Annotated in this window: 59 protein-coding genes and 1 tRNA gene (1 of these 60 cut by a window edge); 24 read left to right on the plus strand and 36 right to left on the minus strand. The window is 64.9% G+C overall.

Annotated elements, in window-relative coordinates; all coding sequences use genetic code 11:
- Positions 1-383: 383 nt before the first annotated feature.
- Both EN846_RS24680 and EN846_RS24685 read left to right on the plus strand, forming a co-directional pair.
- Positions 384-1,316, plus strand: a complete 933-nt coding sequence (locus tag EN846_RS24680) for a DUF1003 domain-containing protein (protein WP_127394247.1) — start codon at positions 384-386, stop codon at positions 1,314-1,316.
- A gap of 203 nt (positions 1,317-1,519) precedes the next feature.
- Positions 1,520-1,596 (plus strand) — tRNA-Arg (locus EN846_RS24685).
- A gap of 12 nt (positions 1,597-1,608) precedes the next feature.
- On the opposite strand, the gene EN846_RS35945 is transcribed toward EN846_RS24685, so the two are convergent.
- From EN846_RS35945 to EN846_RS24720, 7 genes are all read right to left on the minus strand, one after another.
- Positions 1,609-1,962 carry a hypothetical protein gene (locus EN846_RS35945; protein WP_245478277.1) on the minus strand — a complete coding sequence of 118 codons (354 nt, stop codon included), beginning with the start codon at positions 1,960-1,962 and terminating at the stop codon, positions 1,609-1,611.
- A 301-nt stretch (positions 1,963-2,263) separates the two neighbouring features.
- Positions 2,264-3,031: a coniferyl-alcohol dehydrogenase gene (locus tag EN846_RS24695; RefSeq protein ID WP_127393244.1), complete on the minus strand. Its 768-nt coding sequence runs from the start codon at positions 3,029-3,031 to the stop codon at positions 2,264-2,266.
- A gap of 22 nt (positions 3,032-3,053) precedes the next feature.
- Positions 3,054-4,529 (minus strand): benzaldehyde dehydrogenase, encoded by a 1,476-nt coding sequence (locus EN846_RS24700; RefSeq protein ID WP_210214008.1) that lies wholly within the window; start codon positions 4,527-4,529, stop codon positions 3,054-3,056.
- A 538-nt stretch (positions 4,530-5,067) separates the two neighbouring features.
- Positions 5,068-5,868 (minus strand): class I SAM-dependent methyltransferase, encoded by an 801-nt coding sequence (locus EN846_RS24705; RefSeq protein ID WP_127282642.1) that lies wholly within the window; start codon positions 5,866-5,868, stop codon positions 5,068-5,070.
- 93 nt (positions 5,869-5,961) lie between these two features.
- Positions 5,962-6,498 carry a GNAT family N-acetyltransferase gene (locus EN846_RS24710; protein WP_127282643.1) on the minus strand — a complete coding sequence of 179 codons (537 nt, stop codon included), beginning with the start codon at positions 6,496-6,498 and terminating at the stop codon, positions 5,962-5,964.
- Entirely contained in the window at positions 6,498-6,803 is a 306-nt protein-coding gene (locus EN846_RS24715; protein WP_127282644.1) for a DUF1778 domain-containing protein, read from the minus strand. The genes EN846_RS24710 and EN846_RS24715 overlap by 1 nt, the downstream gene beginning before the upstream one ends.
- A 71-nt stretch (positions 6,804-6,874) precedes the next feature.
- Positions 6,875-7,990: a LacI family DNA-binding transcriptional regulator gene (locus EN846_RS24720; RefSeq protein WP_189379716.1), complete on the minus strand. Its 1,116-nt coding sequence runs from the start codon at positions 7,988-7,990 to the stop codon at positions 6,875-6,877.
- A gap of 618 nt (positions 7,991-8,608) precedes the next feature.
- Here EN846_RS24720 and EN846_RS24725 point away from each other — a divergent pair.
- From EN846_RS24725 to EN846_RS24735, 3 genes are all read left to right on the plus strand, one after another.
- Positions 8,609-9,571 (plus strand): sugar-binding protein, encoded by a 963-nt coding sequence (locus EN846_RS24725; protein WP_127286973.1) that lies wholly within the window; start codon positions 8,609-8,611, stop codon positions 9,569-9,571.
- Between the two features lie 114 nt (positions 9,572-9,685).
- The gene (locus tag EN846_RS24730; protein ID WP_127286974.1) at positions 9,686-11,257 is read left to right on the plus strand and encodes a sugar ABC transporter ATP-binding protein; all 1,572 of its coding nucleotides are present in this window, start codon (positions 9,686-9,688) and stop codon (positions 11,255-11,257) included.
- Positions 11,254-12,249, plus strand: coding sequence for an ABC transporter permease (locus tag EN846_RS24735; protein WP_127286975.1), 996 nt, complete (start codon positions 11,254-11,256; stop codon positions 12,247-12,249). The genes EN846_RS24730 and EN846_RS24735 overlap by 4 nt, the downstream gene beginning before the upstream one ends.
- 317 nt (positions 12,250-12,566) lie before the next feature.
- Here EN846_RS24735 and phnN read toward each other — a convergent pair whose 3' ends face one another.
- From phnN to EN846_RS24780, 9 genes are all read right to left on the minus strand, one after another.
- Positions 12,567-13,196, minus strand: a complete 630-nt coding sequence (phnN, locus tag EN846_RS24740; protein ID WP_189379514.1) for a phosphonate metabolism protein/1,5-bisphosphokinase (PRPP-forming) PhnN — start codon at positions 13,194-13,196, stop codon at positions 12,567-12,569.
- Positions 13,193-14,332 (minus strand): alpha-D-ribose 1-methylphosphonate 5-triphosphate diphosphatase, encoded by a 1,140-nt coding sequence (locus tag EN846_RS24745; protein ID WP_127391611.1) that lies wholly within the window; start codon positions 14,330-14,332, stop codon positions 13,193-13,195. The genes phnN and EN846_RS24745 overlap by 4 nt, the downstream gene beginning before the upstream one ends.
- Positions 14,333-14,381: 49 nt before the next feature.
- Positions 14,382-15,089: a DUF1045 domain-containing protein gene (locus EN846_RS24750; RefSeq protein WP_127391610.1), complete on the minus strand. Its 708-nt coding sequence runs from the start codon at positions 15,087-15,089 to the stop codon at positions 14,382-14,384.
- 150 nt (positions 15,090-15,239) lie between these two features.
- Positions 15,240-16,052 (minus strand): 5-deoxy-glucuronate isomerase, encoded by an 813-nt coding sequence (gene iolB / locus EN846_RS24755; protein WP_127391609.1) that lies wholly within the window; start codon positions 16,050-16,052, stop codon positions 15,240-15,242.
- Between the two features lie 14 nt (positions 16,053-16,066).
- A complete protein-coding gene (locus EN846_RS24760) occupies positions 16,067-16,279 on the minus strand; it encodes a DUF3329 domain-containing protein (protein ID WP_127391608.1) in 213 nt (70 codons plus the stop codon).
- Between the two features lie 66 nt (positions 16,280-16,345).
- Positions 16,346-17,260, minus strand: coding sequence for a myo-inosose-2 dehydratase (gene iolE, locus EN846_RS24765; protein ID WP_127391607.1), 915 nt, complete (start codon positions 17,258-17,260; stop codon positions 16,346-16,348).
- A gap of 42 nt (positions 17,261-17,302) precedes the next feature.
- Entirely contained in the window at positions 17,303-19,147 is a 1,845-nt protein-coding gene (iolD, locus tag EN846_RS24770; RefSeq protein ID WP_127391606.1) for a 3D-(3,5/4)-trihydroxycyclohexane-1,2-dione acylhydrolase (decyclizing), read from the minus strand.
- A gap of 24 nt (positions 19,148-19,171) precedes the next feature.
- Complete coding sequence (gene iolC, locus EN846_RS24775; protein WP_127391605.1) at positions 19,172-21,100, minus strand: 5-dehydro-2-deoxygluconokinase; 1,929 nt, start codon at positions 21,098-21,100, stop codon at positions 19,172-19,174.
- A gap of 156 nt (positions 21,101-21,256) precedes the next feature.
- Entirely contained in the window at positions 21,257-22,102 is an 846-nt protein-coding gene (locus EN846_RS24780; RefSeq protein WP_187331344.1) for a MurR/RpiR family transcriptional regulator, read from the minus strand.
- Between the two features lie 160 nt (positions 22,103-22,262).
- Here EN846_RS24780 and EN846_RS24785 point away from each other — a divergent pair, with 160 nt between their 5' ends.
- Positions 22,263-23,372, plus strand: a complete 1,110-nt coding sequence (locus EN846_RS24785; RefSeq protein ID WP_127391604.1) for a Gfo/Idh/MocA family oxidoreductase — start codon at positions 22,263-22,265, stop codon at positions 23,370-23,372.
- Positions 23,373-23,403: 31 nt separating this feature from the next.
- On the opposite strand, the gene EN846_RS24790 is transcribed toward EN846_RS24785, so the two are convergent.
- Positions 23,404-24,105, minus strand: a complete 702-nt coding sequence (locus tag EN846_RS24790; protein ID WP_127391603.1) for a YafY family protein — start codon at positions 24,103-24,105, stop codon at positions 23,404-23,406.
- Positions 24,106-24,231: 126 nt separating this feature from the next.
- Between EN846_RS24790 and EN846_RS24795 the strand changes: the two genes are divergently transcribed.
- A complete protein-coding gene (locus EN846_RS24795) occupies positions 24,232-24,867 on the plus strand; it encodes a LysE family translocator (protein WP_127310442.1) in 636 nt (211 codons plus the stop codon).
- Positions 24,868-24,953: 86 nt separating this feature from the next.
- Here EN846_RS24795 and EN846_RS24800 read toward each other — a convergent pair whose 3' ends face one another.
- The 10 genes from EN846_RS24800 to EN846_RS24845 form a co-directional block, all read right to left on the minus strand.
- Positions 24,954-26,045, minus strand: a complete 1,092-nt coding sequence (locus tag EN846_RS24800) for a 3-deoxy-7-phosphoheptulonate synthase (RefSeq protein WP_127391602.1) — start codon at positions 26,043-26,045, stop codon at positions 24,954-24,956.
- A gap of 197 nt (positions 26,046-26,242) precedes the next feature.
- Positions 26,243-26,521 (minus strand): hypothetical protein, encoded by a 279-nt coding sequence (locus EN846_RS24805; RefSeq protein ID WP_127391601.1) that lies wholly within the window; start codon positions 26,519-26,521, stop codon positions 26,243-26,245.
- 309 nt (positions 26,522-26,830) lie between these two features.
- Entirely contained in the window at positions 26,831-27,253 is a 423-nt protein-coding gene (locus tag EN846_RS24810; protein ID WP_127391600.1) for a type II toxin-antitoxin system VapC family toxin, read from the minus strand.
- On the minus strand, positions 27,250-27,516 hold the full coding sequence (locus tag EN846_RS24815) for a type II toxin-antitoxin system Phd/YefM family antitoxin (protein WP_127391599.1): 267 nt from the start codon (positions 27,514-27,516) through the stop codon (positions 27,250-27,252). Before EN846_RS24815 ends, EN846_RS24810 begins: the two co-directional genes overlap by 4 nt.
- A 160-nt stretch (positions 27,517-27,676) precedes the next feature.
- Entirely contained in the window at positions 27,677-28,471 is a 795-nt protein-coding gene (locus EN846_RS24820; RefSeq protein ID WP_127391598.1) for an SDR family oxidoreductase, read from the minus strand.
- A 31-nt stretch (positions 28,472-28,502) separates the two neighbouring features.
- Entirely contained in the window at positions 28,503-29,495 is a 993-nt protein-coding gene (gene iolG, locus EN846_RS24825; protein ID WP_128346012.1) for an inositol 2-dehydrogenase, read from the minus strand.
- An 83-nt stretch (positions 29,496-29,578) separates the two neighbouring features.
- Complete coding sequence (locus EN846_RS24830; protein ID WP_127283246.1) at positions 29,579-30,349, minus strand: ATP-binding cassette domain-containing protein; 771 nt, start codon at positions 30,347-30,349, stop codon at positions 29,579-29,581.
- A 2-nt stretch (positions 30,350-30,351) separates the two neighbouring features.
- Entirely contained in the window at positions 30,352-31,428 is a 1,077-nt protein-coding gene (locus EN846_RS24835; protein ID WP_127283245.1) for an ABC transporter permease, read from the minus strand.
- A gap of 168 nt (positions 31,429-31,596) precedes the next feature.
- A complete protein-coding gene (locus tag EN846_RS24840; RefSeq protein ID WP_127283244.1) occupies positions 31,597-32,538 on the minus strand; it encodes a sugar ABC transporter substrate-binding protein in 942 nt (313 codons plus the stop codon).
- Positions 32,539-32,849: 311 nt separating this feature from the next.
- Entirely contained in the window at positions 32,850-33,881 is a 1,032-nt protein-coding gene (locus EN846_RS24845) for a LacI family DNA-binding transcriptional regulator (RefSeq protein ID WP_127283243.1), read from the minus strand.
- Between the two features lie 173 nt (positions 33,882-34,054).
- Here EN846_RS24845 and EN846_RS24850 point away from each other — a divergent pair, with 173 nt between their 5' ends.
- From EN846_RS24850 to EN846_RS24865, 4 genes are all read left to right on the plus strand, one after another.
- Complete coding sequence (locus EN846_RS24850; RefSeq protein WP_189379516.1) at positions 34,055-35,158, plus strand: fatty acid desaturase family protein; 1,104 nt, start codon at positions 34,055-34,057, stop codon at positions 35,156-35,158.
- 78 nt (positions 35,159-35,236) lie between these two features.
- A complete protein-coding gene (locus tag EN846_RS24855) occupies positions 35,237-35,551 on the plus strand; it encodes a MocE family 2Fe-2S type ferredoxin (protein WP_127283242.1) in 315 nt (104 codons plus the stop codon).
- Positions 35,552-35,556: 5 nt separating this feature from the next.
- Positions 35,557-36,786 (plus strand): FAD-dependent oxidoreductase, encoded by a 1,230-nt coding sequence (locus EN846_RS24860; protein ID WP_127392429.1) that lies wholly within the window; start codon positions 35,557-35,559, stop codon positions 36,784-36,786.
- A gap of 50 nt (positions 36,787-36,836) precedes the next feature.
- A complete protein-coding gene (locus EN846_RS24865) occupies positions 36,837-37,643 on the plus strand; it encodes a 3-methyl-2-oxobutanoate hydroxymethyltransferase (protein ID WP_127283240.1) in 807 nt (268 codons plus the stop codon).
- A gap of 6 nt (positions 37,644-37,649) precedes the next feature.
- Here EN846_RS24865 and EN846_RS24870 read toward each other — a convergent pair whose 3' ends face one another.
- The 5 genes from EN846_RS24870 to hslV all read right to left on the minus strand — a co-directional run bounded on the left by EN846_RS24870 (position 37,650) and on the right by hslV (position 41,973).
- Entirely contained in the window at positions 37,650-38,609 is a 960-nt protein-coding gene (locus EN846_RS24870; protein WP_127392428.1) for a DUF1402 family protein, read from the minus strand.
- Positions 38,610-38,933: 324 nt separating this feature from the next.
- Positions 38,934-40,244, minus strand: a complete 1,311-nt coding sequence (hslU, locus tag EN846_RS24875) for an ATP-dependent protease ATPase subunit HslU (RefSeq protein WP_127283238.1) — start codon at positions 40,242-40,244, stop codon at positions 38,934-38,936.
- A gap of 4 nt (positions 40,245-40,248) precedes the next feature.
- On the minus strand, positions 40,249-40,848 hold the full coding sequence (locus EN846_RS24880) for a DUF2585 domain-containing protein (protein ID WP_127283237.1): 600 nt from the start codon (positions 40,846-40,848) through the stop codon (positions 40,249-40,251).
- Between the two features lie 4 nt (positions 40,849-40,852).
- Positions 40,853-41,371 carry a GNAT family N-acetyltransferase gene (locus tag EN846_RS24885; protein WP_127283236.1) on the minus strand — a complete coding sequence of 173 codons (519 nt, stop codon included), beginning with the start codon at positions 41,369-41,371 and terminating at the stop codon, positions 40,853-40,855.
- Positions 41,372-41,421: 50 nt separating this feature from the next.
- A complete protein-coding gene (hslV, locus tag EN846_RS24890) occupies positions 41,422-41,973 on the minus strand; it encodes an ATP-dependent protease subunit HslV (RefSeq protein WP_127309474.1) in 552 nt (183 codons plus the stop codon).
- Positions 41,974-42,215: 242 nt separating this feature from the next.
- On the opposite strand from hslV, the gene hisB reads away from it, so the two are divergent.
- The 13 genes from hisB to EN846_RS24955 all read left to right on the plus strand — a co-directional run bounded on the left by hisB (position 42,216) and on the right by EN846_RS24955 (position 51,805).
- Positions 42,216-42,815 (plus strand): imidazoleglycerol-phosphate dehydratase HisB, encoded by a 600-nt coding sequence (gene hisB, locus EN846_RS24895; protein WP_127283691.1) that lies wholly within the window; start codon positions 42,216-42,218, stop codon positions 42,813-42,815.
- A gap of 3 nt (positions 42,816-42,818) precedes the next feature.
- Positions 42,819-43,295 carry a DUF2628 domain-containing protein gene (locus EN846_RS24900; RefSeq protein WP_127283692.1) on the plus strand — a complete coding sequence of 159 codons (477 nt, stop codon included), beginning with the start codon at positions 42,819-42,821 and terminating at the stop codon, positions 43,293-43,295.
- Position 43,296: 1 nt separating this feature from the next.
- Positions 43,297-43,947 (plus strand): imidazole glycerol phosphate synthase subunit HisH, encoded by a 651-nt coding sequence (gene hisH, locus EN846_RS24905; protein WP_127283693.1) that lies wholly within the window; start codon positions 43,297-43,299, stop codon positions 43,945-43,947.
- Positions 43,947-44,237, plus strand: coding sequence for a DUF1330 domain-containing protein (locus EN846_RS24910; RefSeq protein WP_128346014.1), 291 nt, complete (start codon positions 43,947-43,949; stop codon positions 44,235-44,237). Before hisH ends, EN846_RS24910 begins: the two co-directional genes overlap by 1 nt.
- 2 nt (positions 44,238-44,239) lie before the next feature.
- Positions 44,240-44,986 carry a 1-(5-phosphoribosyl)-5-[(5-phosphoribosylamino)methylideneamino]imidazole-4-carboxamide isomerase gene (gene hisA, locus EN846_RS24915; protein ID WP_127283695.1) on the plus strand — a complete coding sequence of 249 codons (747 nt, stop codon included), beginning with the start codon at positions 44,240-44,242 and terminating at the stop codon, positions 44,984-44,986.
- Positions 44,983-45,822, plus strand: a complete 840-nt coding sequence (locus tag EN846_RS24920) for an arginase family protein (RefSeq protein WP_127283696.1) — start codon at positions 44,983-44,985, stop codon at positions 45,820-45,822. Before hisA ends, EN846_RS24920 begins: the two co-directional genes overlap by 4 nt.
- A complete protein-coding gene (gene hisF / locus EN846_RS24925) occupies positions 45,819-46,613 on the plus strand; it encodes an imidazole glycerol phosphate synthase subunit HisF (RefSeq protein WP_187331353.1) in 795 nt (264 codons plus the stop codon). Before EN846_RS24920 ends, hisF begins: the two co-directional genes overlap by 4 nt.
- Positions 46,614-46,622: 9 nt before the next feature.
- The gene (locus EN846_RS24930; protein WP_127283698.1) at positions 46,623-46,946 is read left to right on the plus strand and encodes a phosphoribosyl-ATP diphosphatase; all 324 of its coding nucleotides are present in this window, start codon (positions 46,623-46,625) and stop codon (positions 46,944-46,946) included.
- An 83-nt stretch (positions 46,947-47,029) separates the two neighbouring features.
- On the plus strand, positions 47,030-47,989 hold the full coding sequence (coaA, locus tag EN846_RS24935; RefSeq protein ID WP_126057108.1) for a type I pantothenate kinase: 960 nt from the start codon (positions 47,030-47,032) through the stop codon (positions 47,987-47,989).
- A gap of 76 nt (positions 47,990-48,065) precedes the next feature.
- Positions 48,066-49,073, plus strand: coding sequence for a glycosyltransferase family 2 protein (locus EN846_RS24940; protein ID WP_245493258.1), 1,008 nt, complete (start codon positions 48,066-48,068; stop codon positions 49,071-49,073).
- Positions 49,073-49,843, plus strand: a complete 771-nt coding sequence (locus tag EN846_RS24945) for a class I SAM-dependent methyltransferase (protein WP_127391620.1) — start codon at positions 49,073-49,075, stop codon at positions 49,841-49,843. The genes EN846_RS24940 and EN846_RS24945 overlap by 1 nt, the downstream gene beginning before the upstream one ends.
- A gap of 8 nt (positions 49,844-49,851) precedes the next feature.
- The gene (locus tag EN846_RS24950; RefSeq protein ID WP_127283701.1) at positions 49,852-50,253 is read left to right on the plus strand and encodes a GtrA family protein; all 402 of its coding nucleotides are present in this window, start codon (positions 49,852-49,854) and stop codon (positions 50,251-50,253) included.
- Positions 50,246-51,805, plus strand: coding sequence for a hypothetical protein (locus EN846_RS24955; protein WP_127391619.1), 1,560 nt, complete (start codon positions 50,246-50,248; stop codon positions 51,803-51,805). The genes EN846_RS24950 and EN846_RS24955 overlap by 8 nt, the downstream gene beginning before the upstream one ends.
- Before the next feature lie 12 nt (positions 51,806-51,817).
- On the opposite strand, the gene EN846_RS24960 is transcribed toward EN846_RS24955, so the two are convergent.
- The 4 genes from EN846_RS24960 to EN846_RS24975 all read right to left on the minus strand — a co-directional run.
- On the minus strand, positions 51,818-52,942 hold the full coding sequence (locus tag EN846_RS24960) for a phosphatase PAP2 family protein (protein WP_127391618.1): 1,125 nt from the start codon (positions 52,940-52,942) through the stop codon (positions 51,818-51,820).
- Positions 52,943-53,000: 58 nt separating this feature from the next.
- Entirely contained in the window at positions 53,001-53,621 is a 621-nt protein-coding gene (locus tag EN846_RS24965) for an alpha-ketoglutarate-dependent dioxygenase AlkB (protein WP_127391617.1), read from the minus strand.
- Between the two features lie 99 nt (positions 53,622-53,720).
- A complete protein-coding gene (gene arfB, locus EN846_RS24970; protein WP_127391616.1) occupies positions 53,721-54,158 on the minus strand; it encodes an alternative ribosome rescue aminoacyl-tRNA hydrolase ArfB in 438 nt (145 codons plus the stop codon).
- Between the two features lie 84 nt (positions 54,159-54,242).
- Positions 54,243-55,426, minus strand: partial view of a phosphoenolpyruvate carboxykinase gene (locus EN846_RS24975; protein WP_127391615.1) — the 3' portion only. Its footprint extends 418 nt past the window's final position; the window shows 1,184 of its 1,602 coding nt (coding positions 419-1,602); its start codon lies beyond the right edge, outside the window; it ends in the stop codon at positions 54,243-54,245.

Below are 55,426 nucleotides of genomic sequence, written 5' to 3' on the forward strand. Positions count from 1 at the left end.
CACGGCGCCGAAATAGCTTTCAAGGCTCGAAATGGCAGTCTCTCCCTCGTTAAGACTGCCTGCTCACAGAATCCCTTCTCAGCCCAACTTCAAGTCCCAAAAAGCCATATGCGATTCCCCTGCCCACGAGGGGGAGATCAGATTTCACCGCGGCTTTCGCCAATCGCCAACGTCAAAGCGTGGCGCCGAAGCTGCCAATCTCCCCCCTCGCGGGGGAGATGTCCGGCAGGACAGAGGGGGGCGCGAAGGATCACCACCGATCTCAGCTTGCGCCGCCCCCCATCACAACAACTTGTTCGGTCACACCACATTCACACTCGCGATGGATATGCCGCGCCGGCTTGGCGTATCGTACCCAAAAGCCGAGAACAGGAGCACTGACCATGGCCGGCGACCCGAAGGCGCAGAAGACGGAAGACGACGAGACCCACTCGGCCGGCGAATATCTCGAGGCCTCCACCTTGCCGGACGACCTGCACGAGACGGCGGACGACGAGATCCTCGAAGCGCCGGAGGTGCCGGATTCCGAACCGGCCCTGCCCGGGCCCGCCGCGTCGCGGGTCAAGCCGAAGAAAAAGCCGTCGGCGATCAGCGGCCGGAAATTTCGCAAGCGCGACCTGGTGCGCATCGACGATCTCAGGCCGAGCCTTTCCGACCGCATCCGCGCCGACCATCCCGACCTGCCGCGCGGCGCCCGCATCAGCCGCGAGGAGCTCGCCCGCTACCGCATGCGCTACATGGAAGAACTGCTGCAGCAGGAGCACGGCGAATTCTCCGAGCTCGACCGCCAGGTGGTCGAATCGATCGCCAGGCAAGACACGATCTCGGAGAACTCGGAAGAGGAGTTCGAGGAGCACAGGTCGTTCGCCGATCGCGTCTCCGACAACATGGCCGAGTTCGGCGGCAGCTGGTGGTTCCTGATCTCGTTCGCGGCGGTGCTGCTGATCTGGATCGGCATCAATCTTTTCGAGGGCATGGCGGGCGCCTTCGACCCCTACCCGTTCATCCTGCTCAACCTGATGCTGTCCTGCATCGCCGCCATCCAGGCGCCGGTGATCATGATGAGCCAGAAGCGGCAGGAAGCAAAAGACCGGCTGCGCTCCTTCAACGACTACCGGGTGAACCTCAAGGCCGAGCTCGAAGTTCGCCACCTGCACGAAAAGCTCGACTACCTGATCTCGCGCCAATGGCAGCGGCTGGCCGAAATGCAGCAGATGCAGCTGGACGCCATGCACGAGCTGACCGGGGCGAAGAAGGTGAAGCGGGCGACAAGGGGGGTGCGGCGGCGGGTGGCTAGGAGCGAGGCTGCGGGGTGAGGAGTGTGGCGGCAAATTTGCTCGCGACGCAGAGGCAAGTTTAACTGGGGCGCAGCCTTGGCCGTCACATACGCCCTCGGGAAGCCTAACCGCTCCTGTGGCGTCAAATGCCTTGCCATCCCAATTGCCCGTTGAAGCCTTCGCCTGCTTCCGCTAAGAAGCCGTGGCTGGCCGGTTCACCGGCCGGTTCGTTTTGCCGGGAAGCACCCGTAGCTCAGCTGGATAGAGCGCTGCCCTCCGAAGGCAGAGGTCACAGGTTCGAATCCTGTCGGGTGCGCCAACGGCATGCCCCCTATTGCCTGCGACGCCTCCCCGACGAAGCAAGGTAACCCAGCGCAAGCGTCATAACGGCGACCGCGATCCCGGCGCTGATCACACCTGCCGGTGTTATCCTGGCACTGCCTTGCAAGACAACATGCTTACCCAAACGCAGATCGAAAACCGACTTGATTTCCTCAGGATGTGCGGGGACCGCGGGGGAAGGTTTTTCCTGGACTGACATTTGAGCCTCCGGTTCGAATGTGCCGCCGCCCGCAAATCGGCCGGCGACTAGCGCGCCGACATTTGTGCCGCGGCCGAACGTGCATGCAGTGGCAAGCTTGAGAAACGACAGGCACCAAAATAATATGGCGGTGCCCAGTTTCATCTCCTGCGGCGCCCCATTTGGCAACCTACGATTTCCTCGATCACTGCGCCAAGCTCACAGCCGCCTCCCACGCCTGAAGGCAGAATGTCGTAGCGCTGCGGCCGACATAAGATGGGAATATGACGGTCGGTCCCTACCCATCACCCCCCCCGCAGCCACCCCACAATCGCCTCGAACTCAACCGCCCGCGTCGTGTCCACCTCGAACACCAGCCCCCTCCTCAGCGGCTCGGCGCGTTTGATGATCGACCAGATGGCGGCATAGCTGGCGCGGCCCGGCGTGCGGTTGAACGCGCGCCGCCTCAGAGATAGGTGGAGGCCAGGCCACCGTCGATCGGCAGGTTGACGCCATTGATCCAGCGCGCCGCGTCCGAGCACAGGAAGACGACAGCCGGGGCGATCTCGTCTGCAAAGGCAGGGCGCTTCATTCTGCCGCTGTCAGCCTCGACCCGATCCTGACCAAGCATGGTGATGAAGTCGCCGAGGATTGGCGTAAAGACCGGGCCGGGCGCAACGGAATTCATGCGGATGTCACGCGAGAGGAAGAGCTGCTGCGCCCGCATGAACGTCCAGACGATCAGCGCTTCCTTGAAATATTGATAGCAGGTGTCCTGCGAAACCGGGTTCGCAGCCAACCAATCATGACCGGATTGGAAGGTCGCGGTCGTTGCCAGGTCCTTGTGCCGGGCGAGGCGTTCCGGCCATGCGGCGCCCAATATCGAGGCGAAGTTGACGACTGCCGCGCCCGGCGAAAGCCTGCCGACCACTGTCTCGGTCAGGTGACGCAGGCCGAGATAGTTGACGCGGGCGACCGTATCCCTGTCAGAGGTGCCCGGCACGCCTGCCGCGTTGACCAGCCCATCGAATTGCGCGGGCAAGGACAAAACGGCCTCGTCGATCGCTTCCGGCTTCGAGAGATCGGCCTTCACGAAGCCATCGAGGGTAACCGTGGGATCATTGCGGTCGATGCCGATTACCCTGGCGCCATGGAAGCGGGCGAGACGGGCGACCTCGGCTCCGATCCCCGAAGACGCGCCCGTGATGACCAGAAGCTTGCTGGAGAGATTCATGGTTCGATCTTTCGTGGATTGGTCAAAATGGATAGGGCGTTGCTTGTTCCTTGACGGAAATCCACATCCACTGCGTGAATTCCTCCCAGATCGCCGGCCCTGAGACGCGGCTGCCATTGCCCGAGCGCCGCCGGCCGCCGAAAGGTGCGTGTGGCCCGGCGTTGACGGTCTGATCGTTGATGTGCAGATGGCCGACCTCCAGTCTTTCGCCAACGGACCGGGCGCGGTCGACGGAAGCCGAAATGACGCCGGCGGCGAGGCCATATTCGGAGCTGTTGACGAGAGCGATCGCCGCCTCTTCGTCGCGGAACGGGGCAATGCAGGCGACGGGCCCGAAGATCTCTTCCTCGAACGCACGCATGCCTCGCTCAATGCCGAACAGAACCGTTGCCGGATAGAAGCGGCCGCTTGCCTTGCCTCCGGCGAGCAGCTTTGCGCCCTTGGCGACGGCATCGTCGACGATGCCCTGGATTCTGTCGACCTGGGCATCGGAAATGATGGGGCCAAGCGCCACCTGATCGGTCGAGGGATCGCCAGCAACCAGGTGTCCGGCTCTGGCGGCAAGGCGCGAAGCAATCGCATCGGCATGCTTCTCGTCGACAAGGATGAGACCGGTCGACATGCAGATCTGGCCCTGATGCAGGAAGCAGCCCCAGGCGGCATTCGACGCCGCGACGTCCGGATCGGCATCATCGAGAATGATGAGGGCGTTCTTGCCGCCGAGCTCGAGCTGAACCTTCTTCAGATGCTTGCCGGCCAGTTCGCCGACCCGGCTCCCGGCCGCCGCCGACCCCGTGAACGAGACCATCGCGACGTTCGCATCCGTGCAGAGGGCCTCGCCGGCGTCAATTCCGCCGGGGACGACATGGAGGACACCTGCGGGCAGGCCCGCTTCCTCGAACAGGCGTGCAATGATGATGCCACCGGAAATCGGCGTGCGCGGATCCGGTTTGTGGACGACGGCGTTGCCTGTCGCCAAAGCGGCGGCAATCGCGCGGACAGAGAGGACAAGTGGAAAATTGAACGGCGAGATAATTCCGACCACGCCGTGCGGCACCCGCCGCGCATGGTTCTGGCGTCCGGCATCCATGGTGGGAAGGGCGATGCCATTCGGCTCGACAGCGGCAGCCGCGGCGTGGCGGATGAAGGCCGCCCCGTGATCGATCTCGATTTGCGCCTTCGCCCGGATGGAGCCGGATTCGCGCATTATCCAGCCGACCAGCTCTTCGCCATTGGCTTCCAGGATATCGGCCGCCTTGTTCAATATGGCCGCGCGCTCGGAGGGAAGTTTCGCCGCCCAGGCCGGCTGCGCCAGATAGGCGCCAACCGCGGCTTGCCCGATGTCTGCCGCGCCGCCGACGCCCACCGAGGCCACCAACATGGCGGTCGCGGGATTGCGCACCTCGGCGACGCCGGCAGCCGTCTCACGCCAGCCACCCAGAAATGCCTTGCCGGTCCAGCGTGCCTCGTCGATGAAGCTCCTGCTTTGGATGTTCACTCGTTGATCCTCCCTTGCAAACATTCGCAATTGCTCTGCTGCGCGCGCGGGGCATCTGGTCCTGCCGCTGCCGGCGCCCGCAGCACGTGAATCTTGCCGGAGGCTGTTCGCGGCAACGCCTCAAGCGCACAGAATGTCTTTGGTACTTTGCTTGGTGCAGTGGCTAACGAGCGCGGCGGCATCGAGGATGCAGCCAGAGCTACATAACCAAGGCGGGGCCGACTCCATCCCATTACACCGCGACCTCGGCACTGCGGCTCCTCCCTTGCCATCATTCGCTATGTCAAATAGCGTTATTGCTATGTCGCATAGCATAGTATTGCTATCTGTCATAGTTTTTTTTGAGATTCCGGAAAGCCAAGCGGCGCAGAGCGGCGCGCTCCACACATTGGTTGGTTGCGATCCGCGCCGGGCATCATCTTCGCTGTCCCCGACAGCATTGTCGTGCCGAGGCGCCGGGTCCCGGCCGACGAGCGCAAGACCGCGAGGACCAACCACGACGAGGTCGTCAGGCTGATCGGATTAGGCGAAAACGCCTCTAGCGAACAACGCCCCGGCAGGCCCAGGCGACATTGGCGAACGAGCGCGGGCCATCGGGCCGGCCGGCCTGGTAGGCATCGCGGACGGCGGCTTCGGTGCGCGTCCGCTCGGCGGCGTCGAGCGTGGACATGTATTTGCCGAGCGGCCCCTCGCCGGCGCCGATCGGCGCCCAGTAGTCGTCGAAATCCGCATAGTCCATGCGGATCATCAGCTCGGTCTCGGTGACGTCGGCCAGACCCTGCTGGACGAAGGTGCGCTTCATCTCGCCCGGCTGCATCATCGGCTGGAAGCAATAGCGGCTGCGCATCTGGCGGCCGCTTTCGCTGAGCGCGGCAACCGTGTCGATCATCATGCGCATGCCGGGCATGCCGCCGAGATGGTCCCACACAACCGCTGCGATCACGCCGCCGGGCCGCGTCACGCGGCGCATCTCGGCCACCGCCTTGCCGGCCTCCGGCACGAAATGCAGCAAGAGCAGCGCCAGCGCGCGGTCGAACGCGTCGTCCGCGAAGGGCAGCGCGGTGGCGTCGGCTTGGCTGAAGGTGATGCGCGGATCGGTGTTGCGTGCCTTGGCCGCCTCGATGAAAACGGGCGAGAAGTCGATGGCCTGGATTTCGGCGAGGCCGGCGGATTTCGCCAGCTCGAAGGTCAGGCTGCCGGTGCCGCAGCCGACGTCGAGGATTTTTTCGCCGCCGGCCAGTCCGGCGAAGTCGATGAATTTGGGCGCCAGCCTGCGGCTCCAGCGACCCATCAGCTGCTCGTAGCCGGATGCCTGGTGCACGGTGAAGCTCGACGTCATCTCGCTCTCCCTTCGCTGGCCTCAGGCTAGTCCACGACGGGATCGATGCCAAGCGGTGGCAAGTCGACCTCGTCGTTCGAGCGGCCGGACGATTCAGACTTTCGAGAACAATGCCTGCACTGTCTCGACCGGCATCAGCATCACTCGCTCGCCCAGCGGAGACGGAATGAAGCCGTGCCGCTGATAGAAGCCGACGGCGTCATCGTCTATCGCATGCGCCACCACGGCGCGAACCCCGGCGATCTCCGACACGGCCAGGCAGCGACGCAGCGCATCGGCAAGCAGGTCCCCGCCAAGCCCAAGTCCCTGGAATGCCTGATCGACCGCCAGGCGGCCGATCAGCAGCAGCGGGACCTGCTCGGGCATACCCCGCCGCAGCTTCGCGCTTGGCAGCGCGATCCGTTCTTCCATCGCCGTCGAGATCGCATAGTAGCCGATGACGCGATTATTCATGTTCGCGTCACAGACCACATAGGTCCGGGCGGACAGGCCCTCGCCGGCAAGAGCGCGATTGCGCAACCAGTCATCGAGGGTGGGATGCCTGCCGTTACGAAACGCGGACACATCGTGGCCGACGGTCAGCCGTTCCGGAGGGCTGACCCGCAACCCCGGCCCTCCGCCAGCAGGCATCAGCGCTCCCAGGCGGGCTTGCGCGTCATGCGCGCGCGAAGTTCCTCGGTCGGTTTGTCGGGGGCGTCGAGCAGATCGAGCAATTTCTGATGCGCCTCGGCATCGAGAAAGAAGGCGCGCTGGTCGAGAATGGTTTCTTCAGCTTGCCTGCGGGCGCTGTCCAGCATGAACTCCGACAGTTTCTGCCCGCGCAAACCCGCGGCGCGGCTGAGAATGGCCTTCGTCCCCGCCGAAGCGCGGATCTGGATCACATCGTCCTTTCGCGCCGCATCGCGATCGCGGCCGGCATGACTGGACTGCGGCATCGAAATCCTCCTGCGTCAGGATCAGATATTTAGAAATTGTCATGACAATGTCAATACAGGCCCGCAGGATCTCACCCTGCCGCGTCCCGGACCCCGAGCCTGCCCACGCTCTCCCGCTCCACCAGCGGGCATTCCAGCTTGGTGATGGGATAGCGGCCGCGGCCCGGCGTGGGCGGCGCTTCCAGCTGCTCGATCGCCCATTGGCCCATCGCCATATGCGGCAGGATCGATGTCGTCAGCGGCGGAAACAGATGGCGGGCGATCTCCTCGTCGTCATAGCCGACGACGGAAATATCCTCAGGGATATGCAGGCCGGCCTCCTTCAGCGCCTCGTAGCAGCCAATCGCGGTGCGGTCGTTCTGGCAGAAGATGGCGGTCGGGCGCTCCTTCAGGGCGAGCAATTTGACGGTCGCGGCATAGCCGGCGCTGGCCGACCAGTCGCCCTCGACCACCAGCTCCGGATCGAAGGGGATGTCGGCGGTAGCGAGGGCGCGGCGATAGCCTTTCAGCCTATCTTGAGCCGCCTGCATCCAGGGCTCGCCGGTGATGGTGGCGATGCGGCGGTGGCCATGGCCGATGAGATGCCGCGTCGCGCTCTGGCCGCCGGCGATCTCGGAGGGCACGACGGCAGGGAAGGCATAGTCGGCGGTGTAGCAGTTGAGCAGGATGACCGGGATATCGAGGCTGTAGAGGAATTCGGGCGCCGCGATCTCGCGGGTGAAGATGGTCATGTAGATCAGCGCCGAGATGCCGCGCCTGGTCAGCGCTGAAATAGCGCGCGGCTCCATGACGGCATCGCCCATGGTCTGCGCGACAAGCAGCACGTTGCCGGCATTCCAGGAGGCCTGGCGCGCGCCCTCGATGGCGACCACCGCCTCGGGGCTGGTGGCGAGCTGGTCGACGGCGAAGCCGATGACGCCGTCCAGCCCCTCGAATGGCGTCACCGGCGGCCGCAGGGCGGAAAACACCGGCGGCGAGTAGCCCAGCGACCGCGCCGCTTCGATCACCCGGTCGCGGGTCTGCTGCGAGAGCCTGATGCCGGGCGAATTGTTGAGCACGAACGACACCGTCGCCTGCGAGCAGCCGGCGGCCCTGGCGATATCGGTCATGGTGACGCGGCCCTTGGGCCTGGCGGCGCGTCGCCTGGACGCCTCCGGGGGATCGCGCAATTCCGTCGGTTCGCTCATGGTCGTTTTCCCAAACCCGGCCAGTTGTTAAGCAAAGGCCGGCAGCAACGGCAAGATGGCTTTCGTGGAAGCGCATTTATCGAAATGCAGCTTGATTATAACTATTACCAAACGCGACGCATTCCGCGCCGGCCGCGCCGCACGCCGACGAAACGACCGGACAAGGTCAGCAAAGCTGACGATTTCCCGTAGAATTTCCGCGCGATGGCCCGCTTTGCCGCTGGCGCTCTTCTTCCTCCCTTGCGCTCCGCTTTGGCTGCCAGATCTCCCGTCCGGCTGTATCGGCCATCCTCAATAACTAATACTATTTACTAATAGCCGTAAGCGTTCTACTGTCAACTCGTCGTTACCGGATCCGGGCTTCCGGCTGGTGGCGTCAAGGCGTGCGATGCGGTGCGCCATCGGACCGGCAAGCCGCCGGAAGAGGGTCGCCGCACACTCACGAAAATGTCAGACAAATCGGACTATTTACGAACTGCGAATGAGTGTCTAGTGTCTCGGTCGCGGCTGGATTGGCGCCATTTCTAGGTTGCCGGATCTGGGGCCAAACCCTTGAGGAGAGGGGTGCCCGCGCCGCAAGCGACACATTCTGTCTGTGTTTCAAAAGGGAGGTTGAACATGAAATCTGTGATCCGAACTGCGTCCATCGCCGCCGCGGCCCTGGCGCTCGGCCTGTCGGCGAGCGCGATCGCGCGCGCCGACGACAAGCCGACGCTGGCCTTCGTCGTCAACGGCGCATCCGACTTCTGGAAGGCGGCGGAAGCCGGCGTGAAGAAGGCGCAAGGCGAGCTGCCGGACTACAATCTGGAGCTGAAATATCCGGAGCAGTCGTCCGTCGCCATCCAGCAGCGGCTGATGGATGACCTGGTGACGGCCGGCGTCAAGGGCATCATGGTCTCCGCCGTCGACCCCAAGACCTCGACCGACGGGCTGAACAAGATCGCGTCCCAGACGGCGCTGTTCACCACCGATTCGGACGCCCCGCAGACCAAGCGCGTCGCCTATATCGGCTCGTCCAACGTCGATGCCGGCAAGCAGGCGGCCGAGATCGCCAAGAAGGCGATGCCGGACGGCGGCAAGTGCCTCGGCTTCGTCGGCCTGCTCGGCGCCGACAACGCCAAGGAACGCATCCAGGGCATGAAGGACGGGCTCGCCGGCACCAAGATCGAACTGGTGGACGTGCGCGGCGACGACATCGACCAGGCACGCGCCAAGAAGAACGTCGAGGACGCGCTGGTCGCCAGCCCCGACATCACCTGCATGGTCGGCTTCTATTCCTACAACACGCCGCGCATCTATGAGGCGCTGCGCGACGCCGGCAAGCTCGGCCAGATCACCGTCGTCGGCTTCGATGACGATCCGATCACGCTGGGTGGCGTCAAGGAAGGCACCGTTGCCGCCACCGTGGTGCAGCAGCCGTTCGAGTGGGCCTATCAGGGCATGAAGCTGATGGCCGCCTATCTCAAGGGCGACAAGTCGGGCATCCCGGAGGGCGGCCTGATCATCGTGCCGACCAAGATCATCGGCAAGGACGATGTCGACGCCTACGCCGCGAACCTCAAGGCGATGGCCGGCAAGTAGGACGACGCCCGTTTCGCCGGCTCAGGGACCTGCCTTGAGCCGGCGATCATATTGACGGGCCCGCGAAGGCCCGTCAGTCTGAGGCCAAACGCCCACCGGCTGCTGTCAGGCGTGATGAATTATTCCGACGTATCCATTGCTCAATCCGCGATCGCTCCGTTCCTGAGCCTGGACGGCGTGCGCAAGACCTATCCCGGCGTAGTGGCGCTGGACGGCTTTTCCATGGAGGTGCGGCCGGGCGAGGTGATCGGCCTGGTCGGCGAAAACGGCGCCGGCAAATCGACGCTGATGAAGATCCTCGGCGGCGTGACGCGGCCGGATACCGGCACCATCACCGTCGATGGCGTCGCGCATGATGGGCTCACCGTCGAGGCCAGCATCGGTTCCGGCATTGCCTTCGTGCACCAGGAACTCAACCTGTTCGAGAACCTCGACGTCGCCGCCAACATCTTCTTCGGCCGCGAGCCGCTGAAGGCTGGGCCGCTGAAGCTCGTCGACCGCTCGAAGCTGCGCGAGATGGTGGCGCCGCTGCTGAAGCGCGTCGGCGCCAATTTCTCAGCCGACGCGCCGGTCGCCTCGCTGTCGCTCGCCCAGCAGCAGATGGTCGAGATCGCCAAGGCGCTGTCGATCAAGGCGCGGCTTGTGATCCTCGACGAGCCGACCTCCAGCCTGCCGATCGCCGAGACCGAGAAGCTGCTCGACGTCATCAAGGCGCTGAAGGCGGAAGCCATCAGCGTCATCTTCATCTCGCATCGGCTGCACGAGGTCGAACGCGTCGCCGACCGCGTCGTCGTGCTGCGCGACGGCATGCTCGCCGGCACGCTGCCGAAAAACCAGATCAATCACGACCAGATGGTCAAGCTGATGATTGGCCGCATGCTGAAGGAACGCGAGCGGGTCTCGGATTCCGCGCATGCGCCGGGCGGCACGGCGCTCTCGGCCAGGGCCGTGCGCACCAGCGCCTATCCGGAACGCCCGGTCGATCTGGACGTCCGCCACGGCGAAATCCTCGGTTTTGCCGGGTTGGTCGGTTCCGGCCGCACCGAGCTGGCGCGGGTGCTGTTCGGCATCGACGAGCGCTTCGGCGGCAGCGTGACGCTGGATGGCAAGACGCTGAAGCTCGGGTCCGCCGCCGACGCTGTCGCGAGCGGCATCTTCCTGGTGCCGGAGGACCGCAAGCTGACCGGCATCCTGCTCGACCTCTCGATCGCCGAGAACATCTCGCTGCCCAACCTGCCGGCGCATGCGAAGCATCAGCTGGTGTCGACCAGCGCCGAGATCGCCACCGCCGAGAAGCAGAAGAGCAATCTCGGCATCAAGGCGCCGTCGGTCGCGACCCGCACCGGCACGCTGTCGGGCGGCAACCAGCAGAAGGTGGTGCTGGCCAAATGGCTGGCGATGAACCCCAAGGTGATGATCCTCGACGAGCCGACGCGCGGCATCGACATCGGCGCCAAGGCCGAGATCTACGGGCTGATGCGGGCGCTGGCCGATGCCGGCGTCGCGGTGCTGATGATCTCCAGCGATATGGAAGAAGTGATCGGGGTGTCGGACCGCATCGCGGTCATGCATGAGGGGCAGATATCCGGCATCCTCGAGAAGGACGACTTCAGCCAGGAGAACGTGCTTCGGCTGGCGGTGGGCAAGAAGCCGCTGCCGGCCCAGGCGGTGGGAGGAGCGCAATGAGCAAGAAAGATCTCGGCCTGCTGGTGCTGATCCTGGTGGTCGGCGCGGTGGTGACGGCCATCAACCCGCGCTTCCTGTTGCCGATCAATCTTGCCAACACCTCCAACCTGATCGGCCTGTTCGGCATCCTGTCGATCGGCCAGGCCTTCGTCATCATCACCGGCGGCATCGAGCTCTCGGTCGGCTCGGTGGTCGCGCTGCTCGGCACGCTGTTCATCGACTTCATCGCCGTGCGCGAGCTGGACTGGCCGCTGGCCTTCGTGCTGATCATCGCGCTCGGCGCCATCATCGGCCTGGTGCATGGCTGGCTGATCACGCGGCTGAAGCTGCAGCCCTTCGTGGTGACGCTGTGCGGCTTGCTCATCTACCGCGGCGTGGCGCGCTTCTACACCGCCGACGGCACGGCGGGCTTCGCCTTCGGCCAGAATTTCCCGGACCTCGAATTCCTCACCGCCGGACGAAGCTACGGCGTGCCGAACAGCTTCATCGCGCTGATCATCATCGCCATCGTCATGTGGGTGGTGCTGCACCGCTCGGTATTCGGGCGCTATCTCTACGCCATCGGCAAGAACGAGGAAGCGGCGAAATATTCGGGCATTCGCACGGGCCGCATCGTCATGGCGGCCTACGTCATCTGCGGCGTGCTGACGGCGCTGTCGGCGATCTACTTCGCCATGTACACGCGCTCGATCTCGCCGGCGAGCCACGGCCAGTTCTACGAACTCTATGCCATTGCCGCGGCCGTGCTCGGCGGCTTCTCGCTGCGCGGCGGCGAAGGCTCGCTGATCGGCGTCATCCTCGGCACGGTGCTGCTGCAGGAGCTGCAGAACCTGGTCAACCTGCTCGGCATCCCGTCCTCGCTGAACTTCGCCGTGATGGGCGGGGTGATCCTGATCGGCGTGCTCGTCGACCAGCAATGGGGCGTGTTCCGGGCGCGGCGGCAGATGATCGACGCGACGCGCAGGAACGTCGCCGGCGCACCGGCGGAGTAGCTTCCTTCGTTCGAGTTCGGCAGGCAGCGGGCAGTTTCAACTTCGCGTGCTGCCACCCTTTTTCGGACGTTGGCGCTGCCCCTCACCTGCCTGCCGGCATCCTCTCCCCGTATAGTGACGGGGAGAGGGGCGCTCTCTTCGATGATTTCGCCAATTTCGAATGTTGCTAGAAAGGCGCCGAGGCTGCGGTCAGCCCTTTCTCCCCGTCACTATACGGGGAGAAATGCCCGGCAGGGCAATGAGGGGGCGGCGCCGACATCAACAAGTCTCGGCTCAACCTCTCACATGCAAGCCGGGATCACCTGAATCAATTCGCCTCAGATCATGCTGGACAAATCCGAAAACGCCATCGCCTTGCGCAGCACCTCGGCGAAGCGCTCGCCGGCGATGTCCTTGGCGCCGCTGTTGTCGATCGAGGTGACGTCCGGTCCGGAGAGCGCGATGCTGGCGCTGCGCGCCAGGCGCGCCAGGACCTCGCCACGCGATTCGCGGCCGCGGGCTGCCAGCCGCTCGGCGAGGATTTCCGGCGTCGCGGTGATCTCGACCACCGCCAGATTGGCGTAACGCTCGCGCAGCGCCGGAATAACAGACCGCGAGACGTTGGCGACGGCGACATGACCGTTGGCGACCGCCCAGTCGACATCGGCGGGCAGGCCGTAGCGCAAGCCGTGGGCGTCCCAGCACAAGGCGAAGGCGCCGTCGGCCTCGGCCTCGGCGAAGGCGGCATCGGCCAGCGTATCGTGGTCCTCGCTCGCCGCGTCGCTCGGGCGGGTGATGACGCGGCGCACGAATTCGAGCCGCGTCTCGTCGGCGAAGCGGCCCTTTGCATAGCCGATCACCGTGTCCTTGCCGGCGCCGCTCGGACCGACCACGGCGACGAAGACGCCGTTGCGGATCGGGAATCTCTCGGCCGACAATTCGCGTTCGAGCAGGGCCGAGACCATCATGCGACCCGGCGCCCCTGGCGCCAGACGGTGCGCACGACCGGCACATGGTCGTCGACGCGCACGCGCACCAGATCGGCGCGCCGGCCCTCCTCGATCACGCCGCGGTCACTGAGACCGACCGCCTCGGCCGGGTTCCTTGACACCATCGCCACCGCCTGCGGCAGGGAAATGCCCTCGACCATATCGCCAAGGAAGAATGCCGACTGGATCAGGCTGAAGGGAATGTAGTCGGACGACAAGATGTCGAGCAGGCCCTCGCCGGCCAACGTGCGGGCCGAGACGTTGCCGGAATGCGAGGCGCCGCGCATGACGTTGGGCGCACCCATCAGCACACCGAGGCCGGCCGCCTTGGAGGCCCGCGCCGCTTCCTCCGTGGTCGGGAACTCGGCGACGCGCACGCCCTGCTCGATCGCTTCCTCGACATGGCCGGCGGTGGCGTCGTCATGGCTGGCCAGCACAATGCCGCGTTCGTGGCAGGAGGCGGAAATGAAGATGCGGTTCGGACCGGAATTCATCGCCGATTCCGCCATGCGCTTCTCGCAGAATTTCTGGAAGTCGCGATCGGAGAGCTTCAGCTTGCGCTGGTAGTAATAGGCATAGGTTTCGAGATTGACGAACTGGCGCTGTCCCGGAGCATGGTCCATCAGCGACGCCAGCTTCACCCGCTCGTCGGTCTCGAAATTGGCGAAAGCCTTCAGGCAGTCCGGCGCCGAGACCTCGCAGCGCAGATGGATGAAATGGTCGGCCCTGAGCCGCTCCTGCGCGACGCTGTCCTCAATGGCGTCGGCCAGCTTGCGGATGTCGGCTGAAGTGAGGTCGGCGTCCTCGTCCATGCCGACGCGCAAGGCATCGAGCACGGTGGTGATGCCGGCGGTCGCCACCTGCGCGTCATGGGCAAGCACGGCGGCAATCGGGTTCCAGCGCACCTTAGGGCGCGGCGCGTAGTGGCCTTCGAGATGGTCGGTGTGCAGTTCCACCAGGCCGGGGATGATGTAGTCGCCGCCCATGTCCTCGCCGGCGCGGGCAGCGCCCGGGTCGATGGCTGCGATCAAGCCGTCACGCAGCACCAGCGAGCCCTCGACGATCTCGTCGGCAAGCACGATGCGGGCATTGGTGAGAACGGTCTCGGCGGTCATTTCAAATCGTCCTTGGTAATCAGGCAGTTTGGTCTCAAGCAGTTTGGTCTCAGGCAGTTTTCCGGGCCGGGCGGCGTCCTAGCGCGTGGTGGGACAGCACCATGAACGGGGCGCCCGGTTCGGTTTCGACGAACAGCGTCAGCGCATCGACCGGCACCGGCCGCAGCAGCACTTCCGTGAACAGGCTGTCGATTGCTGCGCGCAGACGAGGGCTTTCCTGTGACGCGACACGGCCGGACAGCGTCATATGAAAGCGGAAGGTCTCGAAGACGTAAGGGTAGCCCCATTGGCAGAGGTTGCGGAACTCGTCCGGCTTCAGCGAATCTGGGCTGCGGCGCTCGATCTCGGCCTCGGTCAGCGGCGCGCGGAAGCGGTCGAAGGCGAGCACCACATCGCCGGCGAAGCGGTTGAGCGCCGGCACCGGCGCTTGCGGCACCAGCGCGAAGAAACCGTCGATCTGGCCGACGATCAGGCGCGGGATGGTAACCGGCTGGGCCGCCTCGGCGAAGCTGTCGAGCGCCGCGCGCAGCGTGGCTTCGGTCTCGTTCTCAGCCAACCTGAAGGGCGCCTTCAGCGTCGCGTGAAAGCCGTAGCGGCGGGCCGAGGCGGTGTGGAAGGCTACTTCGGCCGCCGACAGCTCACCCACGGCCTCGACCGGCCGGGTGGCGGCGCCGAACGGGTCGCGTCCCAGCCAATTGGCGGCGATCCGCGCCAGCGGCTCGTCCTGGCTTGGGGTGAAATAGATGGCGTAGCGCATAAGAAGTCCTCGTCAGACCCGTTGCCATAGGTGATTTCCATGACGGATTGACGAAGCTTACGATGGTTTTCGGTGGCAAATCGGCCAGGCAGGTCCTTAGCCGACGATTCTTCCGTGCTGGACCAATGGCTTCAGCGCAATGCAGGAGGCTCAGGCCTTCATCAGCCATTCGTGCTCGGGCGCGTTGTGGAACTTCCAGGTGCGCTTCGGCCCGGCCATGACGTTGAGATAGTAGAGATCGTAGCCGTGGCAGGCGGCGCATGGGTGGTAGCCCTTCGGCACCAGCACCACGTCGCCGTCCTCGATCGCCATCGCCTCGTCCAGCTCGCGCTCGCCATTCCTGCCGGCGTCGGTATAGACGCGCTGGAAGGCAAAGCCTTGCGGCGGGTTGAGACGGTGGTAGTAGGTTTCCTCGAGATAGGACTCCGCGGGGGGATTGTCCCGGTCGTGCTTGTGCGGCGGATAGCTGGAGGTGTGACCGCCCGGCGTGATGACCTCGACCACCAGCAACGAGTCGGCCGGCTTGCCTTCGGGCAGAATGTTGGTGACGTAGCGCGTATTGGTGCCCTTGCCGCGCACCTCCTGGCCGAGATCCCGCGGAGCGATGACGCGGGCCGGCAGGCCGCCACCCAGGCCGGGCGCCGAACAGACGGCGAGTTCCAGCTCGGTATCGGCGGTCACTGACCAGTTGGACCCCTCGGGCACATAGACCGACCAGGGCTTGCCCTCGAACGGCGACATGCGCTCGCCGAGCAGGCCGAGATCCGTGCCGGCGGCGGACGCCTTGCCCTTGCCGGTGACGAAGACCAGGCAGACCTCGCGGTCGGCCGTTTCACCCGAAGCCGTCTCGCCCGCTTTCAGCCGATGAAGATCGAAGCCGACATAGGTCCAGCCGGCGCTTTGCGGCGTGACGTGGGCGACGCGGCCGTGGCCCTTGTCGGCCTTGACGAGCAGTTTGGACATTTTTGTCTCCTCGATCATTCCTTCGGTTCGGCCGGAGGCTTGGCCTCTTCGGCCGGCTTGTAGAGATAGAAGAACTGCCAGACGGCATAGCCGGCGAAGCCGAGCGCGATGACGCCCCAGAAAGGCGTGCCGGAAGCGAACTCCATCACCGACCAGGCCAGGCAGACAGCCACCACGGCGATGCGCCGCCACAGCGGCCGGAAGAAGGGATGCTCATAGTCTTTCATCGCGCGCCAATCCCGGATTTAGCCAAAGTGCATCAGATAGACCGTGCGCCCTGACTAATCCACCGTTCAGGCCGGAAAACCCTGCGTCTCCACCGTGTAGCCGGCGGCGCTCATCACCCGCATCAGCTCCTTGTAACCGACCTGGGCCATCCTGAGCGGAGGGTTGGGCTTCGGATCCTGCTCGGCCTCGACGACGAACCAGCCTTCATAGCCATGGTCGGCGAACCGCTGCACAATGGCGCCGAAATCCAACGACCCGTCGCCAGGCACGGTGAAGGCGCCGAGCGCCACGGCATCGAGGAAGGACTGCCTGGTGCGGTCGAGTCTGTCGATCACGCCCATGCGCACGTCCTTCACATGGACGTGGTTGATGCGCTTGTGGTGGTTGTCGATGGCGCGCAGCACGTCGCCGCCGGCGAAGGCGAGATGGCCGGCGTCGAGCAGCAGCGGAATGCCTTCGCCGGAGTGGCGCATGAAGGCGTCAAGCTCCGGCTCGGTCTCGACGACCGCCGCCATGTGGTGGTGGTAGGACAGCGGCATGCCCTGCTCGGCGCACCATTCGCCGAATTCGGTCAGGCGCCTGCCATAGGCCTTCATTTCGTCGCCGGAGAGCTTCGGCTTGGTGGCGAGCGGCTTCGAACGGTCACCCTGGATGGAGCGGCCGACCTCGCCATAGACGATGCAGGGCGCGTTGACCGCCTTGAACAGGTCGATCATCGGCTGGATGCGGTCCTTGTTCCTGGCCATCTCCTCTTCGACCAGCGTGCCTGAGAACCAGCCGCCGCAGAGCGTGACGTCGGCTGCCTTCAGGATCGGCAGCATCACTTTGGGATCGTCGGGAAAGCGGCGGCCCTTTTCCATGCCGGTGAAGCCGGCCGAGCGCGACTGGCGCAGACACTCCTCCAGCGACACGTCATCGCTCAGTTCCACCAGATCGTCGTTCCACCACGCGATGGGGGACATGCCCAGTTTGGCTTTCAAGTCGTCACTCCAATGTCAGTTCGTTGCGAGGCGGAAGCGGGCTCAGCCCTGCCGGCTGCCGACGGCTTCCTCATATTTCTTGCGCGCGACGTTGACTTCGCGTCGCGCGGAGACTTCCGGCACGGCGACGTCCCACCAGTGGCCGCCGGCCTCGGTCGACACCAGCGGATCGGTGTCGATGACCAGCACGGTGGTCTTGCTGTTGGCCTTGGCCCTGGCGAGCGCCGTCTCCAGCTCGGCGATCGAGGCCACCTTCTCGGCCGTCGCGCCGAGGCTTGCCGCATGGGCGGCGAAGTCGACATCGGGCATCACCTCGTGGCGGGAGTCCTTCAGGAGATTGTTGAAGTTGGCGCCGCCGGTCGCCATCTGCAGCCGGTTGATGCAGCCATAGCCACGGTTGTCGAGCAGCACGATGGTGAGTTTCAGCCCCAGCATCACCGATGTGGCGATCTCGGAATTGAGCATCAGGTAGGAGCCGTCGCCGACCATGACGACGACCTCCTGATCGGGCTTCGCCATCTTGACCCCGAGACCCCCGGCGATCTCGTAACCCATGGTCGAGAAGCCGTATTCGGCATGATAGGAGCCAGGCGCGCCGGCCTGCCAGAGCTTGTGCAATTCGCCGGGCAGACCGCCGGCGGCATGCAGCAAGGTGACGCCCGAGCCCATGGCGCGCTGCACGGCGCCGATCACCTGCGCGTCGGATGGATAGGCGGCATTGGTCGAGGCCGTGACCTTGGCGGCGGCAGCCTGCCACTCCGTCTTGCCCTTTAGCGCATTGTCGGTCCAGGCGGACGGCCCCTTCCAGCCCTTCAAGGCAGCGGACAGTTCCGCCAGCCCTTCGGCCGCGTCGGCGACCAGCGGCAGCGCCCAGTGCTTGCCGGCATCGAAACCTTGGGTGTTCAGCCCGATGATGGTGCGGCCGGCATTCTTGAACAGCGCCCATGAGCCGGTGGTGAAATCCTGCAGCCTGGTGCCGACGGCAAGCACGACATCGGCCTCCTCGGCCAGCCGGTTGGCGGCGGACGTGCCGGTGACGCCGACCGCAGCCATGTTGAGCGGATGGTCATCGGGGAGCGAAGACTTGCCGCCCTGCGTCTCGCAGACGGGAATGCCGGCGCCCTGCACAAGCTTGGCCAGTTCGCCCGAAGCCTGCGAATAGAGGACGCCGCCGCCGGCGATCACTAGCGGCCTTTTGGCGCCCTTCAGCGCCGCGACGGCGGCCGCCAGTTCGTTGCGGTCGGGACGAACCCGGCGCGGCATCCAGAGGCGCTCGGCAAACAGGCTTTCGGGATAATCATAAGCCTCGGCCTGCACGTCCTGGCAGAGCGACAGCGTGACCGGGCCGCATTCTGCCGGATCGGTCAGCACCTGCATGGCGCGGTTGAGCGCCGGGATGACCTGCTCCGGCCGCGTGATGCGGTCGAAATATCGCGACACGGCGCGAAAGCAGTCGTTGACGCTCGCGGTGCCGTCGGAAAAATCCTCGGCCTGCTGCAGCACCGGATCGGGCAAGCGGTTGGCGAACACATCGCCCGGCAAAAACAGGACAGGCAACCGGTTTACGTGTGCCAGGGCTGCCGCCGTCACCATGTTGAGCGCGCCCGGTCCGATCGAGCTGGTCGCCGCCATGAAGCGGCGGCGGAAATTGGCCTTGGCATAGGCAATTGCCGCATGCGCCATCGCCTGCTCATTATGGGCGCGGAAGGTCGGCAATTCGTCGCGCACCTGGTAGAGCGCCTCGCCGATGCCGGCGACATTGCCATGGCCGAAGATCGCCCAGACGCCGCCGAAGATCGGCACTCGTCTGCCGTCGATCTCAGTCATCTGGCGCGACAGGAAGCGGGTCACAGCCTGCGCCATGGTCAGGCGTACGGTCTTCGTCATGTCGTCTCCTCCGGCTTCCGTCTGTTATGCCGCCTTGCGGCCGCGCGCGGCAAGCCATGCCTCGGTCAGTTGCTCGAAGCGCGACGCCATGTCGGCGACCGCCTCTTCATCCGACATCCTGCCGGCCAGCCATTGTTCGGCGGCGTTGATGAAGATGGTGCGACCGACGGCGAAGCCCTTGACGATCGGCGCGTTGCTCGTTGCGGCAAAGGCCGCTTCCAGCTCGTCCTGTGGCGCCTCCAGCCCGAGCAGCACGACGCCGCGGCACCATGGGTCGTTCTTGACGATCACCGCCTCGATCTTGGCCCAGGCGCTGGCCGAGGCCTGCGGCTCGAGCTTCCACCAGTCGGGCTTGATGCCCAGCGCATAGAGTTCCTCCAGCGCGCGCGGGATGGTGGTGTCGTCGAGCTTGCCGTGCTTGCCGGCGATGATCTCGACGAGAAGCTCCCTGCCCACTTTCCGCGCGGCTTCGAACAGGCTGCGCAGCTTCTGCTGCTGCTCCAGCTTCAGCGCCTCGGGGTCGTCCGGATGATAGAAGCACAGGCATTTGATGCAGTGCTCGACCGGCCAGTCGATCAGCTGCGAGCCGATGTCCTGCGAGAATTCGAAGCGCAGCGGCCGCGAGCCCGGCAGTTCGACCGGGCGGCCAAGCCAGGCGAAGGGATGGCGGGCGAATTCGAACATGGCGTCGCGGCCATATTTCTCGTCGAGCAGCATGCCGTAACCGGCGCGGCCGGCGGCGACCCTGGCCGCCGCCTTGACGGTCAGCACCTTGAAATCCTCGATGCGGGCGGCGTCCGCACCGGTCTTGGCGGCGACGTCCTCGAGCTGGACGCGGTGGTCGCAGGCGAGCGCCATCAGCGAGGGGATGTCGCGCCGGCGCGTCGTCGCCCAATGGATGTGGTTGATCGCCTCGTCCTTGCGCAGCGCAAGGTGCTTGCTGCCGTGCTTGAGGAAATACTGCAATTCCTCGAAGGTCGGATATTCCGGCGCGCAGAGCAGGCGCGAGACGGCGAAGGCGCCGCAGGCATTGGCCCAGGTCGCCGCCGTGGCGAAGCTCTCGCCGCCGAGCCAGCCGCGCAGGAAGCCCGACATGAAGGCATCGCCGGCGCCAAGCACATTGTAGACCTCGATCGGAAAGCCCTTGCCGACAACACCGTCCTCGAGGTCGTCGCTGATCGGCCCGTCGTAGACGATGCAGCCCATGGCGCCGCGCTTGAGCACGATGGTGGCGGAGGACAGCGAGCGGATGGTCTTCAGCGCGCTCAGGCAATCATCGGCGCCCGAGGCGATCATGATCTCCTCTTCGGTGCCGACGATGAGGTCGCAATCGGGCAACACCGTCTTCAGCTGCGCCGAGACGCGGTCGGATTTGACATAGCGCTCGAAGCCCTCGGCATGGCCGGCAAGGCCCCAGAGGTTCGGGCGGTAGTCGATGTCGAAGACCACCTTGCCGCCCTTGGCCTTCATGATGCTGATCGCCTTGCGCTGCGCGGCGTCGCTGTTGGGGCGGGAGAAATGCGTGCCGGTGACGACGACCGCGCGGGCCGAGGCAATGAACGCCTCGTCGATGTCCTCCTCGGCCAGCGCCATGTCGGCGCAGTCGGAGCGGTAAAAAATCATCGGCGAGACGCCTTCGTCCTCGACGGAGAGCAGCACCAGCGCGGTCAGCCGCTCCTTGTCGGTCTTCAGGCCATCGACCGAGACGCCCTCGCGCTTCAGCTGCTCGCGGATGAACCGACCCATCTGCTCGTCGCCGACGCGGGTGAGCAGCGCCGAACGCAGGCCAAGCCTTGCCGTGCCGACGGAGATGTTGGCCGGGCAGCCGCCTACCGATTTGGCGAAGGAGGTGATGTCCTCCAGCCGCGAGCCGATCTGCTGGCCATAGAGATCGACCGAAGCGCGGCCGATGGTGATGACGTCGAGCGGTTTCGCTTCCACGGCTTCGCCCATTCGAACCTCCCATCGGCCTTATTGTGTTGAGCAACCCCATTTTGGGGTACACGCGCGAGCGGCGGCGTGATGCCGGGATTATGAAATAATAATTCCAATCTGTAGTCAAGATGGAATGAGCATTCCCTAGCCGAAAAAGACTGCAGGCCGAGCCGTTCAGCCCTTGCGCTTGCGGCCCGTGTCGCGCCGCTTCTCGCCGACTGCGACGGTCAGCGCCATGGCCAGCGCCATCGTCGCCGACAGTGAGCGGAAGCCGGCGAAATCGGCCTCGGCGACCTCGAACCAGACCTTGGCGAACTGGGCGAGCGGCGAGAACGAGGAGTCGGTGATGGCGACGATTGGCACGCCCTGCTCGGAGATGGCGCGCGTTTCCTCGATGGTCGCCGGCGCATAGGGCGAAAACGAGATGGCGATGACGGCATCCCTCGGCGTGGCAAAGCCGACCATCTCGGCATTGAGGCCGGCGGCCGACTCTATCAGCTGGTTACGGATCTTGAGCTTGCCCAGCGCGTAGGCGATGTAGGAGGCGACCGGATAGGAGCGGCGCTTGGCCAGCACATAGATGGTCTCGGCCTTGGCCAGCAGAGCGATCGCCTCCTCGAAATGCGGCTCGTTCAGCGTGCGCGAAATGTCGCTCAGCGAGGTGCTGGCGGCGGCGACGAAACCGTCGAAGATCGCCCGGTGGCCGGCGCCTTCCTCGGCCTTGGCACGGAGCGCGGCCAGACGCTCGTCATACGAGGAATTGCGCTCGCGCAGTCGCTCGCGGAACACAAGCTGCAGGCTGGTGAAGCCGTCGAAGCCGAGCTGCTGGGCAAAGCGGATCAGGGTCGAGGGCTGGACGCCGGCCGAGGCGGCGATGCTGGCGGCGGTGCCGAAAGCGATGTCGTCGGGATTGTCCAGCGCATAGGCGGCGATCTGCGCGATGCGCTTGGGCAGGCTGTGGCGCCGCTCCAGGATCGTCGCGCGCAGCGTCTCGAAATCGCGGGGAACCCGTTCGTCCATCGTCGCTCCGCCCACGGCCATAATGGTAGTCCCCCTCTCCTGCCTCATCATAGCGGCTTCGCGCAAGAACACCATAAAAAATGATTTGGACGTTCCATTCCGAGCGGAAATGGATTAATTCATCCACACGCTACAGTTCCCCTTCAATGGAGACATCCAAATGGTCGGAGTGGGCCTCATCGGCACGGGTTTCATGGGCAAGTGCCACGCCATTGCCTGGAGCGCGGTCGGCACCGTCTTCCCCGATGTAGCCAAGCCCAGGCTGGTGCATCTCGGCGAGGTCAATGACGAGCTTGCCAGGCGCAAGGCGGGTGAGTTCGGCTTCGCCAGGGGTTCCGGCGACTGGCGCGCCGTGGTCAACGATCCGGAGGTCGAGATCGTCTCGCTGACCACGCCCAACCAGTTCCATCCGGAAATGGCCATCGCCATCCTCGATGCCGGCAAGCATCTCTGGTGCGAGAAGCCGATGGCGCCGGGCTTCGCGGAAGCCGAGGCGATGGCGAAGGCGGCGAAGAAATCCGGCAAGGTGGCGGCGCTCGGCTACAATTACATCCAGAACCCGGCCATCCGCCATATCGGCGCGCTGCTCGAGGAGAAGATCATCGGCGAGGTCAACCATCTGCGCATCGAGATGGACGAGGACTTCATGGCCGACCCGGAGGCGGCGTTCTTCTGGAAGCACGAGGCGGCGTCGGGCTATGGCGCGCTCGACGATTTCGCCGTGCATCCGCTGTCGCTTATCAAGGTGCTGTTCGGCCGCGTCGGCCGCGTCATGTGCGACATGGCCAAGCCCTATGCCGACCGCAAGGTTGCATCCGGGGGACGCCGCGCGGTCGAGACCTACGACATCGCCAGCGTGCTGATGCATCTGGAGAACGGCATTGCCGGCACGCTGCTGGTCAATCGCTCGGCCTGGGGCCGCAAGGGCCGCATCGCCATCCAGATCTTCGGTTCGAAAGGCTCGATCCTCTACGACCAGGAACGGTTCAACGAGTTCCAGCTCTACCTCACGGCCGATCGACCGACCGAGCAGGGCTACCGCACCATCCTGGTGGCGCCGCATCACAAGCCTTACGACGCCTTCGTGCCGGCGCCCGGCCACGGCCTCGGCTTCAACGACCTCAAGATCATCGAATGCCACGAGCTCATGCTGCGGCTTGCCGGCAAGCCGGCAAGGATCATCGATTTCGACGAGGGGCTGGAGATCGAGCGCACCGTGCATGCGATGGCGCGCTCGTTCCAGGAACAGCGCTGGGTGGACGTAAGGTAACAGCCGCTTCCAACGCAAGGCCGGCAAAGCGTCAGGTGGCGGCAGCCGATGCGTTGATCTCCCAGCCGTCCACCCAGACCTGCCGCAGCCGGTCGCCTTCGCCCTTGAACCATAGGCCCGCCAGCCGGCAGTCCTCGATGCGGTCGCTGCGGAAATTGCGGATAGCCTGGCGAAGCTCGCACCAGGCGACGATGTTGGCGGTTTCGGCGTAGTAGATGAGCGCGACCGGGCGGATGAGGCGCTTTGTGTCGCGGCCCGCCTCGTCGCGATAGGAAAGGTCGAGCTTCTCCTCGTCGCGGATGGCGCGGCGCACCAAGGCGAGATCGACCGCCGAGGCCGAGGGTGCGGCAAAACCCCAGGCATGCAGGGCATTGGCGTCGAGCGCCTGGCGCAAGGGCGGCGGCACCGCACCGGCGATCTTGGCGCCGACGCGTTTTGCGGCCTGCTTGAGCTCGTCGTCGCCGGTGCGCTCGAGCAGCGCCAACGACAGCACGATCGCCTCCATCTCCTCGATCGAGAACATCAGCGGCGGCAGGTCGAAGCCCGGACGCAGGACGTAGCCGATGCCGCGCCCGCCCTCGATCGGCACGCGCATCGCCTGCAGTGCCGCGATGTCGCGATAGATCGAGCGCACCGTCACTTCCAGCTGTTCGGCAATCATGGCCGCCGTCACCGGCTGCCTGGCCAGCCGCAGGATCTGGATGATCTCGAACAGGCGCGACGCCTTGCGCATTTCCTCAACGGCTCCGAACGCAACTGACACATCCCCGTCAGTTGGGATGATCTATAGGACGGCCTATCCGCTTGAAAATCAACACATTGCTCTGCGGCGTTTCGGGTGAGGCAACAGACTACTGACATGGACTACGCGCAAAATCTCTGGCTCTTCTTCATCCTGCTGTTCGGCATCATCGTCGTGCCCGGCATGGACATGCTGTTCGTGCTGGCCAATGCGCTGACGGGCGGCAGCAACAGAGGTCTCGCCGCGACTGGGGGCATCATGCTGGGCGGCATAGTGCACACGCTGAACGGCGCGATCGGCGTCGGCCTGCTCATGCATTTCGTACCGATCCTGTTCACGCCGCTGCTGATCGCCGGCGCCGCCTACATGGCCTATATCGGCATCACGCTGATGCGCAGCTCCATCACCATCGGCCAGGACGGGCCTTCCAGCAGCCGTTCCGCCTGGAAGGCGTTTCGCCAGGGGCTGATGACCTGCCTGATCAACCCGAAGGCCTACCTCTTCATCCTCGCCGTCTATCCGCAGTTCCTGAAGCCGGATTACGGCCCGATCTGGATGCAGGCGACCGTCATGGGGCTGATGACGATCGCCACGCAGGCCGCCATCTATGGCGGGCTCGCGGTTACCGCCGGCAGCAGCCGCGAGCTGCTGGTCGCCAATCCGCGGGCGACCGTCCTTGCCGGTCGGGCGGCGGGGCTGCTGCTGTTCGCGGTCTCGGTGTTCACCGCCTGGGAAGGTCTGGGGGCGGCGTGAGCCTCAAGGGCCCGCGCCGAGTTCCTTCCAGCACCCGTCTCGGCGCTGCGCGCCGATCCACCTTCTTCCACCGGGGGAGAAGGAAGTCAGGCCGCGCCCTGCCGGGTCGCCAGCATTTCGCGGCGTGCCGACCGCCGCCATTCGACCGCGCCGGCAAGGCCGTGCAGCACCGTCTCGGTGGTCGCCCAGTCGATGCAGCCATCGGTGATGCTCTGGCCGTAGGTGAGCGGCTTGCCGGCCACCACGTCCTGCCGGCCGGCGACGAGATTGCTCTCGATCATGACGCCGATGATGCGCTCGTCGCCCGCTGCCACCTGGCCCGCCACGTCGGCCGCCACCTTCGGCTGGTTCTCCGGCTTCTTGCTCGAGTTGGCGTGGCTGACGTCGATCATCAGCCGCGGCGCGACCCCGATGCGGCCGAGCTCCGCAGCGGAGGCGGCGACGCAAGCCGCGTCGTAGTTTGGCTGGATGCCGCCGCGCAGGATGACGTGGCAGTCCTCATTGCCGGTGGTCGCCGCGATCGCGCTGCGGCCGCCCTTGGTCACCGCCATGAAGTGATGCGGCTGGGCGGCCGACTTCACCGCCTCGGCGGCGATGCGGAGATTGCCGTCGGTGCCGTTCTTGAAGCCGACCGGGCAGGACAGGCCCGAGGCCAGCTCGCGATGGATCTGGCTCTCGGTGGTACGCGCGCCGATGGCGCCCCAGGCGACGAGGTCGGCGATGTATTGCGGCGTCGTCATGTCGAGGAACTCGGTCGCCGCCGGCAGGCCGAGATTGTTGACGGCCGACAGCACGTTGCGCGCCATGCGCAGCCCCTTGTCGATGTTGAAGCTGCCGTCGAGGTCGGGATCGTTGATCAGCCCCTTCCAGCCGACCGTGGTGCGCGGCTTCTCGAAATAGACGCGCATGACGATCTCGAGCCGGTCTGCAAGGGCCTCGCGCAGCGCCGCCAGACGGCTGGCGTAGTCCATTGCGGCGACCGGATCGTGGATCGAACAGGGGCCGACGATGACCAAAAGCCGGTCGTCGGCGCCCGTCAGGATCGAATGGATGGCATTGCGTGACGCGGCAACAGTGCGCGTCGCCGTCAGCGTGCGCGGTATCTCGCGCATCACCTCTTCCGGCGTGCTCAGTTCCTTGAGTTCGGTGACCCGAAGGTCGTCTGTGGTGGTCAACACGGCTTTCTGCTCCTGGTTAGGAGACCTGCCGGCTGAAACAAAAAAGCCGCCAGGTCTGGCGGCTTGTCGGATTTTGATGCTGCAATCTTCAGATCGAGCGCAATCCTCCCGCCGCCAGCGAGCTACCGTAGCTAAAGTACCAAAACGAGGCGGTCAGGTGGATCATGCGGCTCATATAGTCGATGCGAAGGCGCTTGTCACGTGTCGGTAGGGGCTCGGCTTGATATTTGTCTCGCCTGAACGTGGTTCAACAGTGAGACGACATACCGTTCCATCTCAAGCCTGCGAGCGGTATTGAGAACGCTTGTCCATGTATCCTGCGGATCAGCACCGCGGGCGATCATGGCCGGCGCGTTGTGAAATGAGTCTGCAAGCATGCGTGCTGTAGGTAGGTCATCGGCCGCGCGAATTTCGATGAGGACGGTGCCGAGAATCTTCAGGATATTTTCGTTCGTGATGGGTTGAGGATCACTCAATTGAGACGCCTTTCTTTCGGTACGGGCCTCGTCTCAGCTTGAAATTTGCTCGTGGCCTCGGGGAAACCAGATACGACGACGAAACCAGTTGCCCATGATTTTGATCGAAATCATCCATGTCCTGACCATCTCGATGCTGACGACCTTTTGCACGGATCCGAAGGTTAGCGAGAACAGTTGTAGAGCGTTGGCTTCTGACCGCGCGGTGACGCCAACCCCAAGATGGCCGCTTGCCGTGATCTAATATGGAATGCATCGAGACATTCTCTTGTGGCGAGGGCATAGGCTCTCGAACCCGACATGCCCTGTTTATGCAGTCCAGGGATCGAAGAGTTCGATTCCAAAGCCTTCGAAATCCTTCGTGTTGCGCGTTGCCAAAGTGAGCTGCTGCGCAATCGATGTGGCAGCGATCAGTCCATCCATTGAGGACAGACCGCGGCCGCGGCGCTTGGCAAGGCCCATCAGGTCGCCCCAGGCCAAGGCAACGGCTTCGTCCACCGGCAAAACCCTCTGCTCAAAGCGCTGGGGCAAATCCCGAGCGAGCCATTCTGCAAGCGCTTCGCGTTTGCGTCCCTCATCCATGAGGGCAACGCCGCGGCGGATTTCGGCGATCGACACGACGCTGATGAATGAGCGGTCCTCGTCAAGCTCGTCCAACCAGCCCAACACGCGTGCGTCTGGCGCCGGCCTTGTCACTTCGGACAGGACATTCGTATCAAGCAGTATCTTCACAGCGGCAGATCACGCGGCTCGTCGCGTTGACGCTCAAGGTTCAAATCGGAGCCGCGCAACGGCGACTCCAGCAGGAACTCCGCCAGCGTGCCTTTCCGTGCGGTCTTGCGCCGCCATTCCTCTGCGGACACGACGACCACGCTTGGTTTGCCGTTTCGGGTGATCGTCTGCGGCGACGATTGTGCCCGATCTATAACCTCCGAGAGCCGGGCTTTTGCCCCAGCGACCGTCCAGCTCATATCTTCTTTGGGTCCAGGCAGCATTTCAATCTCATGACTATTCTGACCATCTTGACTATATGGGAATAGCGATGCTGCGGCAACAGGGACTTTCAGAGCCCGGGACGCCCTGATAGGCGCTCGAGCCCAATCACTCGTGAACGCGCGGCCGATCTGCTTCTGGATGCGAGGCTGCTCGCCTGCCCTACTCGCCGACCACGCCAGCAATGTTCTGGTCGTAGTCGACCAGCGAGCCGGTCATCACGCCGGCCTGCGGGCTGAGCATATAGGTGATCAGCCGCGCAAGCTGGGCCGGCTTGACCAGCTGGCCCATCGGCTGCGAGGCCTCGGCCTTTTGCAGCCAGTCGTCCGGGGCGTCGTGCCACTTCTTCTGCACGATCGCCTCGCCCTCGGTGTCCATCCAGCCCGGCAGCACCGCGTTGCAGCGGATGCGGTTCCTCCGATAGGAGCTGGCGACATTCTTGGTCAGCGTCATCAGCGCGCCCTTGCTGGTCGAATAGGGCGTCAGGAAGGACTGGCCGGCATGCGCCGACATCGACAGCACGTTGACGATCGAGCCCGGCGCCTTGCGGGCCAGAAGATGCGCGACCAGGCCCTGCATCAGGAAGAAGGGGCCGCGCACATTGGTGTCGAAGATCTGGTCGAAGACGTCCTCTGTCGTTTCGATCAGCGAGCCGCGGGCCGAGGTGGCGGCGGCGTTGACCAGCGCGTTCAGCGTGCCGAAATGCGCGATCGCCGTGTCCACGGCGCGCTTGCAGTCGGCGACCTTGGCGACGTCGGCGCTGATGAAGATGGCGTCGACGCCGCCCTTCTTCAGCGCCGCGACCGCCTTGTCGCCCTTCTCCTGCGAGCGGCCGACCAGCGCCAGCGCGCGGCAGCCCTCGTCGGCCAGCGCCTCGGCGACGGCGAAGCCGATGCCTTGCGCGCCGCCGGTGACGAGGGCGCGCGTTTCCGAATTGCGACCGGCCAAACCGCTCATCGCTGTTCTCCTGTGTTCGAATTCAAAAAGCTCAGTCGACGCGAACAGTCTTGCCGGTCTTCGCCGACTTGAGCGCGGCGTCCGCAAGCTTCAGCGCCACAAGGCCGTCCGTTCCGCTTGGCGCCGCCTTCTTGCCCTTGGTTGCCGCGCCGATGAAGGCGGCGATCTCGTTGGCGTAGGCGTCGAGGTAGCGGGTCATGAAGAAGTCGTGCAGCGGCGGGCGCGTGTAGCCCTTGTCGTTGGCGAGCTCGATCGACACCGGCCGCTGGTTCTCGGCGGCGACCATGCCCTTCGAGCCGTGCACCTCGATGCGCTGGTCATAGCCATAGGTGGCGCGGCGCGAGTTGGAGATGACAGCCTGCTTGCCGGACGCGGTCTCGAGGATGACGCTGACCGAGTCGAAATCGCCGGCCTCGCCGATTTTCTCGTCCACAAGCACCGAAGCGTGTGCGCTCACCGCCACCGGCTCCTCGCCGAGCAGGAAGCGCGCCATGTCGAAATCGTGGATGGTCATGTCGCGGAAGATGCCGCCGGAGCGGGCGATGTAGTCGAGCGGCGGCGCGCCCGGATCGCGCGAGGTGATGGTGACCATCTCCACCGTGCCGATGGCGCCGTCGTCGATGGCCTTGCGCACGGCGGCGAAATGCGGGTCGAAGCGGCGGTTGAAGCCGACCATCAGCGTGGCGCCGGCCTTCTCGACCACGGCCAGGCACTTCTCGACGCGCTTGACGTCGAGATCGATCGGCTTCTCGCAGAAGATCGCCTTGCCGGCCTTGGCGAAGCGCTCGATGAGGTCGGCATGGGTGTCGGTCGGCGTGCAGATGATGACGGCGTCGATGTCCTTGGCCTTCTCGATGGCCTCGATGCTGCGCACTTCGGCACCATAGGCCGAGGCCAGGTCGCTCGCCGCCTTCTCGAAGGCGTCCGCCACGGCAACAAGTTTTGCATCGGGATTGGAGCCGACGGCGCGGGCGTGGACCTTGCCGATGCGGCCGGCGCCGAGAAGTGCGAAGCGGATAGTCATGAATTGTCCTTTGAGGGTGGTTCTAAAACATGTCCGCGCCTTGTCTGGCGCGGACGATCTGGTTGATCCCGCCGTGACGGCCGTCAGGCGGCCTGGAGCTCCGCCTGTCCGGTCTTGGCGCCGGTGATATAGGCGACAATGTCGTTGCCGTCAGTGTCCTGCTTGCGCAAATTGGCGACGATCTTGCCGCGCCGGAAGACGACGATACGGTCGACCAGGTCGAACACCTGGCGCATGTTGTGGCTGATCAGGATCAGCGGCTCGCCATTTTCCTTCAGCGTGCGGATGATGTTTTCGACCTGTGCCGTCTCCTGCACGCCGAGCGCCGCCGTCGGCTCGTCCATGATGATCAGCTTGGAGGCGAAGGTCGCCGTGCGGGCGATTGCCACGCACTGCCGCTGGCCGCCCGACATGTGGCGAATGGTGCTGGAGAGGTTCGGGATCTTCACCGCGGTGCGGACCAGTGCGGCCTCTGTCGCCTTGCGCATGTACTTGCGATCCAGAATCGAGAACGGGCCGAGATTGAACAGCACCTTCTCGCGGCCGAGGAACAGGTTGGACGGCACGTCGAGATCGTCGGCAAGCGCGAGGTTCTGAAACACGGTTTCGATGCCCGCCTCGCGCGCCTCGATCGGCCCGGCGAAGCTCACCTCCTTGCCGTCGAACCAGACCTTGCCGTCGGTCCGCTGCTCGACGCCGGTGATCTGGCGCACGAAAGTCGACTTGCCGGCGCCGTTGTCGCCCATGATCGCGACATGCTCGCCCTTGCGCAGTTCGAAGTTGGCGCCTTCGAGAGCATGCACGCCGCCATAGCGCTTGGTCAGGTTTTCGGTCTTGAGAACGATGTCCGACATGGTCAAGCTCCTATCGCGCGGCGACGCTGGCGCCATTGATCGAGAACCACCGCGCCGACGATGATCACGCCCTTGACCATCTCCTGATAGTAGGCGTCGAGGCGCAGGAAGGTGAAGCCGGAGATGATGACGCCGAAGATCAGCGAGCCGATGACGGTGCCGATGATCGAGCCGCGGCCGCCCGACAGCGAGACGCCGCCGATGACCGCCATGGCGATGGCGTCGAGCTCGTACATGACGCCCATGCCGGCCTGGGCGGTCAGGTTCTTGGAGCAGAGCACAACGGCGGCGAGCGAGGCGAGGATGCTGGCGATGACATAGACCAGCACCTTGTGGTTGGCGATCTTGATGCCCGACATGCGCGCAGCATCCTCGTTGGAGCCGATGGCATAGCAGTGCTTGCCGTACTTGGTGTAGGTCAGGATCAGCTGGAACAGGATCGCCAGCGAGATGAAGATGATGACCGGCATCAGGCCCTTGCCTATCGCCGCGAAGCTGTCGGTCGGAAACGAGATCGGCTGGCCCTTGGACCACCATTTGGCGATGCCGCGCGCGGTCACCATCATGCCGAGCGTGGCGATGAAGGGCGGGATGCGCGTGTAGGCGATCAGAAGGCCGTTGACCAGGCCGGCGATCAAGCCGCAGCCGATGGCGACCAGCACCGGCACGATCACCGGCAGGTCGGTCAAGCCATAGTCGATGAACATCGCCTTGGGGTTGGGATTGCCGTTGACGGTCGCCACCTGGGCGAAGCTCATGGCGATCATCGCGGTGGCGCCGACGACCGAACCGGACGACAGGTCGATGCCGCCGCAAATGATCACCTGGGTCACGCCGATGGCGATGATGCCGACGATCGACACCTGCAGGATGATGATCTGCAGGCGCTGCTCGTTGAAGATGGCGTCGACATTGTCGCGGGTGTTGAACAGGAAGCTGTCACCGAGAAAGACCCGGCCGATCAGCTCGAAAGCGCCGACGAGGATGACGAGCGCCAGGAAAACGTTGAACTCGGCAGGCCATGCACGCTTCTTCGCATCGTAGGTCAGCCCGCCGACGCCATGGGATGTCTGTGCCACGTCTCTTTCCTCCGTCGGCCGCGTTCGCCCTCCCGCCCGCACGGGCGGGAGGAAACGAGGAGCGGCGCCGTTGTTCTGATCTGATGCGCCGCCCTATTTCTCTGTCGCAATTCCGCGCGGAAAACCGTTTCACGCTTTTCCTGGAACTGCGCTAGTGAACGGCCAGCCTCAGTTCTTCTTCAGGAACTTGTCGATGTTGGCCGGCGTGACGAGCTGGAACGGCACATAGACCTTGTGCTCGACCTTCTCGCCCTTGGACAGCTTGAGCGCGGCATCGAGCGCGCCGGCGCCCTGGCCAGCGGCGTCCTGGAACACCGTCACGTCGAGATCGCCGGCCTGCATCGCGGCGAGCGCGTCCTGGGTGGCATCGACGCCGCCGACGACGACCGTCTTCATGTCGATGTTGGCGGCCTTCATTGCCTGGATGGCGCCGATGGCGCTTTCGTCGTTGTTGGCGATGACGCCGTCGAACGGCTTGCCGGTCGACAGCCAGTTGGTCATCAGGTTCTGCGCCTGGTCACGGTCCCAGTTCGAGGTCTGCTTGTCGATGATCTTGATGAAGCTGCACTCCGGCGTGGCGATCACTTCCTCGATGTCCTTGGTGCGCTGCACCGCGGCCTGGTTGGAAAGCTCGCCCATGATCACATAGACGTTGGCCTCCTTCTTGCCGGCTTCGGTGAACAGGCGGCAGGCTTCCTTGGTTTCGAGCGTCCCGGAATCGGCTTCGTTCGAGGCGACGAAGGCCTGGTTTTCGGGCAGCGAGTCGACGTTGACCGGTTCGCGGTTGACGTAGACGAGCGGGATCTTGGCGGCGGCCGCCGCGTCGGACATCGCCTGCGTGGCCGAGGTGTCGACCGGGTTGACGATGATGGCGTCGACGCCCGAGGCGGCGAAGTTCTTGATCTGGTCGAGCTGCTTGGCGACGTCATTCTGCGCGTCTTCGACCTGCAGCTCGACACCGTCCATGCCCTTGGCCTGCTCGATCATGCCGTTGCGCAGCACGGTGAGGAAGTTGTCGTCGAACTTGGCCATCGACACGCCAACCTTGGCGGCAAAGGCGGACGAACTCATCAGCGCCGCGAAAGCGACGCCCAAAAGCAGTTTCTTCATTGTATTTCTCCTCCACATGGTGTCCGGCTGCACCGATTTTTGCCCGGAATCCCCGATCTCCCGAGGAATCTCTCCCGCTTGCCATCTCGATTCCGGAGGGCGCCTCCCGCGTGATGGAACGCCAAGTCCTGTGTTTGAAACAGATGTTCCGGAACGAAAGAACCAAAATGCCTAGTTCATGAAATATTTATTCCATTTCAGGCGAAGGCGTCAAGGGCGAATCGAAAGCCGAGCGCCGGATTTTCGGTCCTGGCTGATAGATTCTATCATTTGCTGCGGTTGCCGCGCCGGCGGGCGGATAGCCGGCCCCGCTAGATGTTTTCTGGCAAATAGATGTCGAAGGGCAGGAAGGTCTGGCCCGGCGCGTTGGCGGCGCCGGCCTCGATAGCATGCGCCATCAGGTCGACAAGCTCGCGGCAGAGCGCGGCGAGCGGAGTGGAGATCACCATGGTCAATATGTTGTCGGCAAGGGCGGCGCGCGACACGGGCGTGATCTCGTTGCAGACGACCGCCGGCATCTGCTTCGGCCGCGCTTCCCGCAGGCCCGAGACCGCGCCTTCCATGCCGCCGCCGGCGACATAGCAGCCGGCGAGATCGGGATGCCGCGCCAGGAGGTCGATCATCGCGTCGTGAGTGACCTGGTTTGCCTCGAGATTGACCAGCGTCTCCAGCACGGTGAACTCCGGCGCATGCTCGCGGAAGAAGGAGCGGAAGCCGATCTCGCGCAGTTCATGACCGTGGAAGCGGTGGCTGCCGACGAAAAGGGCGACCTTGCCGGGCTTCCTCGCCGCCTTGGCGATCATCCAGGCGGCGGTGCGGCCGACCTTGCGGTTGTCGAGCCCGACATAGCCCTCGCGGATGCCGGAGGCAAAATCGGAGAGCAGCGAAAAGACCGGCAGGCCCCTCGCCTTCAGCGCCTCGACGGCGGCGGTCAATGTCGGGTGATCGGGCCCGACCAGGGCGACGGCCCGCGATCTGGTCGCCAGCCTGCGCATCTCCGCGGCGATCTCGTCCGGCACCAGCGAACTGGTGAAGTCTACCGCCGCGGTGCCGCGAAAACGCTGCGACTGCGCGACCGCCAGTTCGAGCTCGCGGGCGAACTCGCCGTAGAAAAAGTCCTCGCGCCTGAGCAACAGGAAGCCAAGGCGATATTCCGGCAATTCCTGGCGCATGCGCTGCCGGATCAGCCCTGCCGCGTGGTAGCCAATATCGGTCGCCGCCTCGTAGACGCGGCGCGCGGTCTCCTCGCGAACCGGCAAGCGGTTGTTGAGCACGCGGTCGACGGTGGCGACGCTGACCCCGGAAATGCGCGCCAGATCGGTGATGGTCGGCCGTTTCGCCATGATGGTCCTCCGCTAGCCTCCCTTCCTACACCAGCCTGATGGAAAATGATAGAAACTATCTTCATGATGTTGATCCTATCATTTGTTGCCGCTATTTTGAATTTCGACGCCTGCGATCCCAGGCCCGGGATTGGCCGGCCAGAGATCGACGAGGCGTGGTGGAGGACCCCGGAATGGCGGGAGCATTGTCCGCGACGCCGTCGCGACGCGATTACAGCCTGGTCGGCCGCGACACGCAGCTGGCCGTCGACAACGGGCTGGCGGCGGCCGAGTGGTACCACACCGAGGTTCCCCGCAAGCAGATGAAGGAGCTGATGCAGCGTTCCGACGGACCGGCGCTGCGCGATACCATCATCTGGCTCGGCGCCCTGGTCCTCAGCGGCGCCGGCGGCGCCTGGTTCTGGGGCACGTGGTGGTGCGTGCCGTTCTTCTTCGTCTACGGCACGCTTTACGGCTCCTCGACCGACTCGCGCTGGCACGAATGCGGCCATGGCACCGCTTTCCGCACGCAGTGGATGAACGACGCGGTCTATCAGCTCGCCTGCTTCATGATTATGCGCAATCCGGTGACCTGGCGCTGGAGCCATACGCGCCACCATACCGACACCATCATCGTCGGCCGCGACCCGGAAATCGCCATCATGCGGCCGCCGGACCTCATCCGCGTCGTCCTCGCCTTCGTCGGCGTCCTCGACGGCTGGCATGCGATGAAGGACACGGTCCGTCATTCAGCCGGCATCATCAATGCCGAGGAAAAGACCTATGTTCCCGAGCAGGAGGTGCCAAGGGCGATCCTGATCGCGCGCACCTGGCTGGCGATCTATGCGGCGACGATCGCGCTGGCGCTCTACACGGGCTCGTTCCTGCCGCTGATGCTGGTCGGCCTGCCCCGGCTCTATGGCGCCTGGCACCATGTGCTGACCGGCATCCTGCAGCATGGCGGGCTGGCCGACAACGTCATCGACTACCGGCTGAACAGCCGCACCGTCTACATGAACCCGATCAGCCGGTTCATCTACTGGAACATGAACTACCATGTGGAGCACCACATGTTCCCGATGGTGCCCTATCACGCGCTGCCCAGGCTGCACGAGCTGATCAAGCACGACCTGCCGGCGCCGACGCCGTCGATCCTGGCCGGCTACCGCGAAGTGATCCCGGCCTTCCTGCGCCAGCTGCGCAACGAGGACTATTTCCTCAAGCGCGAGCTGCCGCCGACCGCCCGGCCCTATCGCGAGGAATTGCACAACGACAAGGCCGCCGCCGCGGCCGAGTGAGATCGCCCTAAAGCGCCAAGCCGCAGACAAGTGGGCGCCATGCAATGGCGGGCGCCAGGCAGAGTATCGGAGAGATCGATGAGCGACTGGATCGAGGCCTGCAAGGCCGATGACATCGACGAGGAAGACGTGAAGCGGTTCGACCATGGCGGCCGCACCTTCGCCATCTACCGCAGCCCCGACGACGAGTATTTCGCCACCGATGGGCTCTGCTCGCATGAGAAGGTGCACCTGGCCGACGGCCTGGTCATGGACGACATCATCGAATGCCCGAAGCACAATGGCCGCTTCAACTACAAGACCGGGGCGGCCAAGGGCGCGCCGGTCTGCGTCAACCTCAGGACCTATCCGGTCAAGGTCGACGCCGGCAAAGTCCTCATTCAGATCGGGTGAGGGAAATGCACGCGGGAATGGTGATCATCGGCGCCGGCGAATGCGGCGGACGGGCGGCGCTGACGCTGCGCGACCTGGGTTACGAGGGCCCGGTGACGCTGGTTGGCGACGAACCGCATCTGCCCTATGAGCGGCCGCCGCTGTCGAAAGAGGCGATGACCGGCCCGGCGCCGGCGATCAAATCGATCACCAGCGACGCGGTGCTGGCCGAACGCTCGATCCGGCATATCCATTCGGTCCGCGCCGTGGCGATCGACCGCGCAGAGCGTCTCGTGCGCCTGTCGGACGGTTCCTCGCTGCGCTACGACAAGCTTTTGCTGGCGACCGGCTCGCTGCCGCGCAAGCTGCCGATGCCGGGGCTGGGCGAACGCTGCGTCTATTTGAGGACCTTCAACGATGCGCTCGCCATTCGCGCGCATCTCAATCCGAAGAACCGCGTAGCCATCATCGGCGGCGGTTTCATCGGCCTCGAACTCGCCGCTTCGTCGCGCAAGCTCGGCGCCACCGTCACCGTCATCGAGGCGCAGCCGCGCATCCTGATGCGCGGCGTGCCGGCCGAGATCGCAGCGGTGATCCACAAGGCGCATGAGGCCGAAAGCGTGACCATCCTCGCCGGCCAGGGCATCGAAGCGATCGCCGATGACGGCAAAGAGGTGCGCATCAGCCTTACCGGCGGACAGCAAATCGTCGCCGACCTGGCGGTGATCGGCATCGGCGCCGTGCCGGTGACCGGGCTTGCCGCGGAAGCCGGGCTGGCGGTCGACAATGGCATCGCTGTCGACGCCGAGCTGCGGACCGCCGACCCCGACATCTTCGCCGCCGGCGACTGCTGCTCGTTCCCGCTTGCCGCCTATGGCGGCCGCCGCGTGCGGCTGGAAGCCTGGCGCAACGCGCAGGAGCAGGGCGCGCTGGCGGCGAAAAACATGCTCGGCGCCGGCGAGGCGCATGCGGCGGTGCCGTGGTTCTGGTCGGATCAGTATGGACTGACCCTGCAGATCGCCGGGCTTTCCGACGAGGGCAGGAGCATGGTGCGGCGCGATCTCGACGACGGCGCGTTCATCCTGTTCCACCTGGCCGAGGACGGACGGCTGGTCGCCGCCAGCGGCATCGGTCCGGGCAATGCGGTGGCGCGCGACATCCGCCTGGCGGAGATGCTGATCGCCAAGCGCGCGGCGCCGGCATCCGAGGCGCTCGGCTCGCAAACGGTCAAGCTGAAATCGCTGCTGGCGGCGTGAGACTTAGGGAAGCTTGCAAGCATCTCGCCGGCATGAGGGAGACCTAAAAGATGGCACGCAGCAGACCGACGGTCGCCGACCTGCAAGCGCTGAAGGGCAAGCGGCAGCTCTCCAAGCTGCGCGTCTTCTCGCTGGACGAGGCGGAAGCCGCCGAACGCGCGGGCATCGACATGATCTCGGTCACCTATGAGCTGATCTTCGATCCGCGCTTTCGCGACGCCGCGCCGACCTGCTTTGCCATTCCTGGCGACGAGCAGGCGAAGATGGGCGCCACCACCGACGAGATCCTGCGCATGGCGGTGAAGCTGCGCGCCGCAAGCGCCGACGCCATGTACTGCTCGGCCAGCCTGCAGACGATCCGCCGCCTGCGCGACGAGCACATCCCGGTCTGCGGCCATGTCGGCCTGATCCCGGCGCATGCGACCTGGACCGGCGGCTTCAAGGCGGTCGGCAAGACCGCCGAAAGCGCCGCCTTCGTCTGGAAACAGGTCAAGGACCTCGAGGCGGCCGGCGCCTTCGCCGCCGAAATCGAGGTGGTGCCGGCCGAGGTCGCCAGCGCGATCTCGCGGCGCACGCCGCTGATCATGATCTCGATGGGCGCCGGCGCCGGCTGCGATGCGCAATACCTGTTCTCGGAAGACGTGCTCGGCACCAATCGCGGCCGCTATCCGCGCCACGCCAAGCGTTACCGCGACCTCGCGGCGGAGTTCGACCGCATCCAGAACGAGCGCATCGCCGCGTTTAGCGAATATGCCGACGACATCCGGTCGGGCGCCTATCCGGAACCGCGCCACATGGTCGAGGCGGACGCCGGGGAATTGCGCAAATTCGAGGCGTTTCTCGACGCGGAAGGCTAAAGGGCGCTAGAACAGCGCCTTCAGCTCGTCCAGCTTGTCGTTGACCAGCCAGCCGTAATAGTTTTCTTCGGGCAGCTTTTCCGGCTCGCCCGCAGCGCGGCGCTTGTCGTTCTCGGCCTTCAAGGCAGAGGCGCGCTGCTCGGGATTGCCGACATTGTAGAGCGTTGCGGTGAGCCCGGGATTGTCGGAGATGTCGAAGCCGGCAATGTTCTTATAAGCATCGATCGACGTCCTGATCGTCGCCGCGACATAGGCCAGCGTCAGGTCCGGATCCATGATGGTCTTGTAGACCGTGTTCGGATCGCCGACGTCGAGCTTCGGCAGTCCGGAAACCTTGTGCACGAGATCGCTCATCTGCAGCGCGGTCAGCGGATTGAGCTGGCCGAGGCCGAAGGTCTGGCCGGCATAGTAGGGCTGGAAGAAGGTGGCGCCGAACCGGTCGTTGGGGAAGCTTGTGCCGCCAACGCTTTTGCCGCGGAAAGAATGGTTCCAGACCTGCTCGCGGCACTCCCACAGATCGTAGCTGTCGGTCATGCCGGCGCATTTCTTGAATTCGGGGCGCTGGACGAAATCGCTGATGTCCTCGCCGTCATAGGCGAAGGAGAGCTTGCTCGACAGGTAGGAGATCGCCTTGACGTAATAGGTCTGCAGCCGGTCGTAGGCGTCGACATTGTAGGTATGCTCGCCGACGATGGCGCCGACGATGTGCATCGGGTCGATGCCGTAGGCGGCGGCCTCCTTGCTGATCTTGGCGCGCAGATCGGCGTCGCTCTTCAGCAGCGCGTAGACCTTGCGGTACTTGGCCTGGAAGGTGGTGTTGGTGGCTTGTGTGCGCCGGCTGGAGGCGCCCGGTATGTCGGGCTGGACCGCGTTGCGGTTTCCCGGCGGCACCAGGGTCTGCGCGTCGGCAATAGAAACAGCCGCCGCCATAGCCAGGCCGAGAAGGAGAAGAAGCCGTTTTTTCATACGCCGCCGCCCGTCAAGGCGCACGGCCGGAGCGATCCGGCAACGCGCCTTAAGTGTTGTCTTCCATGCGCCTCCCAAACCGCTCGCCAGTCTGGGGCACGCCCGAGTCGCCGGGCAAACTAGGTAAAGCAGGAGGGAGAGTCGAGAGAAGCCCGCCTGCCACCGGGGCGAAAGCCGGCCGGTTGCTTCCATTTGGCCACACCCGCCGCCGCGCCGGGCAAGCCTTGCCGGCCCGCCCGAAGCCGGAACCCTGCCCAGCATCGGGTTCCTTGCTGATGCATATCGTTGTCCCAAAACCGCTGCGCACTTTTGGGCGACATGCATTTACAGGATGAATCTGGACAAATCCGTGTTCCTCGAGAGGTCGCCGACATGCTTTTGCACATAGGCGGCGTCGATGGTGACGGTCGTGCCGTTGCGGTCCGGCGCGTCGTAGGAGATCTCGTCGAGGACCCGCTCCATCACGGTCTGCAGGCGGCGTGCGCCGATATTCTCGACGCTGGCGTTGAGATCGACCGCAATGCCGGCCAGCGAATCGATGGCATCGTCGGTGAAGGTCAGCTCGACCCCTTCCGTCTTCATCAGCGCGACATACTGCTTGATCAGGCTTGCCTCGGTCTCGGTCAGGATGCGGACGAAGTCCTCCTTCTCGAGCGCGCGCAGCTCGACGCGGATCGGCAGGCGGCCCTGCAGTTCCGGCAAAAGGTCGGACGGCTTCGACACATGGAAGGCGCCGGAGGCGATGAACAGGATATGGTCGGTCTTTACCGGGCCGTACTTCGTCGCGACCGTCGTGCCTTCGACCAGCGGCAGCAGGTCGCGCTGCACGCCTTCGCGCGACGGGCCGCCCGAAATGTCTGACCTGGCGGCGATCTTGTCGATCTCGTCGAGGAAGACGATGCCGTCATTTTCCGTCGCGTCGAGCGCCCGGCGGATCACCTCGTCCTGGTCGAGCAGCTTGTCGGACTCGTCGTTGACCAGCAGCGCGTAGGAATCGCGCACCGTGGTCTTGCGGCTCTTGGTCTTGCGGCCGCCCATCGCCTTCGACAGCATATCGTTGATGTTGAGCACGCCGATATTGCCGCCCGGCATGCCGGGTATCTCGAAGCCGGGCATGCCGCCGGTGCCGGTGTCGGCGACTTCGATCTCGATCTCCTTGTCGTCGAGCTCGCCCTCGCGCAGCTTCTTGCGGAAACTATCGCGCGTGGCCGGGCTCGCCGTCTTGCCGACCAGGGCCTCCAGCACGCGTTCCTCGGCATTGATCTGGGCGCGCGCCGCGACGTCCTCGCGCATCTTCTCGCGCGCCAGGCCGATGGCGACCTCGACCAGGTCGCGCACGATCTGCTCGACGTCGCGGCCGACATAGCCGACCTCGGTGAACTTGGTCGCCTCGACCTTGACGAAGGGCGCGCCGGCGAGGCGAGCCAGGCGGCGCGAGATCTCGGTCTTGCCGACGCCGGTCGGGCCGATCATCAGGATGTTCTTCGGCATCACCTCCTCGCGCATCTGGCCTTGCAACTGCTGGCGGCGCCAGCGGTTGCGCAGCGCAATGGCCACGGCGCGCTTGGCGTCCTTCTGGCCGATGATGAAGCGGTCGAGTTCCGAAACGATTTCGCGGGGGGAGAATGTGCTCATGTCACTAAATTCCACTTTGCCACTGCTTGATGGACTCGAACGGATGCAGCAGCATGATCACGTTGAGCGTCAGATTGTCCCGGATGATGTAGCCCGTGCCGAGCTCGAAGATGAGGGCGAGGGCGACGACCACCCATATAGGAAGCTTTCGCGCCATCACAAATCCCAGAACCATGGCCAGCGTGTCGGACACCGAATTGATGATCGAGTCGCCGTAATAATCGAGCGAGATCGTGCCGGCGCGGTAGCGCTCGATGATGAAAGGGCTGTTCTCGAGCAGTTCCCAGCCGCCTTCGATGAGGACGGCGAAGGCGAGCCTGAGCCCGATCGGCGAGCGCGGAAAGAGAAAGCGCGCCAGCGCGTAGAACAGGAAGCCATGGATGATGTGCGAGGGCGTGTACCAGTCGGAAATGTGCTGCGAGTTTTCCGAGCTCAGCACCACGCCGTGCCAGAGTTTCACGTAGCCGCAGGTGCAGATCGGAGGATGGCCCATGCCGTAAAGCGCGCCGGCCTGGAAGATGAGCAAAGCCAGCACGAGCAGCAGCCCCATGCGCCAGCTGTCCTCATAGGCCGAATAGCTGTTGTCGTCGCCCGTCGCGTTCATTTGGTCAGCCCCCCTCTTCCGTGCCGGCCGCATCGACGGCCATCAGCACGACGTCCCCATATTGCGATTGTCTGCGGCCGATGGCCCTGAAGCCGGCCTTCTCATAGGCGCGAATGGCGCGGCCATTGTCCGGATGCGGATCGATGATGACGCGCGGCGCCCCTTCCTCGAAAAGCTGCTCGACGAACTGCCGCACGATGGCCGAGCCGTGGCCGACGCCGACCAGCTCGGCCCGACCGATCGACAGGTCGATGCCCAGCGTGCCGAACGGCTGGTCGGCATAGGGATGATCGTCCTCCAGATGCGGATCGTAGCTCTGCAGATAGGCGATCGGGCTGCCGTCGAGCTCGACGATCAGCGGCTCGACCGAAACCGAGTCGATGTGCTCGCGGATCTCGGCGATCTCTTTTTGCGGATCGTCCCACCATTCGGCGACATGCGGCTCGGCCAGCCAGCCGGCGATCATCGGCAGGTCTTTTTCGGTCACCGGCCGAAAATCGTAGCTGTGCTCTTGATTGGCCATGATCTTATCCGAAAACCGGGTCCCACTTTTCGGGATCATGGTCGATTGCCTCAGGCGGCATCGAGCGTTTCGACGACAAAATTGCTGTTGGTGTAGACGCAGATGTCGGCCGCGATCTGCATCGCCTTGCGGGCGATCTCCTCGGCGTCCTTGTCGGTGTCCATCAGCGCGCGGGCGGCGGCCAGCGCGTAGTTGCCGCCGGAGCCGATGGCCATGACGCCATGTTCGGGCTCGAGCACGTCGCCGGTGCCGGTCAACGCCAGCGAGACCGATTTGTCGGCAACCAGCATCATGGCTTCCAGCCGGCGCAGGTAGCGGTCGGTGCGCCAGTCCTTGGCGAGTTCGACGCAGGCCCGCGTCAACTGATCGGGATATTGCTCGAGCTTGGCTTCGAGCCGCTCCAGAAGGGTGAAGGCATCGGCGGTGGCGCCGGCGAAACCGGCGATGACATTGCCACCCTTGCCGATGCGGCGCACCTTCTTGGCATTGCCCTTCATGATGGTCTGGCCGAGGCTGACCTGGCCGTCGCCGGCGATCACGACCTTGCTGCCCTTGCGCACGGTGACGATGGTCGTGGCGTGCATGGTCAGTTCATTCGACATTTTCTGCTCCGATTCGCGCGATCCCAATGAGGCGATTGGCGCGGTACGAGGGACTTTGATCGGCCATATGTATGCATGGGGTGGGCGATTGCAAACGACATGCCGGCCAGCCCGATACCCTATGGGAATGGCAACTGGCAATCGCCGGATCATGCTGCTAGAAGGCTCTCGATTTCAAGCATATGGGCGTTTGCGGCCTGTGCGCTCCCGCACGCCATGAACCTCCCGGACAAGGATAGATCATGCCGACGCGTTCCGCCGAAGCCAGCCGCAAGACCAAGGAAACCGACATCTCGGTGTCGGTCCATGTCGACGGCACCGGCAAGTCCGACATTGCGACGGGCGTCGGCTTCTTCGACCATATGCTCGACCAGTTGTCGCGTCATTCGCTGATCGACATGACGGTGAAGGCAAAGGGCGACCTCCACATAGACGACCACCACACGGTCGAGGACACCGGCATCGCGCTCGGCCAGGCGCTGGCCAAGGCGCTCGGCGAGCGGCGCGGCATCATGCGCTATGCCTCGATCGACCTCGCCATGGACGAGACGCTGACCAGAGCGGCAATCGACGTCTCCGGCCGGCCGTTCCTGGTCTGGAACGTCTCCTTCTCGTCGCCCAAGATCGGCACGTTCGACACCGAGCTGGTGCGCGAGTTCTTCCAGGCGCTGGCGCAGAACGCCGGCATCACGCTGCATGTGACCAATCATTACGGCGCCAACAACCACCACATCGCCGAGACCTGCTTCAAGGCGGTGGCGCGGGCGCTGCGTTCCGCGCTCGAGCGCGATCCGCGCCAGCCGGACGCGGTTCCGTCCACCAAGGGATCTTTGAAGGGATAGGCGATGGCCATCTATGTCGTGATGGAGCCGCCGGGCCGCGGTGAACGATCCGATGGAACGGTCTTTGTCCGCGACGGTTTCGCCTGGCTGGGCTTCCTCGTGCCGCCGCTGTGGCTCGCCTGGAACCGGCTGTGGATCGAGGCGGCGCTGACCTTCGTCGTCATGGCCATCCTGTCGATGCTTGGCGAGAAGCTTGGACTTGCCTGGGCGGGCTCGGCCCTGTCGCTGCTGGTCTCGCTCTATGTCGGGCTGGAAGGGCAAGGGCTGCGCATCGCGGCGCTACGCCGCCGCGGCTGGCACGAATGGGGCGTCGTCGAGGCCGACAGGCTGGACGGCGCCGAGACGCGTCATGCGCTGGAGACCGACGTGCCGCCAGGCGAGCAGCCGCCCGTGCCGCGCATCGTGCCCGACGCCAATCTGGCACGGCCGGCGCAGACCGGTATGGCTCTGGGGCTCACCCACACGCCGGGAAGGCCCTGACATGCGGGTTGCGATCATCGATTACGGGTCGGGCAATCTGCGCTCGGCCACCAAGGCCTTCGAGCGCGCCGCGCGCGAGGCGGGCATTGCCGCGACAATCGAGCTCACCGCCGATGCCGAGCGGGTCCGCACCGCCGACCGCATCGTGCTGCCCGGCGTCGGCGCTTATGCCGACTGCGCGGCCGGCCTCAAGGCCGTCAGCGGCATGTGGGACGCGGTGGAAGAGGTGGCGATCGTCAAGGGCCGGCCGTTCCTCGGCATCTGCGTCGGCATGCAGCTGATGTCGGAACGCGGGCTGGAAAAGACCGTCACCAAGGGCTTCGGCTGGATCGCCGGCGACATCAAGGAGATCACGCCCGCCGATGCGGCGCTGAAGATCCCGCAGATCGGCTGGAACACGATCGAGCTCACGCGCAAGCATCCGGTATTCTCGGGCATCGAGACCGGGCCGAAGGGACTGCACGCCTATTTCGTCCATTCCTATCATCTGGAGGCCACGAAGCCGGACGAGGTGCTGGCGGTCGCCGACTATGGCGGGCCGGTGACGGCGGCTGTCGCGCGCGACAACCTGGTCGGCACGCAGTTCCATCCCGAAAAGAGCCAGGCCCTCGGCCTCGCCCTGATCACCAATTTCCTGCGCTGGAGGCCTTGATGAGCAAGAAGGGCTACTGGATCGCGCTGATCGACGTCCGCGATCCCGAGATCTACAAGCAATATATCGAGGCCAACGCTGTGGCATTCGCCAAATACGGTGCGGAATTCCCCGTGCGGGCCGGACGCTACACCAACCCGGAAGGGCCGACGGGCAATCGCCATGTCGTGGTCGAGTTCGAGTCCTACGAAACGGCGATCGCCTGCTACGAATCGCCGGAATACCAAGCGGCCTCGAAATATAGGCTTACCGCCTCGACCGGCCACTTTGTCATCGTCGAGGGCGCCTGACCGTGATCCTGTTTCCCGCGATCGATCTCAAGGACGGCAAATGCGTGCGCCTGAAGCACGGCGACATGGCCACGGCCACCATCTACAACGATGACCCGGCGGCCCAGGCCAAGGCCTTCGAGGAACAGGGCTTCGAGTGGCTGCACGTGGTCGACCTCAACGGCGCCTTCAAGGGCCAGAGCGTCAACAGCGCGGCTGTCGGCGCCATCCTCAAGGCAACCGCGAACCCGGTGCAGCTCGGCGGCGGCATCCGCACGCTGGAGCAGATCGAGGACTGGCTCGACCGTGGCCTGGCACGCGTCATCCTCGGCACCGTGGCGGTGCGCGACCCCGACCTCGTCAAGCAGGCCTGCAAGACCTTTCCGGGCAAGATCGCCGTCGGTATCGACGCCAAGGGCGGCAAGGTCGCGGTCGAGGGCTGGGCCGAAGCGTCCAGCCTCGGCGTCGTCGAGCTGGCGCAGAAATTCGAAGGCGCCGGCGTCGCCGCCATCATCTACACCGATATCGACCGCGACGGCGTGCTGACCGGGATCAACTGGGATTCGACGATCGACCTCGCCGAGGCGGTGTCGATTCCGGTGATCGCCTCGGGCGGCCTGGCCTCGATCGCCGACATCGTGCGCATGACCATGCCTGACGCGCAGAGGCTCGAAGGCGCCATTTCCGGCCGCGCGCTCTATGACGGGCGCATCGACCCGGCCGAGGCGCTGGCGATCCTGCGCGGCGAGGGCATGGAGGCAAGGCCGTGAAGGTCTCGATCATCCTGGCGTCCTACGACAGCGGCCACTATCACGGCGGCTGCGGCCAGGGTCCGGACGCGCTGATGGCCGGCGGCCTGGCCGACGCGCTCAAGCTTGCCGGCCACGACATCGACGTCCACGATATCGGCAGGGTGAGCGACGACGAGCAGGCGCGCGAGATCGCGACCGGCTTCGCCGTCTGCAACGCCGTCTCGGGCGAGGTGCGCATCGCCCTCGACAATGGACGGTTTCCCGTCGTGCTCGCCGGTAACTGCCTGAGCAGCGCAGGCGCCGTGGCCGGCCAAGGCTCCGACGCCATCATCTGGGCCGACCAGCATGGCGACATCAACACGCCGGACACTTCCACCTCGGGATTTCTCGACGGCATGGCGCTGGCGACGGTACTGGGCCTCTGCTGGCGGCCGATGACGGCGCAGATCCCCGGCTTCAAGCCGATCGATCCCGCCCGTGCGGTGCTCGTCAATGCGCGCGACCTCGACCCGGCGGAAAAAGACCGTCTGGAAAAGCTCCCCGTGATCCGGGCGGAATGTCCGGGCTGGGCCGGGGCGGCCGAAAAGCTGAAGGCCGCCGGCGCAAGCCGTGTCCACATGCATATCGACCTCGACGTGCACGATCCCGAAGAGCTGCAGGCGAACCGCTTCGCGACGCCCGGCGGTCCCGCTCCGGAGCAGGTGCGCCGCGCCATGTGCGGCATGGCCGGCCTGCTGCCCGTCGCCGGCCTCACCATCTCCGCCTATGATCCGGCCTTCGATGCCAAGGGCGAGGTGCCGCCGCTGGTCGGTGAACTGCTGGTCGACCTGCTGGCGACATTGGAGAAGAGCTGATGCTGAAGGCACGCGTCATTCCTTGCCTCGACGTCAAGAACGGCCGCGTCGTCAAGGGCGTCAACTTCGTCGACCTCATCGATGCCGGCGATCCGGTCGAGGCGGCCAAGGCCTATGACGCGGCCGGCGCCGACGAGCTCTGCTTCCTCGACATCACCGCCTCGTCGGACAACCGCGAGACCATCTTCGACGTCGTCGCCCGCACCGCCGAGCAATGCTTCATGCCGCTCACCGTCGGCGGCGGCGTGCGCCAGGTGGCCGACATAAGAAGGCTGCTTCTGGCCGGCGCCGACAAGGTGTCGATCAACACGGCAGCGGTGAAGAATCCCGATTTCGTCGCGGAAGCGGCCGACAAGTTCGGCAACCAGTGCATCGTGGTGGCCATCGACGCCAAGAAGGTCTCGGGCGCCGGCGAGGCCGACCGCTGGGAGATCTTCACCCATGGCGGGCGCGAGAAGACCGGCATCGACGCCGTCGACTTCGCCAGGCGGATGGTCGATCGCGGCGCCGGCGAGATCTTGCTTACCTCGATGGACCGCGACGGCACCAAGGCCGGCTACGACATCGCGCTGACACGCGCGATCGCGGACGCGGTGCGCGCGCCGGTCATCGCCTCCGGCGGCGTCGGCACGCTCGACCATCTGGTGGAAGGCATCCGCGACGGCCATGCCGGTGCGGTGCTTGCCGCCTCGATCTTCCATTTCGGCACCTACACCATCGCCGAGGCCAAGGCGCATATGGCCGCTGCCGGGCTGCCGATGCGGCTGGACTCGCCGGTTCAACGGGCTTAAACGGCGAAAATGACTGAGTTTTCGCTGTCCGATCTGGAAAAGACCATCCGGGAACGCGCCCGCTCCGGCGATCCGGACTCGTGGACGGCAAAGCTGTTCGCCAAGGGCATCGACAAGGCGGCGCAGAAGCTCGGCGAGGAAGCCGTCGAGACGGTGATCGCCGCCGTGCGCGGCGACAGGCAGGGCCTCGTTTCGGAAAGTGCCGATCTTATGTATCATTGGCTGGTCGTCCTCGGCATCGCCGGCGTGCCGCTGGACGAGGTGCTGAAGGAGCTCGAGGGCCGCACCGGCCGCTCGGGGGTTGCCGAAAAGGCGTCGCGGCCCAAGGGCTGACGGTAGAGACGGATTGAGCATGATGTCGCCCGAGAACCGCTTCACACTTTTCGACATCATGCTCTAGGAGGGCAGGAAACTCGATGGATCAGCTTGCTCCTACCGAGAAATACTCCCCCTATCGCTTCTTCTCGGCCGAGCAATGGTCACAGTTCCGCGCCGACACGCCGCTGACGCTGACCGAGGACGAGATCGACCGCTTGCGGTCGTTGAACGACCCGGTCGACCTCGAGGAGGTCAAACGCATCTATCTGTCGCTGTCGCGGCTGCTCTCGGCGCATGTCGAGGCAAGCCAGCTCCTGTTCCGGCAGCGCCAAGCCTTCTTCAACGCCCAGGATGTGGTCAAGACGCCCTTCATCATCGGCATCGCCGGCTCGGTCGCGGTCGGCAAATCGACCACGGCGCGCGTGCTCAAGGAGCTTCTGGCGCGCTGGCCGTCGAGCCCAAAGGTCGATCTGATCACCACCGACGGCTTTCTGCTGCCAAACGAGATCCTGCGCCGCGACAATCTGATGGAGCGCAAGGGCTTTCCCGACAGCTATGATGTCGGCGCGCTGCTCAGGTTCCTGTCCGGCATCAAGTCGGCGCAACGCAATGTCCGCGCGCCGGTCTATTCGCACCTGACCTACGATGTCATTCCCGGCGAGTTCGTCACCATCGATCGGCCGGACATTTTGATCTTCGAGGGCATCAACGTGCTGCAGCCGGGCAAATTGCCGAGGGACGGCAAGATCGTGCCCTTCCTGTCGGACTTCTTCGACTTCGCCATCTACATCGATGCCGACGAGAAACTGATCCACCAGTGGTACATCCAGCGCTTCATGCGGCTGCGCGAAACCGCCTTCCGCAACCCGGACTCCTTCTTCCACCGCTATTCGCAGCTTTCGGAAGACGCCGCACGCGCCATCGCCGAAGGTCTGTGGACCAACATCAACCTGAAGAACCTGCGCGAGAACATCCTGCCGACGCGGGCGCGCGCCGACCTTATCCTGCGCAAGGGCGCCAATCACCTGGTCGAGGAGGTGGCGCTGAGGAAGCTTTGACGCGCCGAGGCATTCCTTAAAGTCATCTTAACCGAGCTTTCCTATTGTCGGGCCCGATCCGCGGGCTGGGCAAGCAATGAACGCGCCATTCCTCCACATCGATCGACCGGCGTCGAGCGGCATCGCGCACCCGCGAACCGGCACGGCGACGGTCGCGCTGATCGTGCCGGTGCACAATGAGGAAAGCGCGATCGCGCCGTTTCTGGCGGCCGTGCGCGAACACACCGACCCGCTGAAGCAAGCCGGCGTCGCCTTCGACTTCATCTTCGTCAATGACGGCAGCAGCGACGCGACGCTCGATCGGCTGATCGAGGCGCAGCAAGCCGATCCGCGCATCCGGGTGATCGACCTGTCGCGCAATTTCGGCAAGGAAGCCGCCTTGACCGCCGGGCTCGACTGCTGCGATGCGGATGCCGCGATCCCGATGGATGCCGACCTCCAGGATCCGCCGCATGTCATTCCGCTGCTTGTCGAGAAATGGCGCGAGGGTTTCGAGGTCGTGCTCGCCAAGCGCGCCAGCCGCGCCAGCGACAGTTTCCTCAAGCAGCGCTCGGCGTCGATGTTCTACCGCGTTCACAACTGGATCGCGCAGCAGAAGATCCCGCAGGATGTCGGCGATTTCCGGCTGATCGACCGCCAGGTGATTGAGGCGCTGCGTTCGCTTCCCGAGCGGCGTCGGTTCATGAAAGGGCTGTTCGCCTGGGTGGGCTTCCGCTCCGCCACCGTCGAATACAGCCGCGACCAGCGCAGCGCCGGACAGTCGAAGTTCTCGGGCTGGCGGCTGTGGAACTTCGCGCTGGAAGGCATCACCAGCTTCTCGAGCGCACCGCTGGAGGTCTGGACCTATGTCGGCGCGACGATCTCGGCCTTCGCGTTCCTCTATGGCCTCCTGATCATCGCCAAGACGCTGGTTTTCGGCATCGACGTGCCCGGCTATGCCTCGCTGCTGGTCAGCGTGCTGTTCCTCGGCGGCATCCAGCTGCTCGGCATCGGCATCATCGGCCAGTATCTCGGCCGCGTCTATGCCGAGATCAAACAGCGCCCGATCTACATCGTGCGCCGCAAATACGACGGGACGCCCTGATGGAGCTCGATGCCTATCGGCGGATGGCGGCCACCGAGGACGAGCATTGGTGGTTCTGCGGGCGGCGCGCCATCGCCGAGGCGGTCATCCGCGGCCTCGGCCTGCCCCGCGACGCCGATATCCTCGAGATCGGCGCCGGCACGGGCGGCAACATCAGGATGCTGGAGCAGTTCGGCACCGTGACGGCGGTGGAGATGAACGAGCTGGCGCGCCGGATCGCCCGCGAGAAGACGGGCCGCGACTTCCTTGCCGGCCATCTTCCCGATGGCATGCCCGTGACGTCGGCGAGCTTCGACCTCGTCTGCCTGTTCGACGTGCTTGAGCATGTCGCGGAAGACGAAGCCTCGCTGGAGACGATAAGGCGAATGCTGAAGCCGGGCGGCAAGGTCGTGCTCACGGTTCCGGCGCACCAATGGCTGTGGAGCAAGCACGATGTCGGGCTGCACCACATGCGGCGCTATTCGCGCAATCTGTTGAAGACGCGTATCGAACAGGCCGGTTATCGCGTCGAGAAGCTGAGCTACACCAATGCGGCGCTGTTTCCGGTGGCGGCGCTCGCCCGCCTTGCCGACCGCCTGCGGCGCTCGAACACCGCTTCCGGGCAGGCGATGCCGCCAAAGCCGATCAACAGCGCGATGAAGGCGCTGTTTTCGGCCGAAAGCCGGATCCTGCCGAATGCCGGGCTGCCGTTCGGTGTCTCGCTGCTTGCCGTGTTCGGCACGGACGCGGCCTTCGACAGGGCGCGACTGGACAGCCGGCTGGCGGCCTGACTCCGACCATGCTGAACATTCTGCGCTCCCACCGGATTTCGCGCTTCGCAGTGATCGGCGGCGCTTCGACGCTGGTCTATGCCGTTTGCGCCCTGGCGCTGTCGCGCGGCGGCACTGGAGCCGCGATGCTCCCGGCAACGGCGGCGTCCGTGGTCGCCTATGCCATTGCGGGGCTGTTCTCCTATGCCGGACACAAGTACTTCACTTTCATGTCGGCTGGCGCGCACGCCTTCGAACTGCCGCGCTTTGCTCTGCTCAACGCGATGGGCCTGGCGACAGCCATCGCCTTGCCCGTCGTCCTCACCGAGCGGCTGGGCATGCCCGCGGCCATCCCGATCGTCCTGACCTGCATCGTCGTGCCGCTGGTGAATTACATCGTGCTCAGGCGTTGGGTGTTCCGCGATGTCTAGAGCCGAGCCCTACGACAAGCCTTTGGCCGGATTTGCTCCCACGTCGCGACCCGTCCGGCGGATCGCGACGCCGCTTTTCCTGACGTTCTTGGCTGCCGCCTATGCGGCGTGGCTGGCGATCGCTGTGGTGCCGACCAATGTCGATGTGTCGTGGCTGCTGGTGGTCTGCGAGCGGCTGTTGAACGGCGAACGGCTGAACACCGATATGCTAGAGACCAATCCGCCCTTCTCGATCTGGCTGTATATGCCGTTCGTGCTGCTGGAGAGGCTGACCGGCATAGCGGCCGAGTTCTGGCTGGCGCTCGGGGTTGTCTGTCTCGGTCTGGCCAGCCTGGTGGTTTGCGCCCGGATCCTGACGCGCGCCGACCCGATCTACCGGCAGGCCGGCGGCTTCTGGGTGCTGGCGGCGGTGGCCTTCATGGTACTGTGTTTCCTGCCGGATCAGTTCGGCCAGCGCGAGCAGTTCGCGCTGATCGGCATCCTGCCCTGGCTGGCATTGCAGTGCGCGCGCCAGCGGCAACCGGACTTCGTTGCCGGATCGCTTGCCGAACGCATCGTGGCCGGCCTCGGCGCCGGCGTCATGGTGATGGTCAAGCCACCCCACTTCGCCCTGGCCTTCGTCGTGCCGTCGCTGTGCCTCGCCTGGCAACGGCGTTCGCCAAGGCCGATCCTCGTTACGGAAAACCTTATCGGGGCCGCGATGGCCGTCTTCTACGTGGCCAGCATCGCAATCTTCGACCGCGGCTACCTGACGCAAGTCCTGCCGCTCGTCAGGGAAGTCTACCTGCCGCTTCGCGCGCCACTGCTCGACAATCTGGAGAACTGGCCGAAGATCGTGCTGCTGCTGTCGGCCGCGATCGTTGTCGGGACGGGAGCGCCGAGGCATGTGCATTGGGACACAAGGATCGCGCTGGCAAGCGCGCTCGGCCTGGTCCCCGCCTTCCTGCTGATGGGCAAGGGATGGCCGAACCACGCCCTGCCGATGGTCGCGATCACGGCAATCGCGTTCGGCCTGCAGCTTCTGCGGTTCGGCGATTTCCCAAAGAAAGGGATGGTTCGCAAAGCCGCGCTGATGTTCGGCTGCGTTCTGCTGCTGCAAGCGACGACCAGGGCGCAGTATGACGCGCTGACCAGGGACAGCGGACCGATCGAGCGATCGGTCGGTGCGATCCGCGACAGCTTCGAGCATCCGACGATCGTATCGATCGCCTCCCAGATGCAGGCCGCGTACCCCCTGACCCGGCTGGTGGGCGGCAGGTTCGTGTCGCGCAACCCCGGCGCCTGGATGGTCTCCAGCGCCCAGAAACTGGTGGACAGGACCGATGACCCCGAACAGAAGCTGAGATTGGAGACAATCCGCGATCAGGCGATCGGCGACTTTGCCGCCGAGATAGCGGCAAAGCAGCCCGACATCGTGCTGGCAGGCCCGGCAGGCAATCCGTCCTGGGATGCGCTCATGCACGGCGACAAGCGGATCATGGCTGCCTTGCGCAACTACCGTGTGCTGCATGCGGAGCCGGCAATCACCGTCTACCGGCGCATCCAAAGATGAAGGATACGGCGCTCAGAACGCCGCGACGGCCGCCTCGGGGCGATTGACGGTCGCTGTCTGCATGGCCGCCACCGGCCGGGAATCGGCCGGGATCAGCTTGCGAGCCACGACATAGACGATGAGGGTGACGATGGCGCTGACATAGCCGTCGATCGCATAATGCCAGGCGAGGTAAACCGAGCTGGCCGCGACGAAGGCGACATAGACGAACGCCAGCGCACCGAGATAGCGGTTGAACTCGCGCAGGAACAGCGCGTTCAGCATCGCCAACCCGACATGCACGCTCGGGAACGCCGAAATGCCCGAGCCAAAGCCGGTCTGCCTAGCCTCGTGCAGCGTCCACAGATACTGCTGATAGGAAACGGCGGAGTTGCGCGACGCGGCGCCATGGGCCAGGAACGCAAGCTGTTCGCCAAACCGGGCCACGTCTCCCGTGACCGAGCCATAGAACGCCGGACCCGCCGACAGGAACAGCGCGGCCAGCACGTTGCCGACGACGATCCAGACCGCCATGAAGCAGGCCAGGTAGCGCGTGCGAACCGATGCGACCATGGGCGACGTCGCGACAAAGAACAGGGCGCCGAAATTGAGCAGGAACCAGAAGACGTTGTAGTTCCACTCGATTGCGGCGCGGATCGAATCGTTTTCGGCCACGGCGTAAAGCCAGCGCCAGGGATCGGTGCCAAAATGCAGGAAGGCGTCGATGTTGGCTTGCGCCACGTCGAACGGAAAACCGTCCTGCCAGACCGGCATGCCGTTTTTCACCGAGGTGAACGTGCCTTGGAAGATCATCAGCGCCATAAGCAGGCTCAGCCCGGAGAACGCGTAGGCCAACCGCGTCATGGAAAAGATCCGTTTCGCGGCGAGACGGCGCCGGGGGCCGAAGCGGCGGACGATCAGGATGAGGTCGATAAGGATGGCAAAAGCCGGCAATATCAGACAGTTAAGCAGTGTCCATCTGCCGAAATATATCGCATATGCGGTGCGGTCGTCAGCGCCTATCGCATGCAGGAAGACCAGTCCCGCCAACGTATAGATGACGATGCTCAGATAAAGGCCCGAATCCCTGCGAACGAGCTGAATTGCCCCGCAGACGATCGTCCACAGGTGACGGATAACCAAACCGCTCTCAGTCATTGCCCGACCCCACACCGCAGCGCCTTGGCGTATTTATGAAAAAAGTCTGTAGATTCGGTTAGCGGGCGTGCAGCGTCACCCGCCGCAACGTCAGATTGATGCGACCGCCATTCTTCAGCAGCGCCGAGGTCGACGGGTAGATGCGGTCGACGCCGTGGAAGCAAAGGCGGCCCTCGCCGCCGAGCACGACGACGTCGCCGCTTTTCAGCCGGAAGGATTTTGTTCCGCCTTCGCGCGTGGTCTGGCCGACCCTGAACAGGCAATCGTCGCCGAGCGACACGGAGACGACGGGCGCGGCGAAATCTTCCTCGTCGCGGTCCTGGTGCAGGCCCATCCTGGCGTCGCTCGAATAGAAATTGACGAGACAGGCCTCAGGCGGATGCGGATAGGCAGCAACCTCCTGCCATACTTTCAGCAAGGCCTCCGGGATCGGTGGCCAGAGCTGTCCTGAGACCGGATGCGTCGGCTGATAGCGGTAGCCACGCTCCTTGTCGGTGACCCAGCCGAGCGGGCCGCAATTGGTCATGCGCACGCTCATTTCCTTGCCGGTGCGCGGCATGGCCGGCACGAACAAGGGCGCAGCCTGCACCACCGCCCTGATCTCTTCGACCAGCGCTTCCTGCGCCGGGCGCGGCAGGTAGCCGGGCATATGGCGGACACCCTTGGGCAAAACGAGCATGGGATTTCCGTTCGATCCGGTTAGCGCGCCCGAGCATGCCACCGATGGGGAAAGACGGCGACCCGAAAGCGGGGCCAGCGCGGTCTCCGCCGGGCCGTCTCAGTCGTTCTCGACCCGGCCGCGCAGCTTCTTCACCGTGGAGCGCCCGGCCTTGGTCTTGAGGCGGCGCTCGACGGCGCCTTTCGACGGCCTGGTCTTCTTGCGCGGCGGCGGCGGCGGCTCGGCCGCCTTGGCGACCAGAGCTGTCAGCCTCGCCCGCGCATCGGCCCGGTTCTGCTCCTGGGTGCGGAAGCGTCCGGCCTCGATGACGACGACGCCGTCCTTGGTGGCGCGCTGGCCGGCAAGCTTGATGGTGCGCTCGCGCACCCGCTCCGGCAGGCCCTCTGCGTTGGCGGCATCGAAGCGCAGTTGCACGGCGGTGGCCACCTTGTTGACGTTCTGGCCGCCAGGACCCGAGGAACGGATGAAATCCTCGTGCAGATCGCCGGGATGGATCACCACATTGTCGGCAATGATGATTTTTTCGTCTGAAGCCATGCCGCAGTCATGACGCGGCGGCGTGAAAAAGAAAAGACCCGGCGCAAAGCCGGGTCTTGGACAGAAACACCATAGCCGCAACGACTATTCGGCCGCTTCCTGCAGGCGCGGCGCGGCACCCATGATGGTCGCGTCGACATGCGGCTCAAACTTTTCGAAGTTGGCGGCGAACATGCCGACCAGCCTCGCCGCCTGGCGGTCGTAGGCCGGCTTGTCGGCCCAGGTCGAGCGCGGATCGAGGATGGCGCGCTCGACGCCGGCGACCGCCACCGGCACCGCGAAGCCGAAATTGGCGTCGGTGCGGAAATCGGCGGTCTTCAGCGAGCCGTCGAGCGCGGCGGCGAGCAGCGCCCGCGTCACCTTGATCGGCATGCGGCGGCCGGTGCCGTAAGCGCCGCCGGTCCAACCGGTGTTGACAAGCCAGCAATCGGCGCCATGGCGGGCGATCAGCTCGCGCAGCAGATTGCCGTATTCCGATGGGTGGCGCGGCATGAACGGCGCGCCGAAACAGGTCGAGAAGGTCGCTTCCGGCTCGGTGACGCCCTTTTCGGTGCCGGCGACCTTGGCCGTATAGCCGGAGAGGAAATGATACATCGCCTGCGCCGGGGTCAGTTTCGCGATCGGCGGCATCACGCCGAAGGCGTCGGCGGTCAGCATGATGATGTTTTTGGGATGACTGGCGCGGCCGGTCTTCGAGGCATTGGGGATGTAGTCGAGCGGATAGGCGCAGCGCGTGTTTTCGGTCAGGCTGCCGTCGTCGAAATCCGGCACGCGGTCGGCGCCGAGCACGACATTTTCCAGCACGGTGCCGAAACGTTGCGTGGTGGCGAAGATCTCCGGCTCGGCCTCGGCCGAGAGCCTGATCGTCTTGGCGTAGCAGCCGCCCTCGAAGTTGAAGATGCCGTGCGGGCCCCAGCCGTGCTCGTCATCGCCGATCAGCGTGCGCGACGGATCGGCCGACAGCGTCGTCTTGCCGGTTCCGGAGAGGCCGAAGAACACCGCCGCGTCGCCCGCCGGGCCTTCATTGGCCGAGCAGTGCATCGGCATCACGCCCTTGGCCGGCAGCAGATAGTTGAGGGCGGTGAACACCGACTTCTTCATCTCGCCGGCATAGAAGGTGCCGCCGATCAGCACGATCATGCGCGTCAGATCGACGGCGATCACCGTTTCGGTGCGGGTGCCGTGGCGGGCCGGGTCGGCGCGGAACGAGGGCAGATCGATGATCGTCATCGCCGGCACGAAATGCGCGAGCTCCGACGCCTCGGGGC

The sequence above is a fragment of the Mesorhizobium sp. M4B.F.Ca.ET.203.01.1.1 genome, from assembly GCF_004791025.1.
Lineage (GTDB): Bacteria > Pseudomonadota > Alphaproteobacteria > Rhizobiales > Rhizobiaceae > Mesorhizobium > Mesorhizobium abyssinicae.

Excerpts from the sequence above, each read along its gene's own strand:
- EN846_RS24695 (WP_127393244.1), bottom strand. The coding sequence starts at position 3,031 with ATGAATCTCTCCAGCAAGCTTCTGGTCATCACGGGCGCGTCTTCGGGG.
- hslV (WP_127309474.1), bottom strand. The coding sequence starts at position 41,973 with ATGTCGAATGAACTGACCATGCACGCCACGACCATCGTCACCGTGCGC.
- EN846_RS24860 (WP_127392429.1), top strand. The coding sequence starts at position 35,557 with ATGCACGCGGGAATGGTGATCATCGGCGCCGGCGAATGCGGCGGACGG.
- EN846_RS24715 (WP_127282644.1), bottom strand. The coding sequence starts at position 6,803 with ATGCCGCAGTCCAGTCATGCCGGCCGCGATCGCGATGCGGCGCGAAAG.
- iolC (WP_127391605.1), bottom strand. The coding sequence starts at position 21,100 with ATGGGCGAAGCCGTGGAAGCGAAACCGCTCGACGTCATCACCATCGGC.
- EN846_RS24745 (WP_127391611.1), bottom strand. The coding sequence starts at position 14,332 with ATGACCGCCGAGACCGTTCTCACCAATGCCCGCATCGTGCTTGCCGAC.
- hisH (WP_127283693.1), top strand. The coding sequence starts at position 43,297 with ATGCGGGTTGCGATCATCGATTACGGGTCGGGCAATCTGCGCTCGGCC.
- EN846_RS24705 (WP_127282642.1), bottom strand. The coding sequence starts at position 5,868 with ATGACGTCGAGCTTCACCGTGCACCAGGCATCCGGCTACGAGCAGCTG.
- EN846_RS24830 (WP_127283246.1), bottom strand. The coding sequence starts at position 30,349 with ATGTCGGACATCGTTCTCAAGACCGAAAACCTGACCAAGCGCTATGGC.
- EN846_RS24680 (WP_127394247.1), top strand. The coding sequence starts at position 384 with ATGGCCGGCGACCCGAAGGCGCAGAAGACGGAAGACGACGAGACCCAC.
- EN846_RS24780 (WP_187331344.1), bottom strand. The coding sequence starts at position 22,102 with ATGGACGAACGGGTTCCCCGCGATTTCGAGACGCTGCGCGCGACGATC.
- iolD (WP_127391606.1), bottom strand. The coding sequence starts at position 19,147 with ATGACGAAGACCGTACGCCTGACCATGGCGCAGGCTGTGACCCGCTTC.
- EN846_RS24930 (WP_127283698.1), top strand. The coding sequence starts at position 46,623 with ATGACTGAGTTTTCGCTGTCCGATCTGGAAAAGACCATCCGGGAACGC.
- EN846_RS24790 (WP_127391603.1), bottom strand. The coding sequence starts at position 24,105 with ATGCGCAAGGCGTCGCGCCTGTTCGAGATCATCCAGATCCTGCGGCTG.
- EN846_RS24940 (WP_245493258.1), top strand. The coding sequence starts at position 48,066 with ATGAACGCGCCATTCCTCCACATCGATCGACCGGCGTCGAGCGGCATC.
- EN846_RS24880 (WP_127283237.1), bottom strand. The coding sequence starts at position 40,848 with ATGAACGCGACGGGCGACGACAACAGCTATTCGGCCTATGAGGACAGC.
- hslU (WP_127283238.1), bottom strand. The coding sequence starts at position 40,244 with ATGAGCACATTCTCCCCCCGCGAAATCGTTTCGGAACTCGACCGCTTC.
- coaA (WP_126057108.1), top strand. The coding sequence starts at position 47,030 with ATGGATCAGCTTGCTCCTACCGAGAAATACTCCCCCTATCGCTTCTTC.
- EN846_RS24785 (WP_127391604.1), top strand. The coding sequence starts at position 22,263 with ATGGTCGGAGTGGGCCTCATCGGCACGGGTTTCATGGGCAAGTGCCAC.
- EN846_RS24850 (WP_189379516.1), top strand. The coding sequence starts at position 34,055 with ATGGCGGGAGCATTGTCCGCGACGCCGTCGCGACGCGATTACAGCCTG.
- EN846_RS24730 (WP_127286974.1), top strand. The coding sequence starts at position 9,686 with ATGAATTATTCCGACGTATCCATTGCTCAATCCGCGATCGCTCCGTTC.
- EN846_RS35945 (WP_245478277.1), bottom strand. The coding sequence starts at position 1,962 with ATGAAACTGGGCACCGCCATATTATTTTGGTGCCTGTCGTTTCTCAAG.
- arfB (WP_127391616.1), bottom strand. The coding sequence starts at position 54,158 with ATGGCTTCAGACGAAAAAATCATCATTGCCGACAATGTGGTGATCCAT.
- EN846_RS24910 (WP_128346014.1), top strand. The coding sequence starts at position 43,947 with ATGAGCAAGAAGGGCTACTGGATCGCGCTGATCGACGTCCGCGATCCC.
- EN846_RS24965 (WP_127391617.1), bottom strand. The coding sequence starts at position 53,621 with ATGCTCGTTTTGCCCAAGGGTGTCCGCCATATGCCCGGCTACCTGCCG.
- EN846_RS24955 (WP_127391619.1), top strand. The coding sequence starts at position 50,246 with ATGTCTAGAGCCGAGCCCTACGACAAGCCTTTGGCCGGATTTGCTCCC.
- EN846_RS24840 (WP_127283244.1), bottom strand. The coding sequence starts at position 32,538 with ATGAAGAAACTGCTTTTGGGCGTCGCTTTCGCGGCGCTGATGAGTTCG.
- EN846_RS24950 (WP_127283701.1), top strand. The coding sequence starts at position 49,852 with ATGCTGAACATTCTGCGCTCCCACCGGATTTCGCGCTTCGCAGTGATC.
- EN846_RS24725 (WP_127286973.1), top strand. The coding sequence starts at position 8,609 with ATGAAATCTGTGATCCGAACTGCGTCCATCGCCGCCGCGGCCCTGGCG.
- EN846_RS24760 (WP_127391608.1), bottom strand. The coding sequence starts at position 16,279 with ATGAAAGACTATGAGCATCCCTTCTTCCGGCCGCTGTGGCGGCGCATC.
- EN846_RS24795 (WP_127310442.1), top strand. The coding sequence starts at position 24,232 with ATGGACTACGCGCAAAATCTCTGGCTCTTCTTCATCCTGCTGTTCGGC.
- iolG (WP_128346012.1), bottom strand. The coding sequence starts at position 29,495 with ATGACTATCCGCTTCGCACTTCTCGGCGCCGGCCGCATCGGCAAGGTC.
- iolB (WP_127391609.1), bottom strand. The coding sequence starts at position 16,052 with ATGTCCAAACTGCTCGTCAAGGCCGACAAGGGCCACGGCCGCGTCGCC.
- EN846_RS24820 (WP_127391598.1), bottom strand. The coding sequence starts at position 28,471 with ATGAGCGGTTTGGCCGGTCGCAATTCGGAAACGCGCGCCCTCGTCACC.
- EN846_RS24945 (WP_127391620.1), top strand. The coding sequence starts at position 49,073 with ATGGAGCTCGATGCCTATCGGCGGATGGCGGCCACCGAGGACGAGCAT.
- EN846_RS24735 (WP_127286975.1), top strand. The coding sequence starts at position 11,254 with ATGAGCAAGAAAGATCTCGGCCTGCTGGTGCTGATCCTGGTGGTCGGC.
- EN846_RS24845 (WP_127283243.1), bottom strand. The coding sequence starts at position 33,881 with ATGGCGAAACGGCCGACCATCACCGATCTGGCGCGCATTTCCGGGGTC.
- EN846_RS24710 (WP_127282643.1), bottom strand. The coding sequence starts at position 6,498 with ATGCCTGCTGGCGGAGGGCCGGGGTTGCGGGTCAGCCCTCCGGAACGG.
- EN846_RS24960 (WP_127391618.1), bottom strand. The coding sequence starts at position 52,942 with ATGACTGAGAGCGGTTTGGTTATCCGTCACCTGTGGACGATCGTCTGC.
- hisB (WP_127283691.1), top strand. The coding sequence starts at position 42,216 with ATGCCGACGCGTTCCGCCGAAGCCAGCCGCAAGACCAAGGAAACCGAC.
- EN846_RS24855 (WP_127283242.1), top strand. The coding sequence starts at position 35,237 with ATGAGCGACTGGATCGAGGCCTGCAAGGCCGATGACATCGACGAGGAA.
- EN846_RS24750 (WP_127391610.1), bottom strand. The coding sequence starts at position 15,089 with ATGCGCTACGCCATCTATTTCACCCCAAGCCAGGACGAGCCGCTGGCG.
- EN846_RS24870 (WP_127392428.1), bottom strand. The coding sequence starts at position 38,609 with ATGAAAAAACGGCTTCTTCTCCTTCTCGGCCTGGCTATGGCGGCGGCT.
- EN846_RS24885 (WP_127283236.1), bottom strand. The coding sequence starts at position 41,371 with ATGGCCAATCAAGAGCACAGCTACGATTTTCGGCCGGTGACCGAAAAA.
- EN846_RS24865 (WP_127283240.1), top strand. The coding sequence starts at position 36,837 with ATGGCACGCAGCAGACCGACGGTCGCCGACCTGCAAGCGCTGAAGGGC.
- phnN (WP_189379514.1), bottom strand. The coding sequence starts at position 13,196 with ATGATGGTCTCGGCCCTGCTCGAACGCGAATTGTCGGCCGAGAGATTC.
- EN846_RS24815 (WP_127391599.1), bottom strand. The coding sequence starts at position 27,516 with ATGCTGCCTGGACCCAAAGAAGATATGAGCTGGACGGTCGCTGGGGCA.
- EN846_RS24900 (WP_127283692.1), top strand. The coding sequence starts at position 42,819 with ATGGCCATCTATGTCGTGATGGAGCCGCCGGGCCGCGGTGAACGATCC.
- EN846_RS24720 (WP_189379716.1), bottom strand. The coding sequence starts at position 7,990 with ATGAGCGAACCGACGGAATTGCGCGATCCCCCGGAGGCGTCCAGGCGA.